The sequence below is a fragment of the Promicromonospora sp. AC04 genome (assembly GCF_003058225.1).
Taxonomy (GTDB): domain Bacteria; phylum Actinomycetota; class Actinomycetes; order Actinomycetales; family Cellulomonadaceae; genus Promicromonospora.
The window spans coordinates 57,084-113,439 of sequence record NZ_QBUG01000009.1; the positions used below are offsets into that span (position 1 = coordinate 57,084).

Here is a 56,356-nt window from a genome sequence, read left to right on the forward strand (position 1 = left end):
CGGTCCGAGCTGGGGCAGCGCCCGGACTTCTTCACCGTCGAGTCGTGGCGCACCATCGTGGAGACCGTCCCGGCGGGCGCGGCCCCGCCGTCGGTCCACGCGCCCGACGCCGCCGCCGTCGCCGAGGCGACCGTCAAGATCTGGGCCGGCGGCGAGCGGATCGTGACGACGGGGGAGGGCAACGGCCCCGTCAATGCGCTGGACCAGGCGCTGCGCACCGCGCTGTCGCGGGTCTACCCGGAGCTCAGCCGGTTCGAGCTCATCGACTTCAAGGTCCGCATCCTCGACATGGAGCTCGGCACGGGTGCGATCACGCGGGTGCTCACCGAGACCACCGACGGCGAGCACTCCTGGTCCACGGTCGGCGTGGGGCCCAACATGATCGAGGCCGCGTGGGAGGCCGTGACCGAGGCGTACGTGTACGGCCTGCTGAAGTCGGGCGTAGAGCCCCGCCCCTGAAACCGAGAGCTCTGGCGAGACCGAACCGGGGCGAGACAGAACTGCTGAGGTTCTGTCTCGCCCCGGTTCGGTCTCGCCAGAGCTCTACTTCGGCGGGGCGGGTCAGACGACCGGTGCGGCCGGGCGCTCCACCTTGTTCGGACCGTTCCCGAAGTCGAGGCGCTGGTCGCGCACGGCGTCGAACGTCGCCTTGATCGCGATCGACGAGCGCTCGAAGGTGCGCTGGGCGACGCGGACGAACAGGTAGTCCACGACCGTGAGCTGCGCGATGCGGCTGGACATCGCTCCGACCCGGAACTGGGTCTCGCGGGCGGTGGTGGCCAGGACGACGTCGGACACCAGGCCGATCGGGGCGTCCGGGAAGTTCGTGATCGCCGCCGTGAGCGCGCCACGCTTGCGCGCGATCTCGAGCGCCTGGTTGGTCTCGCGCGTCTGTCCCGAGTGCGAGACGGCGATCGCCACGTTGCCCGGCTCGAGCAGCGCCGACGAGGCGAGCTGCTGGTGCGGGTCGGGGGAGCTGAACACGAACACGCCGATGCGCTGCAGCTTCATCGCGAGGTCGGCGGCGGCGAGGTTGGACGAGCCGACGCCGTAGACGTCCACCCGCTTGGCCTCGGAGATGGCCGTGGCCACCCGCTCGATCGCATCGGTGTCGATCATGCGCGCGGTCTCTTCGATGGTGCGGGCCTCGTGGAACGCGATCTTCGAGACGACGGCCTCGATGTCGTCGGTCTGGTTGATCTCGCCCTCGGCGATGCCGGACCGCTCCATCTCGACCTCGCGCCGGCTGGTCGCCTGTGCCAGGTCGATCCGGAACTCGGGGTAACCGGCGTAGCCGACGGCACGGCAGAACCGCACCACCGTGGCCTGTGACGTGTCCGCGTGACCGGCGAGCTCGGTGATGGTCGACTGGACGACAGTGTTCGGGTCGTCGAGGACCGTCTGCGCGACTCTCGCCTCTGCTGGTCGCAGCGTCGGTAGTGCGCGCCTGAGTCGGACGAGGACGTCACCTGACATGTCGCATCTCCCGGGATGGGGTGGTGGGGCTAGGGGTCGAGAACATACACCCGTACCGGGGATTCGGGCACAACGGGGTAGTGAAGGAACGCGTCGGTGAACAGCCGTCGTTCACTGACGCTCGTCGCCGGGCAGATCGGTCGCCGACAACCCTGCGCTGAGGGTATCCGCGGCCCCCATGTCTTCGGTGGTCTCCGCACTGGTGTGGTGGCCGTCGACGCGGACGGTTAGCCAGGGCCGGAAGCCGCCCACGGCGTGCGGCGTCTCGCGCAGGCGCTGGGCCAGCTTGAGCGCTCCGTCGAGGGGCGACCCGGCGCTGGGGACGAGCGAGACCTCGGGCCGGTCCTCGGAGAGGTGCTTGGTGAGCGACACCGTGAGCGGCGACTCCTCCTGCACCAGGCGGCCGGTCGTGGAGGCGAGCGGCGGGATGCCCCGGCCGAGCGCGCTCGACAGCGTGTCGGCGAGGTGCCGGCCCGCTTCCTCGAGGATGCGGATCGACGTCGGGTCGCCCTCAGCCGCGGCGATCATGACCTCAGGGGCCATCGAGGCGAGCTGCCGGGCGCGCTCCGCGTTCTTGTAGAACTGGTTGGGCCAGCTCTCGATGAGGCCGAACTTGGCGACGGCTGCCTCGAGGAGGCGCTTCGATGCGCCACGGCTCGCGCCGTCGTGGTACCGACCGGCAGCGCGCAGCGCCTCGCCGCCGACCCAGACGCCCGCGCCCAGGTCGCCGAGCAGGTGTCCCCAGCCGTCCGCGCGACGCCAGCGGCTCACGCCGTCGAACCCGAAGGCAACGGCGCCAGTGCCTACCGACAGCACGGCTCCGGCTCGGCCGGCCAGCGCACCGAGGTGGGCGGTGAGCGCGTCACCGGCGACGGCGGTGCGGTTGGTCCGCAGCTCGCGGGCGAGGATGTCGTGCACATCGGTCGGCTTCTCGACCAGCGAGGTCAGGCCGGTGATGCCGACAGCGGCGGAGGCGACGGGCGCGGTGCTGCCGTCGCTCATCCCGTCGTGGCCCATGCGGGCGGCCCACGCGTTGAAGGACTGGCACAGGGACGCGACGACAGCCGGGGCATCGCTGCCCTGGTGGTTCACCTTGACGGCGCGGCCGCTCAGGCTGATGCGCTCGGGGTGTGTTGAGTTGCCGAATTCAGCGACAAGGCGCGAGCCACTGCCGCCTACGTCGAGAGCGACGACCCAGGCGTCGACCGCCGCTCCATCAATACCCTGTGAGAGTTCGGACACCAGGTCATTCTGACACGAAACCAGGGCAAGATTGTCTAAAGAGAGGAGGAAATTCTGGTCTGTTCTGCTGCCTCTTCTCGCCAAATATCGGACGTGCCCGACGTCGGGCCCACCTTCCGTACCCAAGGTTCACCCGACGTCGGACACCACAGGCACCGTCGCCTACTGTGAACACGTGCGAGGAGAGTTCAAGGTTCCACTCGGAAAACTGGTTCGTGTCGAGACCGAGGTGGACGACGCGGCAGGTCCGCCCGGCCGGCTGACGGGCACCAGGGTGAGCGGGGACTTCTTCCTCGAACCCGACGAGGCGCTTGAGGCGATGAGTGCGGCCCTCGACGGCATGCCCGCCGACGCCTCGAAGGCGCAGCTCGCCGAGGCGGTGCGCGGCGCCCTGGACGGCGCGACCGCCGTCGGCTTCGACGCCGACGCCGTGGCGGTCGCCGCCCGGCGCGCGCTCGGCCACGCGACGGCCTGGGAGGACCACGAGTTCCAGGTGATCCGCACGCCTGCCGTGTCGCCCCTGCTCAACGTCGCGCTCGACCAGGTGCTCACCGAGGAGCTCGGCGCCGGACGGCGCGCGCCGACCCTCCGGTTCTGGGAGTGGGACGAGTCCGCGGTGATCATCGGATCGTTCCAGTCGCTGCGCAACGAGGTCGACGCCGACGGCGCCGCACGGCACGGGGCCCGCGTGATCCGGCGGATCTCCGGGGGTGGCGCCATGTTCATGGAGCCCGGCAACACCATCTCCTACTCGCTGTACGTGCCGGGCTCGCTCGTGGACGGGCTGAGCTTCGAACGGTCCTACGCGTTCCTCGACGACTGGGTGATCGGCGCCCTGCACGGGCTCGGCATCGACGCCTCGTACGTGCCGCTCAACGACATCGCCTCGCCCGCGGGCAAGATCGCGGGGGCCGCCCAGAAGCGGCTCGCCGGGGGCGCCGTCCTGCACCACGCGACGATGGCCTACGACATGGACGCCGACAAGATGACGGACGTGCTGCGGATCGGGCGCGAGAAGCTCAGCGACAAGGGCACCCGCAGCGCCAACAAGCGCGTGGACCCGCTGCGCTCGCAGACGGGGCTCAGCCGCGCCGAGGTGATCGACGCGCTCGAGGCGTCGTTCCGCGCGCGGTACCGCACGGTGCCGGGCGAGATCACGCCCGACGAGTGGGCGCTGGCGCAGGCCCTGGTCGAGTCGAAGTTCGGCACTCCGGAATGGACCGCGCGCGTGCCTTAGGCGTGGGTGAAAAGGGGGCATGCCATGATGGCCAATCACGGTTTGGTAACACCCCTAGCATGCACTTCACCCGGTCAGTAATCTCCACGCAATGCCGCGTATTGGGAAGTTCATTTCTCAGAAATATCACCTGGCTACTCTCGCGGCACCGAGCGGAAGGAAGCCGAACGATGACTCGAGCGATGCGACGGCCCGTAGTGGCGGCCACAGGGGCCCTGCTTCTCGCGGCCACGACGGCCGCGTGCGGCAGCGGCGGTGGCGGCACCGAGAGCGAGGGTGACGGCACCCTCAGCGTCTGGATCATGCAGGGCACCAACCCCGACGCCGAAGACTTCTTCGCCGACGTCTCGACCGCGTTCGAGGAGGAGACGGGCGCGACGCTCGACGTGGAGTTCGTCGAGTGGGCCGACGCCCACGACCGGTTCGTCACCTCCATCGCCGGCGGGACCACCCCGGACGTCGCCGAGACCGGCACCACCTGGACCCCCGAGTTCGCCGACGCCGGGGCGCTCGCCCCGCTCGACGAGTACGTGGACGGCGCGGGTGTCACCGAAGACCTGGTCGAGGGCCTGGTCGAGGCAGGCACCTACGACGAGCAGCTCTACGGCATGCCCTGGTACGCCGGTGTGCGCTCGCTGGTCTACAACACGGAGATGTTCGAGAAGGCCGGCGTCGAGCCGCCCACCACCTGGGCCGAGCTCGAGGAGGCCGCAGCGGCGCTCAAGGAGGAGTACCCGGACAAGATCGCCGTCGCCGTGCCCGGCGACGCCGAGTTCACGGTCTACCCGTGGGTGTGGGGAGCGGGCGGAGATGTCGCCACGCTCGACGGCGACACCTGGACCTCGGGCCTGGACAGCCCCGAGTCGCAGGAGGGCATCGAGTTCTGGACCGGCCTGGCCACCGAGGGCGGCTACTCGTCGGAAGGCGCCACCACCTGGCGCGAGACCGACGTCCTCGACGCGTTCGCCGCCGGCGACGTCGGCATGGCGGTCATGGGCTCCTGGACGCCGGGCGCGATCGTCGACGCCAACGCGGACATGGAGGGCAAGTTCGCGGCCGTGCCGATCCCGGGCAAGGACGGCGGCATCGCCCCCTCGGTCCTGGGCGGCTCGCACCTGAGCATGTTCGAGACGGCCGAGGACAAGGACCTGGCCTTCGCGTTCATCGAGATGATGACCACCGGCGAGTTCGCGCAGCAGTGGGGCGAGCAGTCCGGGTACTTCCCCGGCCAGGTCTCCCTCCTGGACGAGACGCTCAAGAGCACCGACCCGCTCGTGGCGCCGTTCGCCGAGCAGTTCGTCGACGGCGGCGCGTCCGTGCCCGCCGCGGCCACCTACGGCGCGGTGCAGGCCAAGCTCACGACGAGCACGATGATGCAGTCGATCCTCTCCGGAGACGCAGACGTCGCAACGGCGAGCAAGGCCGCCGCCGAGGAGATGACCAGCATCCTGAACGGGTCCGAGTGACTTCGTGACGGAGACACTCCCGCGGCTCGGCCGGGCCAGGGCCGCCCTCGTGCGGCCCTGGCTCCTGCTTGCCCCCGCGCTGGCGGTCCTGGCGGTGCTGCTGCTGTGGCCGCTGGTCCGGGTGTTCCTCTTCTCCCTGCAGGACTACGGGCTGCGCGAGATCACCACCGGCGAGCCGAACTGGATCGGCACCGCGAACTACGCCGAGATCCTGGCCTCGCCGGAGCTGTGGACCGTGGTGCTGCCCAACACCGTCGGGTTCGCAGTGCTGTCGGTGGCGGGCACCGTCGCGTTCGGCACCGGCGTGGCGGTGCTGCTCGCGTCGCTCGGGACCTTCTGGCGCACCGTCACCTCCAGCGCGATCATGGCGGCCTGGGCCATGCCCGCCGTGACCGGCACCTACGTCTGGGTGTGGATCTTCGACGCCGACCGCGGCGTCTTCAACGACGTCCTGATGGGCCTCGGCCTGCTGGACGACCCGACCAACTGGTTCACAAACCGGTGGACGTTCTACGCGATAGTCCTGCTCAACGTGATCCACCACGGCTTCCCGTTCGTCGCGGTCACCGTGCTCGCGGGGCTGCTCGGCGTGCCCAAGGAGATGCTGGAGGCCGCCGAGATGGACGGCGCCGGGTCGTTCCGCCGGTTCTTCTCGATCGTCGTACCGCAGCTGCGGCAGGTGTTCGCCGTCGTGATCATCCTGTCGACCATCTGGGACTTCAAGGTGTTCGCGCAGGTGTACCTAATGCCCGGCGGCGCGGGATCGAACCGGTCGGTGCTCAACCTGGGCGTGTGGTCGTACGTGGAGTCGTTCGGGCAGAACAGGTACGGCTTCGGCTCGGCGATCGCCGTGCTGCTGACGCTGCTGCTGCTCGTGGTCACCGCCGTCTACGTCCGCACCGTGCTGGCGGAGGAGGAACGATGAGCACCACCCGCCCGCTGGTCCGTCCGGAGGTCAGCACCGGCCGGCGTCCGCTGCGCCGCTCCGGCCGGCGCTCCTCGCGGAGGTCGCCGCTGCGCCAGCTCGGCAAGGGCGTGCTCGTCGCCCTGCTGCTCGTGTTCACGCTGTTCCCCGTCTACTGGATGCTGAACAGCTCGCTCGACGCCCAGGCCGGGCACACCAGCAGCTTCTGGCCGGCCGAGCCCACCCTCGACCACTACGTGTTCGTGCTGACCGAGGGCGGGTTCGGCACGTTCCTGCGCAACTCCCTGCTCGTGGCGCTCGGCACCGTCCTGATCTCGTCGGCGCTCGCGCTGCTGGCGTCCGTCGCGGTGGCCCGCTTCCGGTTCCGGATGCGCACCCAGATCCTCATGCTGGTGCTCATCGTGCAGATGGTGCCGCTCGAGGCGCTCGTCATCCCGCTGTTCGTCCAGGTCCGCGACCTGCAGCTGCTCGAGACCCTGACGGGCCTCATCGTGGTGTACGTCGCCCTGGCCCTGCCGTTCGGGATCTGGATGCTGCGCGGGTTCGTCGCCGCGGTGCCGGTGGAGCTGGAGGAGGCCGCCTACCTCGACGGCGCCAGCTGGGGCCGCATGTTCTGGTCGGTCCTGCTGCCCCTCGTGGCGCCGGGCCTGGTCGCGACGAGCATCTTCAGCTTCATCACCGCGTGGAACGAGTTCATCTTCGCCATGACGATGCTCGGCGGCGCCACGGAGAACTACACCGTGGCGATCGGCCTCCGCTCGTTCTTCGGCGTCCACTCCAACGACTGGGGCGCCATCATGGCTGCCTCCACGATCATCACCGTGCCCGTGATGATCTTCTTCATCCTGGTCCAGCGCCGGCTCGCCTCAGGTCTCACCGCGGGGGCCGTGAAGGAATGACCGGAGCGCCCACGGCCGGGCCGTCCAGCACCGGGCCGTTCGGCACCGGGCTCTTCAGCACGGGGCCGACTCGGACGGAGCGCGCCGTCAACGGCGTGCTCCTGCCCGGCTTCGAGAGCGCTGGACCGAACGGCAGCGCTGGACAGGACGGGAGCGCTGGGCAGGTCGAGGGCATCGGGCACGACGGCGGCGGCGTGCCGGGCTGGTTGGCCGACGCCGCCCGGGCCGGCCTGGCCGGCGTCGTCTACTTCGCGCGGAACACACCCGACGTCGCCACCACCGTGGCGCTGTCCGACGCGCTGCACGCGATCTCGCCCGACCTGGTGATCGCCGTCGACGAGGAGGGCGGCGACGTGTCGCGGCTGGAGGCGACAAGCGGCTCGTCCCTGCCCGGGGCGGCGGCGCTCGGCGTCCTGCCCGGTGCCGCGATCTCCCTGGACGCGGGGCGGGCACTGGGCCGGCTGCTCGCCGCGACCGGCATCGACCTGCTCCTCGGCCCGGTGCTCGACGTCGTCTCCGAGCCCGACAACCCAGTGATCGGCGTGCGCGCCTTCGGGACCACGCCCGACGACGTCGCCCGGCACGGCATCGCGTTCGCCCGCGGCGTGCGCAGCGCCGGCGTCGGCGTGTGCGGCAAGCACTTCCCGGGGCACGGCGCCACCACCGTGGACTCCCACATCGGCCTGCCGGTCGTGGACGAGCCGCTCGACGTCGTCCGGGCGCGCGACCTCGTCCCGTTCGCGCGGGCCCTGTGCCCGGAAGGGGACGCAGGCCGGCCAGATCCTGACCGGTTCCGGCGCGACCAGTCCCGGCTCGACGCCGTCATGACCGCCCACGTGCTCTTTCCCGCCGTCGGGCCGGCACCCGCGTCCATCGAGCCGGCGGCGACACGCCTGCTGCGCGAGCTCGGCCACGACGGCCCGATCATCACCGACGCCCTCGACATGGGCGCCCTGCGCGAGCTCACCGGTTCCGTGGGGGAGGCCGCAGTTCGCGCCGTCGAGGCCGGTGCCGACCTGCTCTGCCTCGGCCTCGACCCCGCCCTGTACACGGAGTCGTACCACGCCCTGAGGCGGGCCGTGGCCTCCGGCCGGCTGACCGTCGAGCGGCTCGAGGAGTCCGGGGCCCGCACGCAGGCGCTCGTCGCCGTGCTCCGCGGACGGCGGGCAGCCGCGGGAGCCGTGACCGGCGTCGACGCCGCGAAGACGGCGCTCGCGGAGCTGACAGTCATCGGGGCGAGCATCGCGGACGCCGTCGTGCACGTGCGGGGCGCCCGGCTGGTGCCGCTCGCGCCCGACGCCGAACCCGACGTCATCGACCTGCGCACCCGGCTGGACCATGCCGCCGGCCGGAAGGCCCGGCATGTCCAGGTGGCCATCGCGGCCGCATGGCCCGGGGCGAGGCTGTTTCCCGAGGACGACGCGGGACGTTCCGGGGCTGGTCACGAGGCCGATCACCCGGCCGACCACCGCGCCGGCGACGAGGCCGGCGACGGGCTTGAGGACGGGTCCGGTTACGGAGCCGGCTCGGAATCCGTGGAACTTGGTCTGGACGATCGTGGACTTGCAGTGCTTATTGCCCGATTCACCCGGTACGGTGTACCGGCGGATCTCGACAGAGCCGACATGAAACGTGGCGCAGAATTTCCTGCACCGCTTGTCGTGATCACTCGTGAGCCCGTCCCGGGTTCGGCCGAACGCGCCCGGCTGGAGCAGCTCTGGGCCGTGCGCCCGGATCTCATGGTGGTGCACACGGGTCTTCCCGGGCCGGTCGACGACTGGTTCGGGGCGTTGAGTGGTGGAGGCCCGGCCGTCGTGGTGGCGTGCGGGACAGGACGGGCGAACGCGGCGGCCGCCGTCGAGCGCCTCCGGAGGCCTGAGGGCGACCAGCCCGATGGTGTCGGGCAGGGCGGTGCCGGGCAGGACGGCATCCGGTAGGACAGTGAAGAGCAGCACACCGATGACCCCAGCAGTGAGCAGTGATGAGCAGTCATGAGCAATGAGCAGCACAGCGTCCAAGAGCACAGAGCAAGCAGAGCGAAGGGGGCTCGCCGATGATCGCGGAGGCGGGATTTGAACGGCACGCACAGTCGGCGCCGCGCCCGGTCTCACCCACCGAGGAGCGCAACCCGCGCACACGTGACATCGACGTGGTCTCCACGGTGGACATGGTGCGCATGATCACCGACGAGGACGCCCTCGTCATCGCCGCGGTACGTGCGGCGCACCCGCGCATCGTGGAGGCGATCGACCTGGCGGTGGACGGGATCCGCGCCGGTGGACGGGTGCACTATGTGGGCTCGGGCACGTCGGGCCGCATGGGCCTGCTCGACGCCGCGGAGCTGCTGCCCACCTTCGGCGTGGGCGAGGAGATGTTCGTACCGCACCTGGCCGGCGGGCTGGGCGCCTTCAAGAAGGCGGCAGAGGGCGCGGAGGACGACGTCGCGGCGGGCGGTGCGCTCGTGTCCGACGTCGGGCCGGCCGACATCGTGTTCGGCATCGCTGCCTCCGGCGGCACCCCGTACGTCGGGGGAGCGCTCGACATGGGCCGCTCCCGCGGGGCGCGGACCGTGCTGCTCGCGTCCAACCCCTTCGCTGCGCTGGCGCCGAAGGCAGACGTCCCGATCCTGGTGAACACGGGACCCGAGGCCATCACGGGATCCACCCGCATGAAGGCGGGCACCGCCCAGAAGATGGTGCTGAACACCTTCTCGACGGCGGTCATGGTGCGGCTCGGGAAGACCTACTCCAACCTCATGGTCGAGGTGCTCGCCACCAACGAGAAGCTGCGCCTGCGCCTGGTGCGCCTGCTCACGCAGGCCACGGACCTGGAGCCGGACGTGTGCGAGAACGCGCTCGCGGCGACCGACGGCGACCTGCGGGCCGCCCTCGTGATGCTCGTGGCGGGCGTGGACCGGTCCGCGGCGCTGGCGGCGCTGGCGGTCGAGCCGGGACGGTTCAGCGGCCCGTCGGTCCGCGAGGCCCTGGCGACGCTGGGCATCGACCCGTCCTGAGGCCCGACATTGGTTGTGGGCGTGACCGTTGCGACCGTGTGTCCGACTTGGGCGCAACGATCACGCCCACAACCGAGGGGTCAGGACCGGACCGGGGTGACGTCGGCTGTGAGCTTCGCGACCAGGACGTCGCCGCCCTTGGTGAGCTGCTGACCGCGCTCCTCGAACCCGAGGCGGCCGTGGAAGCGCATCGAGCCGGGGTTCGGCGGGTTCAGGTTGACCTCGCAGGTGACGACGTCGTGGCCGGCGGTGCGGGCGGCGTCGAACACGGCGTCGTAGAAGAGCTTGCCGATGCCGCGGCCGCGGGCGCCCTCGCCCACCACTATGCGGTCCACGTACAGGTGGTCCAGACCGCGCTCCTCGAACCAGGCGTAGTTCTCGCCGGACCAGTCCTCGCCGCCCTCGAGCGCGACGACGAAGCCGAGGGGATCCGCGGGCGTCTCCGGGTCGACGGCGACCAGGGCGAGCGTCGAGGCGTCGAGGAGCTCGGACATGTCGTCGGCGGGAGTGTCCGGGACGGCGGGGATCGCGGCGTTGTTCAGGCTGACGAGGCGAGAGATGTCGGCGTCAGTGGCGGGGCGCAGCAGGGTGGCCGTGGGCATGGCGCGATCACTCCAGGAAGTTGGTAGGGGAACCCGAAGACGGTAGTCCTCCGGCCGCCCGTACGTCTGTGACCTGGCTCAAAGAGTGGTGGCGGTCACCTCGCGGCGCGGCGCTCGACGCGCGCGATCAGGGCACGGGCCGGGGGCCGAAGACCGCCGTGCCCACCCGCACGATCGTCGCGCCCTCGGCGATCGCGAGCTCCAGGTCGCCGGTCATGCCCATCGAGAGCTCGGTCGCGGAGCCGGTCCCGGGTGCGCCCGACGCCAGGACCTCGTCCCGGATCGCGCGCAGCCGGGCGAACCCGGCGCGGACGGTCTGCTCGGTCGCGGGCTCGGCCGGCCCCAGGTGCGCTCCGATGGTCATGAACCCGGTCAGGCGGAGGCCGGGGAGGGCGGCGACGGCGGTGGCGAGCGCGACGGCGTCGTCGGGCCCGACGCCGGACTTGCTCGCCTCACCCGTCACGTTGACCTGCACCATCACCTCCAGGGCGCGGGTGCCGGTGCGGCCGTCGCGCACGCAACGGCCCGAGATCGCCTGGGCGAGGTCCAGCGAGTCGAGCGTCTCCAGACCCGTGGCAGTGCCCAGCACCTGGTTGATCTTGTTGCGCTGCAGGTGACCGATCATGTGGACCTGCAGCGCGCCGGCCGCGACCCGGCCTGCCACCGTGGGCGCCTTCGCGACGAGCTCCTGCACGCGGTTCTCGCCGATCAGGTCGACGCCCGCGGCCAGCGCCTCGAGCACGGCGTCCGGCGTCTGCGTCTTCGTCGCGACGAGGAGCCGCACGTCGCCCGGGTCACGCCCGGCGGAGTCGGCGGCCGCGGCGATGCGGTGGCGGACGACCGCGAGCCGTTCCGCGACCGAGCCGGGTGCCGGCGCGGCCGCTGCTGGATCGGCGGCCGGGGGCTGGGATGCGGAGGGCTGGGACTGGTCGGGCACGGGGCGAGTCTATTTCCGCATGGCGATGCGGTTGCGCGTTCGCCCGCGGAGTCTCAGGGTCGGATCAGGGAGGTTCCGGGTACCGCGGGCCCGCCGCACTACGGAAGGATGGACCCATGAAGACGCTGCTGAACATCATCTGGGTCATCTTCGCGGGTTTCGGGCTGTGGCTCGGATACGTGCTCGCGGGGATCATCTGCTGCCTGCTCATCGTCACCATCCCGTTCGGCATCGCCTCCTTCCGCATCGCGGGATACGCCCTGTGGCCGTTCGGGCGCGAGGTCGTCGAGAGCCCGCGTTCCGGGGTGTTCGCCCTGATCGGCAACGTGATCTGGGTGATCGTCGCCGGCTGGTGGCTCGCCCTGGGGCACATCATCACCGCGATCCCGCTGGTGATCTCGATCATCGGTATCCCGATGGCCTGGGCGAACCTCAAGCTCATCCCGGTCTCACTCATGCCGCTCGGCAAGCAGATCGTCCCCAGCGACGCCCTGCTGCCGACCTACCGCAAGCAGGTCGCCGCGGCCTGATCCAGGCGGCGAGCCCGAGCCCTGAGTCGAGGGCTCGGGCCGTTGCCGCGGCCGTCGACGGTCGGGCCGGCGTTCAGTCCCGCGCGATCGGCGCCGTCGTCCCGCCCGTCAGGGTCAGCAGGTCGGCCGGCGCGAGGCCGACGTCGAGCCCGCGCCGGCCCCCGGACACGTAGACGACGTCGTACGCCTCAGCGGACTCGTCCACCACTGTCGTGTGCCGCGTCTTCTGCCCCAGCGGCGAGATGCCGCCCACCACGTAACCGGTGGCGCGCTCGGCCGCCGCGGGCTCGGCCATCGCCGCCTTCTTGCCGCCCGCGGCCCGGGCCAGGGCCTTGAGGTCCAGCTTGCGGTCGACGGGGACGATGCCGACCACGAGCTTCCCGTCGACGTCGGCCAGCAGCGTCTTGAAGACCTGCGGCGCGTCGACGCCGATCGCCTCCGCCGCCTTCATGCCGTAGCCGATGCCGCTCGACGGGTCGTGCTCGTACGGGTGCAGCGTGTGCGGCACGCCCGCCCGCTCCAGGGCCACGACTGCCTGGGTGCCGCCGTGCGCGGACTTGCTCTTCTTGGTCACCGCTTCATTCTGGCGGGTCCGCGGCCGCGCGCCGCCTGATTTTCCGCGCTCCTTCCCGGCTTGTCCTCGCCCGGCGTCCTGTCCGGCACTTCCGCCCCGTACTCCCGGCCCGTATTCCCGGCCCGAACGGTCGGGTTCGGTTCACGTACCGTGAGGGCGTGCTCGCGCTCCTCGTCCTCGCAATCCTGGTCGGCGGCGTTCTCCAGCGGGTGGCGGGGATGGGGTTCGGCCTCGTGGCGGGCCCGTTCATCGTGCTGCTGCTCGGGGCGCGAGAGGGCGTGCTGTTCGTCAACGCCGTCGGTGCCGTGATGGCGCTGGTCGTGCTGTGGCGGATGCTGCGCGGCGTGGACTGGCGGCGCTACGCGTGGCTCGCCGCTGCGTCGGTCACGACGAGCGTGCCCGCGGCGCTCCTGATGCGGGACGCGAGCTCGGCCGCGCTGGAGGTCACCGTCGGGCTGGTCGTCGTGCTCGCGATGACGCTCGCCCTGGTCACCAGCCGGCTGCGGGGCGCGCGCAGGCCGTTCTCGGAGAACGCCAGGTGGCCCCTGCTGGTGACCGGCGTCGCGAGCGGGTTCGGCAGCGTGGCCGCTGGCATCGGCGGACCGCCGCTGGCCGTCTACTCGGTGCTGGACCGCTGGGACCCCAGGCGGTTCGCCGCCACCGCGCAACCCTTCTTCATGACCAACGCCCTCGCCGCGATCGCGGCAAAGGTGACCGTGGGCGACGTCGTGCTGCCGGCCTTTCCCTGGTGGGCGTGGCTGATCGTGGCCGCGGCCCTGTTCGGCGGGGTCTGGCTGGGCGAGCTGCTGGCCGGGCGCGTCTCGGCGAGCGCGACGCGCAAGGTGCTAGTGGCGCTCGCCTATATCGGTGGCCTCGCGACCCTGGCCCGCGGTCTGGCCGGCCTGGCCGCCTGACCCCCAACCCGGCTGCCGAGTGCAGACTTCACAGCGCCCGATTCGGCGACTGCAGACCTGGTTGCGGTTACAGGGTGTTTATCCGCATCAAGGTCTGCAGTCGCCGAACCGGGGTGTGGCGAAGTCTGCGGTCAGCCCTTGTCTAGGGGGCTCAGGAGCATGGACGGCTCGCCCGTCGGGGTGAGCTTGGCCGCTCCGAGGTTGCCGACGGTGCAGCTCCCGCTGCGCGGGGTCCCGCCGTTCCAGACCTGGCGCAGGCAGTTGCGCATCGCGAGCTGCCCCCAGTAGCTGGGGTGCAGCGACTCCTGGACGTAGTACGGCGAGTCGCCGATCGTGGTGACCGTCCGGATCTGGTTGACCCACTCGGTCCGGTCGACGGCGCCCGCTGACTGCCAGCTCGCGAGCCCCACCTCCTCGTACAGCCCGACGCCGCTCTCGCAGAGCCGCTTGCCGTCGAACGCGTGCGTCATGTCGAGGGTGCGGACGTTCGGCAGCCCGACGTCGGACGCGGCGCCCAGCAGCGCGCCGTTGATGGTGGGCAGCGCGGTCGAGTTGGCCCAGTCGGCGTCCTGGTTCCACAGGCCGCACCCGCCCGTGGACTGGCGGGTGTACCCGGACTCGGAGTACCGGATCCCGGAGCCGTTCGGCACGGGTGACGGGTAGGTCTGGACCACGAGCGTCCACTGGGAGGTGCTGTACCCGGCGTTGCTCATGGCGGTGGCGACGTTGCGGAGCGCGCCGACCACCCGGGACCGGACGGCGGCGACGTTGGCGGCGGTGAAGTTGTCCTCGACCGAGTCGTCGTCGTGGCAGTAGTTCTTCCACCAGGACGGCGAGGTGAGGAAGTTGACCACGCAGGACTGGACGACGCTCGCGAACTCGAAGTCGTTCCCGCCGATCGAGACCACGACCATGCGGACGTTCCTGGTGGTGGCGGCCTCCTGGAGCATGAGTGCCTGGCCCTTGTTCCCGCCGCTGGCGTAGAAGTCGATCCCGGGCTTGAAGCTCGAGCCGGCCGAGGTGGCGGTCGTTGCCCCGCTGCAGGCAAGGTTGAGGCCGTTCACGCCGCCGCCGATGTGGGCCTCGGCCGACGACGCGCGGTGACAGCCGGCGATCGTCTCGCCCGTACCTGCGGGGTTGTCGTGATAGGCGTGCGAGCCGAGCGCGTCGGCACGGCGGTAGTCGGCGTTCGAGCTGCCGGCCCAGCGGCCGGCCTCCCCGGAGATGTACGAGTCGCCGAGGGTGACAACCCACGGCGTCCCGACGCCGGGGCCGTCGGCGGCCGTTGGTGCGCTGGTCGATGGTGCGTTGACTGCCGGCGCGTCGGCCGACGGCGCCGCGGACGCCGGGGCCGCGGTCGCAGGGGCCGCGGTGATCAGGACGCCGGCGAGCAGGCTGAACGCGCTGAGGCCGGCGGCGATGAGGGGGTTGAGGCGGTGGTCGGGATAGCGCAGGTGCGTCGTCATTGGCACTCCTGTGTCCAGGCAGCGCCCATGCGGGCGCTGCTGACCGGAACTCTAATAACCGGAGTTTATGCCAAAGCCGCAATAAGGTAAATAGACGGTAAATCGGAGGTGTGGATCCAGGACCTGACGGGATTGACCGGCGAGGCCCGACGAACGACCCCAACACAGTGCACGCTGTCGTCGGCGTGTCGCGTGCACTGTGTTGGGGTCGTTCGTCGGGCCTGGCCGTCGGGCCTGGCCGTCGGGCCTGGCCGTCGGGCCTTGTCGGTGGGCCTTGTCGGTGGGCCTTGTCGGTGGGCCTTGTCGGTGGGCCTTGTCGGCGGGCCTCGTCGGCGGGCCTCGTCGGCGGGCCTAGATCTGACCGACGTCGACCACCGTCAGCACGACCTCCCCGGCCTCGTCGCTCGCCGGCAGGTCGATGCGCGCGGTGATGGCCCAGTCGTGGTTGCGGTCGGCGTCGTCTAGGACCTGACGCACCCACCAGGTGCCGGGCTCGACGCGGCCGGTCTCGCCGTCGCCCGTCTCGCCGTCGTTCGCGCGACCCGGCAGCTCCGCACCCGGTTCGAGGATCGTCAGCAGCCCTGCGGACCGTGCCTCCGGGCCGAAGCCGACGGCGTCGTCGCCCTGCTCGTCGAACAGCGGGTCCAGGGCATCGGCCCAGGTGTCGGCGTCCCAGCCGCCGCCCAGCGAGGCCAGGCCGCCGTAGGCCTCTCGGGCGACCAGCTCGACGCGGCGGAACATCGCGTTGCGGACCAGGCGCCGGAACGCGCGCGGGTTGCCGGTGACGGGCCGGGCGGGCGCCTCGGCACCGGCGTCGGCCAGCTCGCCGTCCGTCACGAGGTCGGCGTCGTCGTCCACGGGGTTGGCCAAGCGCTCCCACTCGTCGAGCAAGGAGGAGTCCACGCCGCGCACGAGCTCGCCGAGCCACTCGATGATCTCCTGCACCTCCTCGGTGCGGTGTTCGTCGGGGACCACCTGGCGCACGGCCCGGAACGCGTCGGCGAGGTAGCGCAGCACCACGCCCTCGGTGCGCTCCAGCCCGTACACGCTGACGATCTCGGCGAACGTCATGGCCTTCTCGACCATGTCGCGCACCACGGACTTGGGCGACAGCTCGGCGTCCGCGACCCACGGGTTGGTGCGGCGGTAGGTCTGGAACGCCGGCTCCAGGAGGTCGGCCAGCGGCTTGGGCCACGTGACCTCCTCCAGCAGCTCCATGCGCTCCTCGTACTCGAGCCCCTCGGCCTTCATGGCGGCGACCGCCTCGCCGCGTGCCCGGTTCTGCTGGCCCATGAGCACCTGGCGGGGGTCGTCGAGGGTCGCCTCGATGACGGAGACGACGTCGAGGGCGTGCGTCGGGCTCTCGACGTCGAGCAGGTCCATGGCCGCCAGGGCGAACGGGGACAGCGGCTGGTTCAGCGCGAAGTCGCGGGGGAGGTCCACCATGAGGCGGGCCGACGGGCGGAGCCGGCCGTCGCCGTCGGGCACCCGGACCTTCTCCACGACGCCCGCGAGCCGCAGCGAGCGGTAGATGCGGAACGCCTGCCGCACGTGCTCGGCCTGCTGCGTCTCCGAGTCGTGGTTGGCGGTCAGGAGGTGGCGCATGGCGTCCACGGGGTCACCCGCGTCGCCGCCCGAGCGCGCCGAGGCGCGGGCCAGCACGTTGAGCACCATCGCGTGGTTCACGCGGAACTGGGAGACCAGGGGCTCGGGATCGGCGTCGCGCAGGCGCTCGAACGTGGCGTCGGTCCAGTTCACGGAGCCCGACGGCGCCTTCTTGCGCACGATCTTCTTGAGCTTCTTCGGGTCGTCGCCGGCCTTGGCCAGGATCTTCCGGTTCTCGATGACGTGCTCGGGCGCCATGACGAGCACCTCGCCCACGGTGTCGTACCCGGCGCGGCCCGCACGGCCCGCGATCTGGTGGAACTCGCGCGCGCTGAGGTGGCGCATGCGCTCGCCGTCGAACTTGACGAGGCTGGTCAGGAGCACGGTGCGGATCGGCACGTTGATGCCGACGCCGAGCGTGTCGGTGCCGCACACGACCTTGAGCAGGCCCTTCTGCGTGAGGCGCTCCACGAGGCGGCGGTACTTGGGCAGCATGCCCGCGTGGTGCACGCCCACGCCGTGCCGCAGGAACTTGCTCAGGATCTTGCCGAACCCGGTGCCGAACCGGAAGGCGCCCATCTCCGCGATGATCGCCTCCTTCTCGGACTTGCTGGAGACGTTCATCGACAGCAGCGACTGCGCCCGGTCGACGGCGTCCTTCTGCGTGAAGTGCACGACGTACACCGGGGCGCGGTGCGTGGTCACCAGCTCCTGGATCACCTCGGTGAGCGGCTCCACCACGTAGGAGAAGGTGAGCGGCACGGGGCGCTCGGCGCCCGCGACCTCCGCGACGGGCCGTCCGGTGCGCTCCTCGAGGTCCTCGCGCAGGCGGGTGGTGTCACCGAGGGTGGCGCTCATCAGGATGAACTGCGTGTTCGTGAGCTCCAGCAGCGGCACCTGCCAGGCCCAGCCGCGCTGCGGGTCGCCGTAGTAGTGGAACTCGTCCATGACGACCTGCGCGATGGCGTCGTCGTCCGCGGCGGTGTCGGTCTCGTCCGCGGCGTCGCCGCGGCGCAGCGCGAGGTTCGCGAGGATCTCCGCGGTGCAGCAGATGATCGGGGCGTCCGGGTTGACGGCGGAGTCACCCGTCATCATGCCGACGTTCTTCGAGCCGAAGGCGGCGACCAGGTCGAAGAACTTCTCGCTGACCAGGGCCTTGAGCGGGGCCGTGTAGTAGGTGCGACCGCCGCGCCCGGACCGGTGGGCGGCCAGAGCGGCGAACTGCGCCCCCATCGCGACCATCGACTTGCCGGAACCCGTGGGGGTCGCGAGCACCACGTGGGAGCCCGTCATGACCTCCAGGAGGGCCTCCTCCTGGTGCGGGTAGAGCGCGCGCCCGCCCGCCGCGGCCCACTCGCCGAACTTCTCGAACAGGACGTCCGGGTCGGGGTCCTTGCCCGTGGGCGCGGGTAGGTACGGGATCAGGGTCCCGGCGGGCTTCGGGGCGCCCGACGACGAGGCGGGCCGGTCGGTGGCGGAGGGGGCGGTCGAGGTTGTCGACGTTGTCGAGGAGGGCGCGGTCATGGTGCTGCCCATTCTTGCAGGCGGGTGAAGCGGGGCGGCGATGTCCGCCGGTCGTCCGGCTACGCGCGGGTCGTCCGGGCGACGGCGTCCGGCTCGTCGTCCGCGGGGGCGGCGTCGACCCGCTTCTCGCCGGCCTGGACCGCGATCACGCCGGCGAGGATCAGCACGCCGCCCACGAGCTGGACCGGCTGCGGCAGCTCGCCGAGCAGCAGCCAGGCGAAGCCGATGGCGGAGACGACCTCGAAGAGCCCGACGAAGGAGGACAGCCGCGGGCCGAGGAGCCGTCCCGCCGCGATGCCGGCGACGTAGGCGAACGCGGCGGTGACGACGCCGAGGCCGACCAGCGGCAGCCACCACGGCACCGCCGTGCCCGCGTAGACCGGGGAGGCCGTGCTGTACTCCAGCGGCATGAGCCCGGTCATGCCGAGCAGGCCCAGGGCCACGGTCGCGGTCGTCAGGCCGCCGGCCGCCAGGGCGAGCGGCGGCAGGCCGGTGTCGACGTTCGCGTTGATGACGAAGTACGTCGAGACGCCGAGCATCGCGACCAGGGCCCAGGCGATGCCGACCGGGTCGACGGCCGTGGCGCCCGGGGCGCCCGAGACCAGGTTCAGCACGAGCACGAGGCCGACGGCGGCGAGCAGCGTGCCGCCGATCGTCGCCCTCGTCGGGCGCTGACCGTGCCGGAGCCAGAACCAGAGCACCACGGCGGCCGGCGCCGTGTACTCGATGAGCAGGGCCGGCCCGACGGGCATGTGCTGCACCGCCGAGAAGTAGGCGAACTGGCAGCCCGCGACGGACACCGCGCCGTAGACCGCGATGAGCCCGAGGTTGCGGCGGACCGGCCGCCAGTCGCCGCGCAGCGACACGATGCCGAGCGGCAGCACCACCAGCGTGGCGATCGCCACGCGGACCAGCACCATCGCGCCGGGGCTCCAGCCCGTGTCCAGGAGTCCGCTGGCGAACACCCCGGACAGGCTGAACGCCACGGCCGAGGCGCCGGCGAACACCAGGCCCAGGGCGAGGTGGCGCGACGGTCCGGACCGGACGGCACGGAACCCGCGGAACCCGCGCGGCGCCGGCCCGCCGAGGCTCGGCCCGCCGGGGACCGGCCCGTTGATGTCAGGTGTCACAGCGCCCATGGGTCCTGACGCTACGGGTGGAGCGAGTAATGTGTCAACGTGGTTTTCACTCATGACACCGAGGAGTCGCTCCAGGCCGCCGTCGTGCTCGTGAACGCGGGCGAGCCGCCGGTCACGATCGAGACGGTGGCGGACCTCGACGCGTTCTTCGTCGGGCAGGGCTACACGGGGCGGCACGACCGCACCGAGGCCGAGCTCGACGAGGTGCTGGGGCTGCAGCCGCGGCTGCGTGAGCTGCTCACCGCCGACCGGGACTCGGCCGTCGGCCTCGTCAACGAGATGCTGGCCGCTGCCGGGGCGGTACCGCAGCTCGTGCGGCACCCGCCGGCCGACTGGCACATCCACGCCGTGCCCGCCGACGCGCCGCTCGCCACCCGCATCCTGGTCGAGACGGCGATGGCGATGGTCGACGTGATCCGGGACGACGAGCTCTCCCGCCTCGCGGTGTGCGCCGACAGCGACTGCCAGGGGATCGTCCTGGACCTGTCCCGCAACAGGTCGCGCCGCTACTGCTCCACGACCTGCAGCAACCGCAACGCCCAGGCCGCCCACCGAGCCCGTCGCGCGGATCAGGCGGCGACGGTGTAGCGGGTCCGACCCGAGGCCATGGCCGCGATGATCGCGTCGGCCACCCCGGCGACGTCGTCCGGCAGGTCGGTCAGCACGGCGCCGGGCGGGTCGGACGCCGTCTCCCGGACGAAGTCGTCGTGCATGTGCCGGGCGGCGTCGAGGTCCGTGAACCCGTGGCCCGTGCGCGTCTCGACGCGCTTGAGACAGGTCTCCACGGGCGGCAGCAGCACCACGTAGTCGATCACGTCGACGCCGGTCAGCCGCGCGAAAGCCGGCAGGAACCACGGGCCGATCACGCCGTCGTACACGACGGCCATGCCGCCGGCGGCGAAACCGCCCGCCGCGGCCGCGGCCGCGCGGACCGTCGTGTCGTTCTGGGCGTGCGACTCCGGGAGCCAGGGCTGGATCATCCCGCGCCGCAGGAACCGGAAGAAGGCGTCGCCTTCGACGAGGACGCTCGGCTCCCAGCGGTCGGCCAGGGCCTCGGACACCGTGGACTTGCCCGAGCCGGGCGGCCCGGTCACGACCAGCAGTCTCGGGGTCCTGGGCATCTCAGCTGCGTGCATATCAGCGCCGTTCGTCTCAGGCATCCCGGTCGTGCTCACCCCAGGTCCCACAGGAGGCGGTAGTAGGCGACCCGGTCCGGGTCCTCGTCGATCCCGTACCCCTCGTAGACCAGGTGGTCGTACCCGGGGCCGTAGTTCCACCCGAGGCTGTAGGTCGCGACGGCGAGGTCGGCCCAGCGGTCGGCGACGCCGAGCCCGCCGAGGTCCACGTGCCCCGCCCACGCGCCGTCGTCGTCCAGCAGCGTGTTGGGCGCGCAGGCGTCGCCGTGGCAGACGACGAGCCGGTCGTGCTCCGGTGCGTCCGCGAGACGCGCCCGCGCCTCGGGTGACCACCCGTCGGCGGCGTGGCCCCGGGCCGCGCGGTCGTCGGCGACGGCGATCCGGTCCTCGATGCTCCAGGTCCACGGGCACTCGTCGACCGGCAGCACGTCGTGCAGCGCTCGGAGCCCGGCCCCGATGGCCCGGGCCGCGGTCTCGGGTTCGGCCAGCCATCGAGGGTCGACGGCGGAGCGCGCGGGCATCGCGGTCGTGACCAGCCACTTCGCCGTCTCGTCGGAGCCGACGTCGAGGACGTGCGGCACCGGCGTCCAGGTCTCGGCCCAGCGCATCCGCGCGGCCTCGTTCGCCAGGTCGACCCGCTCCGTCGTGGCCCGGTCCGAGAAGGGCATCCACTTCACGAAGTACGCGCTCTCCTGCGCCGCCGCGGGGCCGGTGCTCGGTTCGACTCGGAACGTGAGGCCGCCCAGCTCGTTGCGCCAGGCCGGCGTGATGAGCCCGTCGCCGGCCAGCTCGCGTACGACGTCGGGCACCGTGACCGCTTCGGTGGGGATCGTCATGGGGCCAGGGTGTCAGAACGAGCTGCGCAACCACGAGGTGAATTCCGTGTTCGTGAGGCAGGCGTGCTCGGCTGGACCTCCTCCGAACGATGTACGTGACTCGCAGGAGATCGCCCATATGGCCGACGACGCCGTGGGTCTGCCACGGCAGGGTCGGAACATGCCCGCCAACACGCCAGCGAGTACGTCCCTACCTGCGAAGACGCCGGAGTCCTCGACCGCGGACCCGACCGAGCTCCTAGGGGTACGTCGTCGCGGCCAGGACAACCATGGTCAGCTCGATGCTCCGCGTCGTGCGCGGACTGCTTCCTCGGCATCCCAGAGGGCTCGGTAGTAGGTGGTGCGCTCGGGGTCCGGCGCGACGCCGTACGCGGCAAGCACCAGCGGCTCCAGGCCGGGGCCGTAGCGGCGGGTGACGCTGCGCGTGGTGACCGCGATGTCGGACCAGCGGTCCGCCACGCCCAGGTCGCCGACGTCGACGTGGGCCGCGAACCGGCCGACATGGTCGAGGAGCGTGTTCGGCACCGTGGCGTCGCCGTGACACACGACGAACCGGTCGACCGGCGGCGGGCTCCCGAGGGCCGTGCGGATCGCGGCGCGCTCCGTCGCGGCCAGCGGAGCCGTCGGGTCGGTCGCGAGCGCGGTGACGCGCATCTGCGCCGTGCGGACGAACGGGCAGGTGTCCGTGGGAAGCGCATCGTGGAAGCGGCGCAGCCCCACGCCGACGGCGATCGCCGAGCGTTTCGCCAGGGCGCGCCACCGGGGCTCGATGGCCGACGTCGCCACCGCACCGTCGACCTCCACGGCCTCGGTGAGCAGCCAGGAGCCGCGCGCGTCGCGTCCGACGTCGAGCACACGCGGGACGTCGGTGAACGAGCCGGCCCAGATCAGACGGTCGGCCTCGGCGACCGGATCCGGGCAGGCCGCGGCGTGGGGGACCCACTTGAGGTACGAGCTCGGGCCGTTCGGCTTTGCCGGGTTCCGACTCACGGGGCTGGGCCCCGCTGTGCTGGGTCTAGCGGTGCTCGTCCCCGCCGTGCCGGGTCTTGTGGTGCTGGGCCTTGCGGTGTTCGGTTCGGCCGAGCTGCGCTGCGCCGCGTTCAGCTGGGACAGGCGTCGAGCATGCGCGGGATCGGACCAGCGCGCGGACCTGCCCACCGGATCGGGGCCTGGAACTCGTCCTCGACCCTCGAGCCGGACCGTGAGACCGCCGTACTCGTTGCGCCACACGGGAACCACCGTCGCCCCGGACCGTAGCCTTCCGGCCAGGGTATGCACGACGGGCGGTACTTCGACGGGCGTCGGACCGATGCCGACGAGCGCGCTCGACACAGGAATATCCTCCCATAGAGCGGGTGAAAAAGTGCTCCTGATTCGAGGCGCTCGCGGGCACTGGGCAACACGGCGAGGCCGGGCACCCGGCGCGCGGATCGGCGTCGGGCACCCGGCCTCGGCCAGAGCTGGTCGGCCTGAGCTGGGTCAGACGGCGCTGAAGGTGCCCCGCGCGCCCAGGACGGTCGGAAGCTGCTCTGCGTCCGCGTCCGCCGCGGCGGCGCCGGTCACGGTGACGTCGACGCACTGGTAGAAGGCGTTGACGGTGTTGGCAATGTTCCAGCGGGCGAAGATCGTGTGGTCACCGGCGGGCAGGCCGGTCAGGGTGTGCTCGACGGTCGCGCCGGGCTGGGCGCCGCCGTCGTCCACGGTCTTGAAGAGCTGGCCGTCCACGAAGTACTCCCACGTCGATGTGGCGTGCTGTGCCGTGAGCTGCCAGCGGAAAGTGGTGTCGCCGCTGATGGTGGTGCGCGGCCACGGGAGCGAGTCGTTGTCGACCACGGTGAAGGAGCTGCCACCGGAACACTCCATCGAGCCCTTCGGGGCTTCGACGCTCTGTGGCTCGTACTGGAGGCCGCCGCAGTCGAAGCTGACGGTGCCCTTGGCGCAGTGGTCCGCGCGGCTCGGCGGGCTGGTGATCCAGCCGTGGGCCTGTGCCTGCGGGAGCAGCGCGCTCGGGGTGGCGACGAGGAACGCCGCCACAAGTGCCATGGTCGCGAGGGCGGAGAGCAGGAGTCGGGTCTGCGGGCTGGCTGAGCGTGCACGATTCACGGTTGTTGCCTTCCGTCTTGCGGGCGTGGGCTCGCGGTGCGGGTTCGGCCCGAAGGTGTGGGCCGGCCGCGCCGGGTGAAATTTGCTGTGGTCATCGAACCTAGGAAATGTTCGCTTTGCTGACAATGAGGGTGAATTCGTACGCGGTTCCCCGTATTTCTCGGCTGGACGCTCCGCTCAGCCTTCGAGTCGGCCCCCGAGTCGGCCCCCGAGTCGGCCCCCGATTCGGCGTCGCAGTCGGCTCAGACGGCCTCGGAGCCAGCCTCGGAGTCGGACTCCAGGTCGGCTTCGAAGCCGGCCTCGGAGAACGCACGAACGGCTGGTGTCCGACGTCGGACACCAGCCGTTCGTGTTGCCTGCGTGTTGCTCACGGGCTGCCGAGGCAGCCCCTCACAGGTGTGCGCCAGCCCTCACAGGTGCGCCGCCAGCAGGCGTCCTCCTGCGTTCGATTGCCGCTCGGCGTCGACCGCGGTCGTGCCCGCGCTCGCGCTGCTGCCGCCGCCGACGTTCACGTCCATGCAGGCGTAGAACGCCATGGCGGTGTCGTACACGTTCCACCGGGCGAGGATCGTGTGATTGCCGCTCGGCAGGCCCGACAGCGTGTGGGTGACGGTCGCGGGCGGCGTGGCGCCGTTGTCGTTCACCGTCTTGAAGAGCTGCCCGTCCACGAAGTACTCCCAGCTGAGAGTGCGGTGGAAGGCCGTGAGGGTCCACTGGAAGGTGTGGGTGCTGCTGATGCTCGTGCGCGGCCAGGCGAGCGAGCCGTTGTCGAGCGTGGTGAAGCGGCTGCCTCCTGAGCAGAGCATGGACCCCTTCGGAGCCTCGACGCTCTGCGGCTCCCATTCGACGCCGTTGCAGGTCCAGCTCACAGTCCGCTTGGCGCAATGGTCCTGCCGGCTCGGGGGAGAGACGACCCAGCCGTGGGCCTCGGCCGTGGGCGTCAGGGCGCTCGGTGCGGCGACCAGCGCCGCCAGGGTCAGGGCCAGGACGGCGAAGACGCCGAGTACGACTCTGGCGGCGGGCGTACGCAGTGCGGTGACTCTCATGGGGCTCACCTCGTGATGTGAAGTTGGAAATTTCCTGGAGTACTCCTGTGTGCTGGGTGTGGCCGTGCTGAAGTGCTGTCTCGACGCTAGAAAGCGGAGGTCCTGGCGACAAGTAGGGCAACTACGTACGCGCAGGGTCCCTAACGGGCGGTGGTGAGCGCCGTGTCGCAGACCTCGACGAGCCGATGACGGAGACCGTCGGACCGCCTCGCGTAGTCGCGCTGCCGCCGCACGTACTCCGCCTTGCCCCGCGGCGTCTCGATCTCGATGGCCGCGACGCCGTACCCGGACACGTCGTACGGGGAGGCGGCCATATCGGTCCACCGGATGTCGCGAGCCAGCTCGAACGCGTCGAGCAGCAGATCCCCGGGCACGGCGGGGCCGAGCTTGAGGCACCACTTGTAGAGATCCATGTTGGCGTGCAGGCAGCCGGGCTGCTCCATGCCGACCTGCGCGGCGCGCGTGGGCTGGAGCTCGTTGCGCGACGTCGCCTCCGGCGTGAAGAACCGGAACGCGTCGAAGTGCGAGCAGCGGACGGGGTTCGCCTCGACGACGGCGTCGGTGCCGGCGTGCCCGAGCCGTAGCGGCAGCGGGTGCCGCTGGTCGCGGCCCGCCTCCCGGTCTCGGTAGACCATTGCCCACTCGTGCAGCCCGAAGCAGCCGAACGTTCCCGGGCGCGACACCGTCGCCGACAGCAGGTCGCGCACGTACCGCACGGCGTCGCCGCGGTCGACGAGGAACGCCTCGGTGTCGAGCGTGACGGTTTCGAGCGCGCCGGCGTCCGGCCTGACCGTGTCCAGCGGCCCGGTGTCGAGCGCGCCGGTGTCGAGCGCGCCGGTGGTGGGCGCGACGGCGTCATGCGCCGTGCCGCCGGACCGGGTGGTCCTGTGCCACCGCCACGAGGTGCGGTCGTCCGGATCGGGTCCGTCGGCGGCAGCTCCGGCGTCGGACGCTCCCGCGCCGGGCACGTCCCCGCCGTCGGGCAGCGCGAGGGCGACGCCCACGCCCGGGTGCCAGCGGCGCAGGTGGGCGATCCGCGTGGGGTAGTAGGTGAAGAGGAAGTCCTCGATCGCGTGCTTGCGGCCGGCCGCGCGGGCCGCGCGCCAGACCGCGGTGAGCGCATCCGCACGCTCGGCGTGCGCCGCCGCGAGGGGCAGCCACTCCTCGGGGAGCAGCGCGTCACCGGTTCGGCGCAGGACGGCGCCGCGCGCACCGGGCGCGGTCGGCCCACCGAGGACTGTGCTCACCGGTCCAGGGTACGGCGGGCGCGGCCCGCTCCCCGGTGAGCGACCGGGTGGCGGAAGCCCTCCGGGAGCCGTCGTAAGGTGCGGGCATGTCCGACCTTCCTCTGCGCCGCCTCGGGCGCTCCGGCCTGTCCGTTCCCGTCGTCGGCCTGGGGTGCAACAACCTCGGCCGCACCGGCACCGCCACCGAGACCGGGGAGGGTGCGACGGCCCTGGTCGACGCCGCGATCGACGCCGGCGTGACCTTCTTCGACACCGCCGACCGGTACGGCGTCCGTCCCGGCCTGTCCGAGGAGCTGCTCGGCGCCGCGCTCAAGGGCCGGCGGGACGACGTGCTGGTCGCCACGAAGTTCGGGCTCGACATGCGCGGCGTGAACGGGGCGGACTTCGGGGCCCGCGGCTCGCGCCGGTACATCGTGCGGGCCGCGGAGGAGTCGCTGCGCCGGCTCGGCACGGACTGGATCGATCTGTACCAGCTGCACACGCCCGACCCGGCGACCCCGATCGACGAGACGCTCGCCGCGCTCGACGACCTGGTCCGTTCCGGCAAGGTCCGCTACGTGGGCCACTCGAACTTCAAGGGCTGGCAGGTGGCGGACGCCGAGCACGTGGCCCGGTCGATGGGTTCCGGCACCCGGTTCGTCTCCGCGCAGAACCACTACTCGCTGCTGGCCCGCGGCGTGGAGCATGAGGTGCTGCCCGCGGCGAAGGCGTACGGGATCGGCGTCCTGCCGTACTTTCCCCTGGCGAACGGCCTGCTCACCGGCAAGTACTCGGGCGGCGCCCGGCCCGACGGTTCCCGCCTGGTGACCTCGAAGCGCGACCTGCTGGAGACCGCGCCGTGGGCGGCGCTGGACCGGTTCGGCGAGTTCTGCCGGGAGCGCGGCGTGACCGAGACGACCGTCGCGTTCTCGTGGCTGCTGTCCCGGCCCGAGGTGACGTCGGTGATCGCGGGGGCCACCCGGCCCGAGCAGGTGCGGGCCAACGCCAGCGCCTGGTCGTGGACGCCGACGGCGGAGGACCTCGCGGAGCTGGACGAGATCTTCCCGGCCTGAAGCCCGGCGGAGGTTCGGCTCGCTCGGCTCGGGCTCGGGATCGGCCGAAGCCCGGGCGGAGCCACCCGCTCCGCGTAGGTAGCGTTGGTCGGTATGAGCCTCCCGTTCCGCCAGGTCAACGTCTTCTCACCGCTTCCGACGGGCGGCAACCCCGTCGCCGTCGTGCACGATGCGGAGGGTCTCACCGACGACCAGATGGCCGCGTTCGCCCGGTGGACCAATCTCTCGGAGACCACGTTCCTGCTCGACCCGACGGACGCCGGGCGGGCCGCCGGCGCCGACTACCGCGTGCGGATCTGGACGCCTGGCGGCGAGCTGCCGTTCGCCGGGCACCCGACGCTCGGCACCGCGCACGTCTGGCTGGAGGCCGGGGGCGAACCCGGCGGGCAGGACGTGGTCCAGGAGTGCGGGGTGGGCCTCGTGCGGCTGCGGCGCGACGCCGTCGGCGACGGGCACCGGCTGGCCTTCGCGGGCCCGCCCCTGATCCGGTCGGGTGCGGTCGCCGACACCGACGTCGCGCAGATCGCGCGGTCGCTGCGCATCGAGGTGTCCGACGTCGTCCGCTCGGCCTGGGTCGACAACGGCCCCGGCTGGGTGGCGGTCCAGCTGCGCGACGCCGAGACCGTGCTCGCGCTGGAGCCCGACCTCGTCGCGATGGGGGACCTGAAGCTCGGCGTGGTCGGCGAGTACGGCGTCGGTGTCGTGGGCGAGTACTCGGCTTTCGACGCCGGGGTCGAGCCCGCCGTTGAGGTGCGCGCGTTCGTGCCGTCGATCGGCGTGGGGGAGGACCCGGTGACGGGCAGCCTCAACGCAGGCCTCGGGCAGTGGCTCGCCGGGGACGTGCTGCCGTCGTCGTACATCGCGTCGCAGGGGACGGCGCTGGGCCGCCGCGGCCGTGTGCACGTCGAGAAGCGGCCCGACGGCCAGGTGTGGGTCGGCGGCGACACCGTCACGACGATCGTCGGTCGGGTGGAGTTCTGAGCGGGTGGTCTGACGTCGGTTCCGGCGCGGTGTCCGGCGTGGTGTCCGGCGCACGTTCCGGTGTCGGGAACGCCGTCCGCGTGATCCGCGCGAACACACGCTCCAGCGGGCCACGCCCGAACAGCGCCCGCCACAGCGTGGCCGCGGCCAGGGCGCTGAGCACCATCACGCCGAGCGGTTCGTTGCTCGGGTAGGTGAGCAGGTCCACGCCGGTGCGGGCCCACCACCAGATGACGACGAGCTGCGCGGAGTAGACCGTCAGCGCCATGGCGCCCACGGCGGCCAGCGGGGCGGTCACCGCGAGCACCACCCGCCGCGCGACCTGCCGGGTGCCACGACCGTCGCCCCAGGCACCAGCCGTGCCGCGGCCCCCGACGAGGAGGCACAGCCCGAGCACGCCGAGGGCGAACCCGCCGGACCCCAGTGCCTCGAACATCGTGTCGTCGTGCGGCCCTTCCAGGTACAGGCCCGCCAGCGGTGGCCAGGGGTCGGACCACGCGGGGGGCTCCGCGAGGTTCTGGGACAACGTCATGCCGAGCAGCCTGTCGATGGCCTCGAGGCCTCCGGCGTCGGCGACCAGGGCTGCCGAGGCGACCGAGCTGACGGCGGCGAGCCCGAACCCGCCGGCGACCAGGCCCAGGCGCAGCGTCGGCGACCGCAGGTCGCAGCGCCCCACCGCCAGCCCGGCGAGCACGTACGCCATCCAGACCAGGGCCGGGTAGTGGCCGGTGAGGAGAAAGTCGGTGGCCGCGCCCGAACCGTCGCGCGGCGCCTGCAGGCCCGCCCGCGCCAGCGCCTCCGGCCCGTAGTACACGAGGAACGGGCCGATCACCGCGACGATCACCGCGGCGGCAGCGAGCCGCATGGGCGGCAGGCGCAGGAACGGCAGCGCCAGCACGAAGTACGCGGCGTAGAACCCGAGGATGAGCAGCACGCGCCCCCCGAGCAGGTCGAGCACCGCGACCAGCGCCAGCAGCAGGACGGCGCGGACGAGGATCCGGGCGCGCGCGGTGCGCATCGCGTCGCCCGTCAGCGGGTTGGCTCCGCCGGTGAACAGCGCCAGGGACAGCCCGGCCACGGTGGCGAACAGGATCGACGAGCGGCCGTGCGCCAGGCTCAGCCAGCCCTCCAGCGTGCCGATGTCGTCGGAGGTGACGCCCACGTGCGCCGTGAACATCCCGAGCACGGCGATCCCCCGGGCGATATCCGCCCCGGGCACCCGACCGGGACCACCGAGCAGGTTGCGGCCCATCCGGTCGAGGGCTCCCCGGACGGCGCTGCGGGAGGCCGTGGACGACCTTGCTGAGGGCTGGTCAGACGTGGGCATGCGCGAATCATTCCGTGTCGCCGACGCCGATGCGCGCGGGCCACGCCGTCGGGCCGATCGCCGTCGATATGCCAGGCTACCGCCGGACTGACCGTCCCGAGGGATGAGAACGCAGATGTGCGGCGCCGTGCGGCCCACATACAGTGCGGCCATGACCGGCAGCGCCAACGAGCACGACATGGCCCGCAGTGACACGCCCAGCCACAAGCTCGGCGACAGGTTCACCGACGCGCCCAGCGACAGGCTCAACGACACCGCGAGCGTGGGGACCAGCGGCACGGCCCGCGACCGGGCCAAGCCCGCGGGGACCGACCCGATCGACGCGGTCGACGCGCCGAGCAGCCGGTCGAGCCTGAACAGCCACGACCAGAACAACCCGGGTGCGGTGAAGGACCTGACCAAGGAGTCCGAGTCGTACACGCACGGGCACCACGAGTCCGTGCTGCGCTCGCACCGGCGCCGGACGGCGGCCAACTCCGCCGCGTTCCTGCTGCCCCACCTGCTCTCCGACATGACGCTGCTCGACGTCGGCTGCGGGCCCGGCACCGTCACCGTCGACCTCGCCGAGCGGCTGACGCAGGGCAGCGTCGTCGGCGTGGACGCGTCCGACGACGTGCTGGAGTCCGCCCGCGGCCTGGCCGACGCGCACGGCACCAAGAACATCAGCTTCGAGCACGCCAACGCGTACGAGCTGCCGTTCGAGGACAACTCGTTCGACGTCGTCTTCGCCCACCAGCTCCTGCAGCACCTGTCCGACCCGGTCGCCGCCCTGCGCGAGATGAAGCGCGTCGCCAAGCCGGGCGGGTTCGTCGCGGTGCGCGACGCCGACTACGAGGCCATGGCCTGGTACCCGGAGTCCGCGGAGCTCACCGAGTGGAACATGCTGTACCACGAGGTCACGCACACCTACGGCTTCGAGCCCGACGCCGGCCGCCGCCTCGCCTCCTGGGTGCGGGACGCCGGGTTCGACCCCGCCGCCATCGAGCCCGGCGCGAGCGTCTGGTGCTACGCCACCCCCGACGACCGCACCTGGTGGGGCGGCCTGTGGGCCGAGCGCTGCACCCAGTCCAACTTCGCGGTGCAGGCCAAGGACTCGGCGCTCGCGGACGACGTCGCCCTCGAACAGCTCGCCCAGGGCTGGCGCGAGTGGGCGGCCGCCCCGGACGGCTGGTTCGCGGTCCTCAACGGCGAGGTCCTGGCCCGCGCGTAACCCGCTCTTGGTTGTGGGTGCGATCGTTGCGCCTAAAACGGACGGGCAGTCGCAACGATCGCGCCCACAACCAAGCGGTTATGTTGAGCACGTGCGCATCGCGAGATTTACCACCGGAGACGACCCCCGCTTCGCCCTCGTCCAGCAGGAGGGCGACAAGACCTTCCTCGCCGTCCTGGGCGGCGACCCCATGTACATGCCGGCCATGCCGACCGGCGAGCGCATCGAGCTGGGCGACGGCGTCCGGCTGCTCGCCCCGGTGATCCCCCGCTCCAAGATCGTGTGCGTGGGCAAGAACTACGCCGACCACGCCAAGGAGATGGGCGGCGACGTCCCGACCAGCCCGCTGCTGTTCTTCAAGCCGAACACCGCGGTGGTCGGCCCGGACGACCCGATCGTGCTGCCGGACTTCACGCAGGAGGTCTCGTACGAGGCCGAGCTGGCCGTCGTCATCTCGAAGGTCTGCAAGGACGTCACGCCGCAGAACGTGGGCTCGTACATCCTCGGGTACACGGTCGCGAACGACGTCACCGCGCGCGACGCCCAGCGGACCGACGGGCAGTGGGCCCGCGCCAAGGGCTTCGACACCTCGTGCCCGCTGGGCCCCTGGATCGACACGGACATCGACCCGGAGGACGTCGGCGTGCGCTCGCGCGTCAACGGCGAGCCGCGCCAGGACGGCCGGACCAGGGACATGGTGTTCGACGTGCCGTTCCTCGTGTCGTACATCTCCGAGGCCATGACGCTCCTGCCCGGCGACATCATCCTCACGGGAACGCCGGCGGGCGTCGGCAAGATCGACCACGGCGACCGGGTCGAGTGCGAGGTCGAGGGCCTCGGCGTCCTGTCCAACCCGGTGGTGCGGCGTAACTGAGGTGGCGTCCGAGACGCTGACCGGGGTGTTGGCGGACGCCGGTGCCGCGCTGCACGGCGACGCTCTGGCGACGCTGCGCTCCTGGACCGGGCCGACGCCGGACCAGGAGCGCCTCCGGGCGCGGTACGTGACGCACCTCGAGGCGCACGATCCTTCTGCGGGCGCGGGCGCGGGCGCGGGCGCGGGCGCGGGCGCGGGTGCGGGTGCTGGCAGCGGAGTGTTCCGCGACTGCGTCCCCGACCACCTGACGGCGTCGACCCTCGTGCTGTCGCACGACGGCGCCCGAGTGCTGCTCACCCTGCACGCCAAGGCGCGGCGATGGTTCCAGCTCGGCGGGCACCTGGAGGCCGGGGACCGCACGCTGGCCGACGCCGCCGAGCGGGAGGCGCGCGAGGAGTCGGGGCTGGAGCTGTCGTTCGACCCCGTGCCGGTGCACCTCGACGAGCACGAAGTGCCGTTCTGCCGGCCGGGCACGGGGGACGCCGCACGCCCGGTACACCACCTGGACGTGCGGTTCGTCGCGGTGGCGGGGCCGGGCGCCGAACCCGCCGTCTCGGACGAGTCGCTGGAGGTGCGCTGGTGGGACGTCGACGCACTGCCAAACCCCGACCTGACCGAGCTTGTGGTCCTGTCCCGGGTGCGGTTCGGTGGAGCATGATCGTCGCATGATCATTCGATCCTCCACCGCGTTGGTACGGCCAGGAATGCTCGATGAGTTCCGTGCCTTCATCGAGAGCGGGACCAAGGAGTTCGCGACGCTCGACGGTTTCCTGGGCGACGAGATCGTCGTCGGGCCGGACACCCTGACGTACGTGAGCCGATGGCGGGACGAGGCGGCGGTCGCTGCCTTCGCCGGGCCGGGCTGGCGCACCGAACCCGTGACGTTCGAGGACGAGGACCGCTTCCTCGTCGAGCCCCTCCGTGTGCGGCACGACGAGCTTCCGGGGAGCTGACCTGCGGAGATACGTGGGCGCCCCGGCCGCGGCTGGCCCGCGCCGCGGTATTCGTGGCCGTTCCGGCGTGTACCGGTCACCATGAGTCATGGAGACCATGCGGCGGTTCCGCGTTCTGACGCCGATGGCGGTCGGCGTCAGCGCCGTGGTGTACCTGATCCTGTACCTGGTGTTCGCCACCGGTAGCGGCGTCGGGGTGATCGAGGTCGGCGTCGCCCTGCTGGTGGTCCTCCTGGCGGCACTCGTGGCGACGGCCGTCGTGCTCGCGGTGCTTCTCATCGCCGTCGGCCTGCTCCGTCTGCTGGGCGTCAACAGTGCCTGGGCCGCGCTGGGCCTGGCCTTCGGCCTGACCGTCGTCGTCCTGGGGATCATCTACGCCGGCATCGCCGCGTCCATGCAGCCGGGCGACCCGGGGTTCAACATGCTCATCCTCCTGGAGGCCGCCGGCGTGCAGATCCCCGTCTGGCTGACCTTCGCCGTCGGGCTCCTGGTCGGTGATCGGCGGGAACAGGCTGCGCGGAGCCGTGTCAGTCCCACGCCGTAGGCTTGGTCCCGTGACCTTCCCCGCTCTTGGCAGCTCTCCCGTCCGTGTCCGCTTCGCGCCGTCCCCGACCGGCATGTTCCACGTGGGTGGCGCCCGCTCCGCGCTGTTCAACTGGGCAGTGGCGAAGCAGCAGGGTGGCACGTTCGTGCTGCGCATCGAGGACACGGACGCCTCGCGGAACCAGCCCGAGTGGGTGGACGGGATCCTGTCGGCCATGGAGGCCCTGGGGATCAGCAAGGACGACCCGGCGTTCGAAGGGCCGCACTTCCAGTCCGAGAACGCGGGCATCCAGCAGGAGGCCGCCCAGCGGCTCTTCGCCGAGGGCAAGGCGTACTACTGCGACTGCACCCGTGAGGACCTGACGGCGCGGATCGGCACCAAGCAGACCGGCTACGACGGCTTCTGCCGCGACCGCGGCCTGGAGTACGCCGAGGGCCGGGCGCTGCGGTTCCGCACGCCCGACGAGGGCGAGACCCAGGTCGTGGACCTGATCCGCGGCAACCCCACGTTCCCGAACAGCACCCTCGAGGACTTCGTCATCGCGCGCGGCAACGGCTCGCCGGTCTTCCTCCTGGCCAACGTCGTGGACGACATCGACGAGAACATCACCCTCGTCATGCGTGCCGAGGAGCACCTGCCCAACACACCGAAGCAGCAGCTGCTGTGGGAGGCCCTGGGCCAGACCCCGCCGCAGTGGGCGCACATGCCGGTGATCGTCAACGAGAAGCGCCAGAAGCTCTCCAAGCGCCGTGACAAGGTGGCGCTGGAGGACTACCTCGCCGAGGGCATCCTGCCCGACGCCATGGTCAACTACCTGATGCTGCTCGGCTGGGCACCCGGCAACGACGAGGAGATCCTCCCGTTCGAGGAGCTGGTGCGCCGGTTCCGCGTCGAGGACATCAACTCGTCGTCGGCCTTCTTCGACATCAAGAAGCTCACGGCCTTCAACGGCGAGTACATCCGCGCCCTGAGCGTGCCCGAGTTCACCGAGGCGTGCGGCCCCTGGCTGCACGCACCGCGCGCCCCGTGGACCGAGGAGCAGTTCGACCAGAAGGTCTTCGACGCCGTCGCGCCGCTGGCCCACTCCAGGGTGGCCCTGCTGTCCGAGATCACGGACAACGTCGACTTCCTGTTCCTCGACGAGCCCTTGATCGACGAGGACTCCTGGAACAAGGCCTTCAAGGCGGGCGCCGGCGAGCTCCTGGCCGACGTGCGCACCGCGTTCGCCGACGCCGCCTGGGACGCCGAGTCCCTCAAGGACACCGTCCTGGCGGTCGGTGAGAAGCACGGCATGAAGCTGGGCAAGGCGCAGGCTCCCGTGCGCGTAGCGGTGACGGGCCGTCGGATCGGCCTGCCGCTTTTCGAGTCGCTCGAGGTGCTCGGCCGGGAGCGTACGCTCGCCCGTGTCGACGCGGCGCTGGCGCGCCTCGCCGAGACCGCCACCGAGGTGGCCGCCGGGGCGGAGTGAGTCCTGGCGTGAGCCGGAGCGCCGCCGACCGGCTGGTCGGCGGCGCTCCGTTCGTGCGGGACGCTCGCCGCACCCGTCCGGGGTCTGGACTAGCGTGTCGGGCGTGACCGACGCCATGACGCCTGACGCCGCGCCGCCCTCCATGAGGACAACCCACGCCCCGCGCGAGTACCCACAGGCCCTGCGTGGGCCGTGGCACCGGTGGTGGCGGCCGCTGCTTGGGGTGGGCGTGATCGCGGCCGGCACGGTCCTGCTGTTCGGGGCGATGCTGGTGTACGCGCTCGTCGTTGTCGTGGCGCAGTCGCTGGGCGTGCAGCTGCCGGACCCGTCGTCGGTCACCGACGCCTGGTTCGCCTCGCCGGCCGGGCTCCTCGTGACCAATCTCGGGCTCGCGCTGGGGATCCCGCTCGCCCTGGTCGCGACCTGGGCGCAGGCCAAGCGGGCGGGGCTGGTGTCGTCGGTGGCCGGGCGCGTGCGCTGGCGCCTGCTGCTCGGTGGGCTCGGCGTCGCGCTGCTGCTCCTGGTGCCGCTCACCCTGGGCAGCGACCTCCTCCTCACGCAGCTGGGGCTACCGGCCGACGACGGCTCCGGCGCGGGCTCGGGCGCCGACGAGTCCGGCTGGTGGCCGCTCACCCCGGCGTCCGACTGGCTCGCGCTCGCTGTCGTGATCCTGCTGACCACGCCGCTGCAGGCGGCCGGTGAGGAGTACTTCTTCCGGGGCTGGCTGTCGCAGTGGATAGGGAGCTGGCTGCGGTGGCGGTGGCTCGCCGTCGTCGTCCCCGCCGTCGTGACGGGGCTCCTGTTCGCGCTGGCGCACGGCACGCAGAACCCCTGGCTGTTCGCTGACCGGCTCGTGTTCGGCCTGATCGCGAGCCTGCTCGCGTGGCGGACGGGCGGGCTGGAGTGCGCCGTCGCGCTGCACGTGGCGAACAACCTGCTGGCGTTCGGCCTCGCGATCGCCTACGACACGCTCGAGGACTCGCTCCTGATCACCGAGGTGGCGCCCGTCGACGGTGCGGTCAGCATCGGCGTCACCGTCGTCACCGCAGCCGCGCTCCTGTGGTGGGCACGACGGCGCAGGCCCGCCCTGGTGGTGACGGACCCAGTGGTGACAGATTCAGTGGTGATGGACCCGGCGGGAATGGGTCCGGCGGCGATGAACCCGGCGGTGATGGACCCGGCGGTGACGGACTCACCGGTGATGAACCCGGCGGCCGCCGGCCCGGCAGAGGGAGAGACGGCATGACGATGGACGGCATCCTGTTCGACGTCGACGACACCCTCGTCGACACCAAAGGGGCCTTTGCGCGGGCGCTCGCGGCCGTGCGGGCGGAGCACCTGCCGCACATCTCGCCCGAGCGCGATCCGGAGATCCTGTCGCACTGGCGCACCGACCCGGGCGGCTACTACAGCCGCTACACGCGAGGCGAGATGGACCTTCTGACGCAGCGCCGGCACCGGGCGGCGCTGCTGCACGAGACGTTCGGCGCCGCGCCCGTCACGGAGTCGTCCTTCGAGGCGTGGGACGCGCTGTTCTGGGGCACGTTCGAGCAGTCCTGGACCGCGCACGACGACGCCCGGGCCGCCATCGACGCCGTCGTCGCCGCGGGTATCCGCGTCGGTGTGGTGACGAACGCCGCCGTGGAGCTGCAGGAGCGCAAGCTCAAGGTGGCCGGGCTGGCCGACCTGCCCGTGCTGGTCGGGGTCGACACGCTCGGGTTCGGCAAGCCGGATCCCCGCGTGTTCCTCGAGGGGGCGCGGAGGTTGGGCACGGAGCCGTCCCGGACCGCATACGTCGGCGACGAGCCGACGGTGGACGCGCTGGCGGCCCACGACGCGGGCCTGACGGGCGTCTGGCTGGACCGGGCGGGTCACCGGAGGGGTCCGGGCTACGGCGGCCCTGCGCAGTCCGGCTCTGCGTCGTCCGGCTCTGCGCAGTCCGGCCTTGCACCGTCGAGCCTTGCGCCGTCGGGCCCTGCCCGGTCGGGCTCTGCGTCCTCGGGCTCCGCGCTGCCCGACGACGCGCTGCGTGCTGCCCTGCAGCGTGACCCGCAGGACCCGAACGCCTTGCGGGCGGCGGGCGTCGTGGTGATCGAGACGCTGGCGGACCTCCCGGCTGCCCTGGGCTACGGCGCGATCACCGACCAGTTCGGAAGCGCGTGACGGACAGCACCCCCATTCCGTTTTGCCCACCGTCCGAGGTCAGGTAGTGTTCTCCAGCGGTAAGGCCTCCACGGAAAGCCTGTCGGAGACAGGTGTATTCCGGGCGGTCATACCCCCTTGGGGTATGGTGTAATTGGCAGCACGAGTGATTCTGGTTCACTTAGTCTAGGTTCGAGTCCTGGTACCCCAGCGCAGAACGCAGCGCACCCAAAGTCGACGCGAGTCGGCCGCCTGGTGCGCTACGGTTTTCACCGGCAACCGGTCCGTAACCGGTAGTTCAGGCCCCCATCGTCTAGCGGCCTAGGACGCCGCCCTCTCACGGCGGTAACGCGGGTTCAAATCCCGCTGGGGGTACGCAGTCCACCGGCTCCGGCCGGAGGATTCGTTCAGGCCCCCATCGTCTAGCGGCCTAGGACGCCGCCCTCTCACGGCGGTAACGCGGGTTCAAATCCCGCTGGGGGTACAGCAGAAAGGCCCGGTCCACGTGGACCGGGCCTTCGCCGTTCCTGCCCTCGGCCTCGGGTCAGCGGATCTTCGGGTCCTTGCCGCCCTCGATGAACGGACTCGGCCGAACCTCGGCGGCGTCCAGGTCGGCGGTCGGCCCGCCGGGCACGTGCTCGCTGCCTGCGCCGTCCTTGGTCCGGCCGGCCAGAATGCCGCTGGTGCCCGACGCCGCGGCCGTCGCCCCGGCCCCTGTCCTCGACCAGGTGACACGAGCGGCGTCCTCGCTGTCCGGGACCTTGCTTTCCGGGGCGATACTGCCTAGGGCTGCGCTGCCTGGGGCTGCACTGCCCTGGCCGGCACTCCCCGGGCCAGTGCCGCCCGGAACTGCGCCGTCCCGCACCATCGGAATCGCGATGCGCTGCGTCGGGGGGTTGCTGCGCCGCCCGATCCTTGGCATGAGGGCGGGCGGCGGGGCGGAAGCCGGCGACTCGGCCGACGGCGCGGCCTGCGGCCGGATGTCGGGATTGGACTGGGCGGCAGCCTCGGCGTCGGCGGCGTCCGGGTGGAAGAGCGTCGCAATGATGAGGCGGTACCGGGCGTCGGGCCGGGGGATCCAGGTGACCCGGTCGAGTGCCTGGTCCTGCCCGGCGGTCTCGAAGATGAAGGTGCCGTAGCCGAACAGCTGGCCCATCGGGGTGCGCTCGTAACCGAGGTCGGTCACCTTCTCGGACGGCATCATCGCCACCCGGTGGACCACGAAACCGGTGAGCAGCATCAGCCGGCGATCGGTCATGACGAACCACTCGGCTCGCCAGTTCAGCCACTTGACCAGCAGCCGTCCGCCCAGGACGAGGAACGGGAGCCACAGCCACGCCAGCCCGTCGCGGACGCCGGGGTCCACCGTCACCAGGATGGAGATGGCCAGCACGAACGCACCCGCGGTCGTGAGGATCGGCTCCCACAACATGGCCCAGTGCCGGTGCGTGGCGATGACGATCTTCTCGTTCGCGAGGATGTACCGCTGCAGGGCGCGGTTGCGGATCATGAAGTCCGCGGTGGCGCTCATGCGGGTCTCCCCGGGGTGCGGTCGGATGGGTGCGGTCGTCCTCGCCGCCGACCCTACGTGGTCAGCGGCCGAAGGTCCCGGTGAAGAGCTCCTCGAAGAACCGGCCGATGTTCGCGATGGCTCCCCAGATAACGTCCCAGAGGGCAAGCACGACGTCAGCGGAGCGTTCGGGGTCGTTGATGATCGAGTACAGCAGGAAGATCACCACGAGCCAGATGATGATGAGCCTTACCCTAGGCGGCATCGGATTCCTCACGGCATGGGCGCGTGCGCCCCTGGTGTGCACACGTCTCGCAAAAGAGTACTTTCAGGACCGGGAGCAGGGGAATCACCTGGCCCGGCGTGGCGACGCAACGCTCACGGACCGCTCACCGGCCGCACACGCCGCGCGCACCGCTCCGACGTTTCCGGGTGGCGGACGAAGGCTACTCACCCGAACGATGCAGCACCTCGGTGAGCTTGTTCGCAGCGGCGACGACGGCGGCCGAGTGCAGCCGGCCGGGCTGCCGGGAGAGGCGCTCCACGGGCCCGGACACGCTGACGGCGGCCACCACACGGCCCGACGGGCCACGCACCGGCGCGGAGACCGACGCCACACCGAGCTCACGTTCCGAGACCGACTGGGCCCAGCCCCGGCGTCGGACGCCGGAGAGGATCGTGGCCGTGAAGGTCGCGTCGCGCAGACCGCGGTGCAGGCGGTCCGGCTCCTCCCAGGCGAGGAGCACGTGGGCCGCGGAGCCGGCGCTCATGCTGAGCGTCGCGCCGACGGGGATCGAGTCGCGCAGGCCTACCGGACGCTCGGCGGCGGCGACGCACACGCGGTGGTCGCCCTGCCGGCGGTAGAGCTGGGCGCTCTCGCCCGTGTGGTCGCGCAGCGCGATGAGCACGGGGTTCGCAGCCGCCAGCAGGCGGTCCTCACCGGCGGCCGTGGCCAGCTCGTTGAGGCGCGGACCCAGCACAAAACGGCCCTGCATGTCCCTTGCCACGAGGCGGTGGTGCTCGAGTGCCACGGCCAGGCGGTGCGCCGTCGGGCGAGCCAGGCCGGTGGAGGAGACGAGCTGCGCCAGGGTGGCCGGGCCGGCCTCGAGTGCCCCGAGGACGGACGCCGCCTTGTCCAAGACGCCGACTCCGCTAGTATCGTCCATACCGCGATATTGCCGTCTCGGAACGTGAGATTGCAAGTCGAGGCCCAAAGTTGTTTCTGACAGAGGTAGTTACAGGGAGGCGAACCGCAATGGCCGGCACGCTGGCGGAGAAGGTCTGGGAAGCGCACCTGGTGCGTCGAGGCGAGGGTGGCTCGCCTGATCTTCTCTACATCGACCTGCACCTTGTGCACGAGGTCACGAGCCCCCAGGCGTTCGAAGGACTACGCCTCGCCGGACGGCAGGTGCGGCGACCCGACCTCACGATCGCGACCGAGGACCACAACACGCCCACGCTCGACATCGATCGGCCGATCGCCGACGCGACGAGCCGCACGCAGATCGAGACGCTGCGCGCCAACGCCAAGGAGTTCGGCGTCCGGCTGCACAGCCTCGGTGACGCGGACCAGGGCATCGTCCACCAGGTGGGACCGCAGCTGGGGCTGACCATGCCCGGCCTCACCGTCGTGTGCGGCGACTCGCACACCTCCACGCACGGCGCGTTCGGCGCGCTCGCGTTCGGCATCGGCACGTCCGAGGTGGAGCACGTGCTCGCCACGCAGACGCTGCCGCTGGCGCCGTTCAAAACCATGGCGATCACGGTGAACGGGACGCTGCCCGCGGGCGCGACCTCCAAGGACATCATCCTGGCGATCATCGCCAAGATCGGCACCGGCGGCGGGCAGGGCTACGTGCTCGAGTACCGCGGCGAGGCCATCCGGGCGCTGTCCATGGAAGCCCGCATGACCATCTGCAACATGTCGATCGAGGCCGGCGCGCGCGCCGGCATGATCGCGCCGGACCAGACCACGTTCGACTACCTCAAGGGCCGCCCGCACGCGCCCGAGGGCGAGGACTGGGACGCCGCCGTCGAGTACTGGAAGACCCTGCGGTCCGACGACGACGCGCAGTTCGACGCCGAGGTGGTGCTCGAGGCGGCCGACCTGGAGCCGTTCGTCACCTGGGGCACCAACCCGGGCCAGGGCCTGCCGCTGTCGGCGTCCGTGCCCGTCCCGGCGGACATCGCCGACGAGGGCGAGCGCGAGACCGCCGCCAAGGCCCTGGAGTACATGGGCCTGACCGCCGGCACGCCGCTGCGCGACATCCACGTCGACACGGTGTTCATCGGCTCCTGCACCAACGGGCGCATCGAGGACCTGCGCTCGGTCGCGAAGGTGGTCAAGGGCCGGCACAAGGCCGAGTCCCTGCGGGTCCTGGTGGTCCCGTCCTCGGCGCGCGTGCGGCTGCAGGCCGAGGCCGAGGGCCTCGACGTGATCTTCAAGGAGTTCGGCGCCGAGTGGCGCAACGCCGGTTGTTCGATGTGCCTGGGCATGAACCCGGACCAGCTCGCACCGGGGGAGCGTTCGGCGTCGACGTCGAACCGCAACTTCGAGGGGCGGCAGGGCAAGGGCGGGCGCACCCACCTGGTCTCGCCGCTGGTCGCCGCGGCGACGGCGATCCGGGGCACGCTCTCCAGCGTCAGCGACCTGGACCTGCCCGAGGCCATCGACATCACCACGTTCGACGGCTCGCCGCTCGACGGCGTGGGCGCGTCCCCGCTGGGCGAGTCCGTCGTCGACCTGCCGATGCCCGTTGCGATCGGGTCCGGCGCGAGCCGGCCCGCGCTGGGCTGAGAGGAGCACTGATCATGGAGAAGATCACCACCCACACCGGCGTCGGCGTTCCGCTGCGGCGCAGCAACGTGGACACCGACCAGATCATCCCCGCCGTGTACCTCAAGCGGGTCACGCGCACCGGGTTCGAGGACGCGCTGTTCGCGGCGTGGCGGGGCGACCCGTCGTTCGTGCTGAACCAGGAGGCGTACTCCGCGGGGTCCGTGCTCGTGGCCGGGCCGGACTTCGGTACGGGCTCCTCGCGCGAGCACGCCGTCTGGGCGCTCAAGGACTACGGCTTCCGGGTAGTGCTGTCCTCCCGGTTCGCCGACATCTTCCGCGGGAACTCGGGCAAGCAGGGCCTCGTGGCGGGCGTCGTCTCGCCCGAGGACATCGAGATCCTGTGGAAGATCCTGGAGACCAAGCCGGGTACGGAGGTGACCGTCGACCTGGAGGCGAAGACCGCCACGGCCGACGACGTCACGGTGCCGTTCCAGATCGACGACTACACGCGGTGGCGGCTCATGGAGGGGCTCGACGACATCGGGCTCACCCTGCAGCAGGCCGACAAGATCGCCGCGTTCGAGGAGACCCGGGAGTCGTGGCGCCCGAAGACCCTGCCGGCCAGGCACCTGCCGGCCGTCGAGATCGAGGCTGCGCGCCCGGTCTGATCGTCGCGGTCTGATCTTTGGTGGTCGAGCCTGTCGGGACCTGGTCCCGGCGGGCTCGACTCTTGTGCGGGCGCAGGTTGGGTGTGCTCAGGACCGCTTGCCTATGTTGGGTGCGCTCAGGTCTGGTGTGGTCGGACCCGGTGTGCTCAGTTGTGTGCGTTCAGGTCTGGTGTGGCCGGACCCGTTGTGCTCAGGTCCAGGCGTGTTCAGGCTCCGGCCTGCCGCAGGAGCGGCGTGATCGCGTCCGCCACGTACGGGGCCAGGGTGCCGGCGAAGGTGTCGGTCAGGTGGTTGTCGTCGCGGTAGACCGTGACGCCGCCGATCACCGGAAGGCACTCGCGGGCCTCGCAGTAGACGTCCGTGAAGTCGATGAGGGTGACGTCCGGCCGGCTCAGCCGCTCGACGGCGCCCGGCTGCGGGTCGAACGGCCGCGTCGCCCCGGCACGCGGCGCGCGGCAGTCCGCGGCGAGGTCGACGTCCGGGGCGGTCAGGCAGTCGATCACCGTCGGGTCCGGCTTGGGTACGTCGGCGATCGCCGCGACGGGCAGGCCCTGGTCGGCAAGTCGCGCCCAGAGCGATGCGAGGCCGTCCTCGGCGTACGCCTCGGGTGTGGCGCCTGGGTTGGTGCCCGGCGTCGTGCCGGCGGGCGCCTGGTCGGCGGGCGGCACCCAGTCGACGCCGCTCAGCTGCGAGGTCACCACGAGGTCGTAGCCGGCGTCGGCGAGCACCTGCTGGGCCCGGTCGACCCACCCGATGCACGCGGTGGTCAGGACCTCGTCCTGGACCCGCATGACGTCGGAGAACGGGCAACCGGCCTTGATGTAGATGTCCAGGGCCCAGCCGTTGGCCTCCGCGGCCTCGACGAATGCGGTCGAGTAGTGCGCGGCGTGCGAGTCGCCGACGAGCGCGATCCGGACGTCGCTGCCCCGGTCGCCGCGTTCGCACGCCACCGGGTCCACGCCCTCGCGCCTCGTTCCCGGGCACTTGTCCGTGCCCTCCGAGAACGGTGCGGGCATGTCGTCGCCGGCCACCTCGGGGGCGGGGACAGCTGTGCCCACCAGGTCGGGGTTGGTGCACGGTTCGCCGTGCGGTGGGCGGGCGGCGGCGCCGAAGCACTCGGCGGCAGTCGCCTCGGCGGCGGCCGCGAGCTCGGTCTGTACGTGCTCCCGGGCGGTGTGCACCCCGAACAGCGCCGCGCCGACGACGAGGGAACCGACCACCGCGGCGCTGGTGAACGTAGCCCAGGGCTTGAATCGGTGCCGGTGTCGGAGCACGGGCTTCTCGATCCAGCGGCGGGTGGCCCACGCGAGCAGGATCGTGACCGCCAGGATCGCCAGCTTGTCGAGGGTGCGCAGGTCGTGCCCGGTGGCGTGCGGGACCAGCACGACCAGCGGCCAGTGCCAGAGGTACACGGCGTAGGACACGTCGCCCAGGAACTGCACCGGCGCCAGGCCGGCGAGCTGGGTGGTGAGCCGGTCGGTGGCCTGCGCCCAGATGACCAGGACGGTGCCCAGCACAGGTACGGCCGCCCAGGCCCCGGGGAACGGGGTGGCCCCGGTGAAGACGACGGCGGAGACGACGATGAGGGCCAGCCCTGCCCACGCTGTGACAGCAGCCTTGTGGCCGGGAACAGCGGCGCCCGAAGCCTTGGTCGTGCCTGAAGTCTTGGCTGTGCCTGAAGTTTTTGCTGCGCGGGACGTCGCGGTGCGGCCCCGGCCCAGAGCGGGCACGAAGGCCAGCAGCGCTCCCACGCCGAACTCCCAGGCCCTGGTCGGGGTGATGAAGTAGGCGTAGGCCTGGTCAGTGCTGGTCCAAACCACCGACGTGACCAGCGAGGCAACCACGACCAGGGCGAGCACGCCGGCCGCCGCGGGCCGCCACGACGCCCGTCGTCCCGCCCGGCTCCAGCTACGAGGCACGCGCTCGGTCCTGGAGCTGGTCCCGGAGCCGGTCCTGGACGCGGACCACGGGGCGGGACTGAGCCGTCGTCCGACCAGCAGGGACAGGCCGATGAGCAGCGGCCAGACGAGATAGAACTGCTCCTCGACCGACAGCGACCAGTAGTGCTGCACCGGCGAGGCCACGTTCTCGGCAGCCATGTAGTCCACGGCGTCACCGGCCAGCACCCAGTTCTGCGCGTACAGCCCGGCGGCCGCGATCTCGCGGAACCACTGCTCCCAGTGTTGCAGCGGGGCCAGCGCCCAGACGCCGATGGCGGTCACCGCGAGCACCAGCAGCGAGGCGGGCAGCAGCCGCAGCATTCGGCGGGACCAGAACTCGGTCACCGAGAACCGGCCGGCCTCGACGTCCCGCACGATGTGCGAGGTGATCAGGAAGCCCGAGATCACGAAGAACACGTCGACGCCCACATATCCGCCCGCGAGCCGGTTGGGCCACAGGTGGAACAGCACGACGGCCAGCACGGCCACCGCCCGCAGGGCCTGGATGTCGGCCCGCTGGGCGGTTCGCCGGTCGTTCGTCACGTCGTCTCTCCGTCTTCGCCAGGTGCCTCACCTGCACGACAGGGTGAACTATCGGGTGAAGCGAGGGTGAAAAGCGATGCGGACGGAGATGCTACCTGCTAAAAGGACGGCGGCCCGGGGGTGCTCTTCGAGTGGGTCGCCGAGCTCGCCGAGCTCGCCGTGACGCACGAACGCCCGGACACCCTCATGGGTGGTCCGGGCGCTCGCGGGTTCCTTGCGTGTCGCTAGGTCGCGTCGACCAGCAGGGGGCCAAGGACAGCCTCGAAGTATGGCGAGAGGGTGCCCGCGAAGGTGTTGGTGAGATGGTTCGAGTCGCGATAGACCGGCACCCCACCGATCACGGGCAGGCACTCGCGTTCGTCGCAGTAGATGTCCGTCATATCGATCAGTGTCACGTCCGGTCGGGCGAGCTGAGCGACGGCTCCCGGCTGCGGATCGAACAGCATCGCGTCGGTACGCGGGGCACGGCACGCGGTGGACACGTCTCCGGAAGCCTTGAGCAGGCAGTCCAGCACACCCTTCTGGGGTCGCGGGACGTCGGCGATCGCCGCCACTCGGATGCCGACGTCGGCGAGGCTGGTCCACAGCGAGACGAGGCCGCCCTCGGCGTAGTCGTCCGGGGACTGTCCGGACGGAGGCGACCAGGCGACGCCACTGACCTGGGACGTCAGGACGAGGTCGTAGTCGCCCTCGATCAGCATCTTCGTGGCCCGCTCGACCCATTCGGTGCATGCTGCGTGCAGAACGGCGTCCTGCTCGCGCCGCACGTCCGAGAAGGGGCATGCGCCCTTCGAGTAGCCGTCGAGCGCCCAGCCGTTCCGGCTCGCGATCTCGTCGAGCATCGCCGAGTACTGGACGGCGTGCGAGTCACCGATGAGCGCGATCCGGACCGGGCTGTCCTGGTCACCCACCTGACAGGGCTTGGGAATCGCATCGGTCTTGCTGGTCCCGTCACACCGGTCGTGGAAGAGCGCGGGAGTGTCCGCTGGGGCGACGTCGAGCGGCGGGGTCAGACCGGACGGTAGATCCTCGGCGGCGCAAGCTTGCCCGTCCAGGGGGCGGGCAGCGGCGCCGAAACAAGCCTGCGGATCGGCAACCAGCCCGGCGGCGGCGCGCAGCTCGTTCTCGTTGCGGTGCGTGGCGGTATACGTACCCGCAAGCGTGAGTGCCAGGACGAGAGCACCCGCGACCGCGGCTGCCGTGAACGTGACCCAGGTGCGGATCTTGCGGCGACGCGTCAGGATCGGTTGCTCGACCCACCGGCGCGTTGCCCACGCCAGGAGAATCGTGGCGCCGAGGATCGTCACCTTGTCGAAGGTGCGCAGGCTGTGGCCGGTCCAGAAGGGGACGAGAACGATCAGGGGCCAGTGCCAGAGGTAGATCGCATAGGAGACGTCGCCGAGGAACTGCACCGGGCGAACGCTCATAAGTCCGAGCGTTGCCCGGTTCTGAGTTCGTCCGGCGATCACCAGCGCGGTGCCGATCACCGGAACCGCTGCCCACATCCCGGGGAAGGGTGTGCCCGGCGTGAAAGCCACTGCCGATACCGCGATCAGCACCAGACCGACCCACACCGCTGCCGTGCGCCAGACGCGCAGCGCCGGGGAGAACGCGAGAAGGGCCCCGGCCCCGAACTCCCAGGCGCGCGTGGGTGTGACCAGGTATGCCGTGGGCTGGTCGATCGAGGTCCAGACCATGCTCGTGACTGCGGAGAGGACTGTGACCAGCGCGAGCGTCGTGACCGCAGTGGGGCGCCAGCCTGATCGGCGATAGCGGCCCACCCCGAGAGCAAGGGCCAGCAGGAGAGGCCAGACCAGGTAGAACTGTTCCTCGGTGGACAGCGACCAGTAGTGCTGGACGGGAGAGGCGACGTTCTCGGCCGCCATGTAGTCGACGGTGTCCGCGGCGAGTATCCAGTTCTGGGCGTACAGCGTCGATGCGGCGATCTCGCGGAACCATTGGGTCCACAACGGCATCGGGGCCAGCGCCCATACGCCGACGGCGGTTACTGCCAGCACCAGCAGCGAGGCCGGCAGCAGTCGGAGCAATCGCCGTGCCCAGAACGCCGTGACGGAGAACGACCTCATTTCGGCGTCCCGCACGATGTGCGAGGTGATCAGGAAGCCTGAGATGACGAAGAAGACGTCGACGCCCGTGTACCCACCGGTGAGCCGGTTCGGCCAGAGGTGGTAGAGCACCACAGCCAGGACGGCAACCGTTCGCAGCGCTTGGATATCTACGCGCACGCGCTGGCTGGTGAATTGGTTGGTCAAGAAGGAGTTCTCCGTTCGCGCCGACACGGCGTCGCAATCGGATGCTAGGTCGGGAAAGAACTCCGGGCGCGTTGAAATCTTGGGCCTCCGCGGGCGATCCGCGGAAAATCTCCCGTGCGTCGGCTGCGCGCTACAAGGTCGGCGGCCCCTGGCGGACCTTCTTGAGGAGCTCCTCCGGGGTATTGGTCTTGGGGTCCCACCAGGAGTCGATCCACCAGGTGGCCCCGGCGTCGGCCATGGCGCGGGCCTGCTCGGCGGCCTCGGCGGGGTCGGGGGAGAGCTTGCCCTGCGCGACGACGTCGAACGGCTTGTCGCCGTCCCGGTTGGTGTTCAGCCAGTCGACCAGCGCGGCGACCTTGTCCGCCGTCGGCTCGTCCGCGGTGCCGCGTAGCTGCGGGACGATCCCGTCCCAGCGCAGGGCGCGTTGCAGGTTCTTGACGGGCGGACGCTCGGCGTCCCAGACGCCGACCGGCCACACCGGGATCCTGCCGTTGACCGGCCGCTCGGGATAGCGGAACGGGCCCGTGCTGATCTGCTCGCCCCGGAACTCGAATTCTTCGCCCGACCAGGACCGTTCGAGCCAGGCGAGGGTCTCGTCCAGCAGTCCCGCCCGGTCCTTGAGGCCCGTGGCCTGGCCCGGGACAGAGGTGAAGCCGCGGTCGTCGGTCACGCCGACGCCGACGGGCAGCACGAGGCGTCCGCCCGAGAGCCGGTCCACGGTGAGCGCCCGCTGCGCGAGCTCCCACGGCCGGTGCCGGGGCACGGCGAACACCATCGCGCCGAGCGTGATGCGCTCCGTCACGGCCGCGGCGGCCGCCAGGACGCCGAACGGGTCGTAGACCGGCATCGCCCATTCACCGCTCATGCTGATGGCGTCCCAGGTGAAGAAGCCGTCCCAGCCGTGTGCCTCGCACTCCCGCGCGAGCGCAACGTGCTGCTCTATCGAACCGAAGCTGCTGATGAACCCGAACTTCATCGTTCCTCCTTGAGCGTGGCAGTCGAGCATGGCCGTCCCGGGCCGTCTCACACGCTATGTCGGACCACTGACACTCGGCCCGGCCTACGGCGCGCGCGGCCTGGAGCGCCGGTTAGGGTGAGGCCCGTGACCAGCGCAACCGCAACGAATCCAACCGTCGAGATGTGGACAGACGGCGCCTGCAAGGGCAACCCGGGTCTGGGTGGGTGGGGTGCCCTGCTGCGCTCCGGCGAGCACGAGAAGGAGCTGTTCGGCGGCGACAAGGCCACGACGAACAACCGCATGGAGCTGACCGCCGTCGTCGAGGGCCTGCGTGCGCTCAAGACGTCCACGAAGGTCACCATCCACGTCGACTCCTCGTACGTGATGAACGGGATGAAGACCTGGATCGTCGGCTGGAAGCGGAACGGCTGGAAGACGGCGAGCAAGCAGCCCGTCAAGAACGTCGACCTCTGGCAGGCGCTCGACGCTGAGGTCGCCAAGCACGAGGTCAGCTGGGTCTGGGTGAAGGGCCACGCGGGCGACCCGGGCAACGAGCGTGCGGACGCGCTGGCGAACAAGGGCGTCGACAGCGTGCGCTGACACGGGGCCGGGCACGTCGCAACCAACGAGACCGAACTCACGTCACCGCGATTCGCGCGCACTAATACCCTTGACCCATGGCTTCCCACTACGACGTCGTACTCCTCGGCGCGGGCCCCGGCGGCTACGTCGCCGCCATCCGCGCTGCCCAGCTCGGTAAGTCCGTTGCGATCATCGAGGAGAAGTATTGGGGTGGTGTCTGCCTCAACGTGGGCTGCATCCCCTCGAAGGCCTTGCTCCGCAACGCTGAGCTGGCGCACATCTTCACTCACCAGAAGGACTTCTTCGGCATGTCCGGAGACGTCACGTTCGACTTCGGGAAGGCCTGGGACCGTTCGCGCACGGTCGCGGACGGCCGGGTCAAGGGCGTGCACTTCCTCATGAAGAAGAACAAGATCACGGAGCTCGACGGCCGCGGCACCTTCCGCGACGCGAACACCATCGACGTGGCCCTCAACAAGGGCGGCACCGAGACCGTGACCTTCGACAACGCGATCATCGCGACCGGCTCCGAGGTGCGCCTGCTGCCCGGCGTCGAGCTGTCCGAGAACGTGGTCACCTACGAGAAGCAGATCCTCACGCGCGACCTGCCCAAGTCGATCGCCATCGTCGGCGCCGGCGCGATCGGCATGGAGTTCGGCTACTTCCTGAAGAACTACGGCGTGGACGTCACTATCGTCGAGTTCCTCGACCGTGCGCTGCCGAACGAGGACGCGGACGTGTCCAAGGAGATCGCCAAGCAGTACAAGAAGCTCGGCATCAACGTGCTGACCTCGACGGCCGTCCAGACGGTCAAGGACAACGGCTCGTCCGTCACGGTCTCCTACAAGGGCGTCAAGGACGACAAGCCGGGCGAGCTCGTGGTCGACAAGGTGCTCATGGCCGTCGGCTTCGCGCCGAACGTCAGCGGGTTCGGGCTCGAGAGCACGGGCGTGCAGCTCACCGACCGCGGCGCCATCGCCATCGACGACTACATGCGGACCAACGTGCCGCACATCTACGCCATCGGCGACGTCACCGCCAAGCTCATGCTGGCGCACGTCGCGGAGGCGCAGGGCGTCGTCGCCGCGGAGACCATCGGCGGGGCCGAGACCCAGACCCTCGGCGACTACCGCATGATGCCGCGTGCGACGTTCTGCTCCCCGCAGATCGCGTCGTTCGGCCTCACCGAGCAGCAGGCCAAGGACGAGGGCTACGACGTGAAGGTCGCCTCCTTCCCGTTCATGGCCAACGGCAAGGCGCACGGTCTGGGCGACCCGACCGGCTTCGTCAAGCTGGTCGCCGACGCCAAGTACAACGAGATCCTCGGCGCGCACATGATCGGCCCGGACGTCTCGGAGCTCCTGCCCGAGCTGACGCTGGCGCAGAAGTGGGACCTCACGGCCGACGAGATGGCGCGCAACGTGCACACGCACCCGACGCTGTCGGAGGCTCTCCAGGAGTCGATCCACGGCATTGCTGGGCACATGATCAACTTCTAGTTGGTCGCTCGGCCGCCCTTGGGCGGTCGGCCTGGTCAGAGGCCCGGATCCGTGGAATTTCGCGGGTTCGGGCCTCTTTGCGTCCTGGGGTGTCGTGGACACCTATGGACGTGAACGGTCCGAAATTGCCGCCACTTATGGCACGGGGGTGGCACGACGACGGACACGAACCAGGAGGTTGACCGATGGGAATGACCAGGAGCGATACGACGACCAGGCAGCGTCGCGAGGCGTGGGGGAGCCTGCGGAAGCTGCCCTCGAAGCGCTGGCAGGCTCGCTACACGGGACCGGACGACAAGACCTACTCGGCGCGGACCGAGGACGACAAGCCGCTGACGTTCCTCACCAAGGGCGACGCTCGCGAGTGGCTCAACGGGGTGCACGCGGCCATCAGCCGAGGGGAGTGGCTCCCGCCCGACGAGGCTGTCCGACGGCGTCGGGCAGCCGCTGAGGCCGCAGCCGCGCGGGACGTGACCTTCCGTGAGTACGCCGAGCGGTGGCTGGAGCGCATCGCGACCGAGCCCGGCAAGGGCGGCAAGCTCCGCCGGCCGGGGACCGTGATCGCGTACCGAGGGCGGGTGCGCAACTACCTCATGGCGCCGCTCGGGGACGTGAAGGTCCGGGAGATCGACACCGAGCGGGTGCGTGCGCTCGTGATCAAGCTCGTCGCCATGCCTTCGGTACTCAAAGAGGACGCCAAGCACAACGGGATCGCGGGCGACGCCGTCGACGTGCTGAAGATGATCCTCCGGGCGGCGGTGCGTGACGGGCTGCTCGCGAAGATGCCGGACGTGCCGACGCCGACCCGCAAGTCGGTGCGGCACGACGACGCCCACACCCCCGAGGACGACGTCGCTACGCCGACTCAGGTCGACGCGCTCTACGAGGCCGTGCCGCAGCCCTGGCGGATCGCCGTGCTGTTCGCGGCGTGGTGCCAGCTCCGGCGCGGGGAGGTGCTCGGTCTGCAGCGGCACGACATCGTCTGGAACGGCGACCGGACCGCGGCGACGCTGTATGTGCGGCGGCAGAAGAACGGGAGCACGGGCAAGCTCACGGATCCGAAGTCGGACAGCGGCCTCCGGTCGATGTCTGTCCCGCCGCTCATGATCGAGCGACTGCGCGAGCACCTCGACCAGCACGTGGGGCGAGCACGGACGGCGCCGGTGGTGCCGGGTGAAGCGCGGGGTAACCAGTACCTGTCGGCGTCGCGGTGGAACGGCATCTGGGCGGCCGCTCGGGGCACGGTCGCGAGACTTCCGAACGGCTACCGGTTCCACGACCTGAGGCACACGGGGCTGACCCGGATTGCGCAGGAGGGAGCGACCCTGGCCGAGCTCATGCGTCGTGGCGGGCATGCCGACGTGAGTGTGGTGCTGCGGTACCAGAAGGCGACGATGGCACGGGACATCGAGCTCGCCGCGCGGATGAGTGTGACTGCGGGGGAGGAGATCCGGCTGGAGAAGGAACGCATGAACACACCGGAGGGCGACGCTGCCTGACGCATGAACAGCTGGGCCCGCGCCGGTGCGGGCCCAGCGGTTTCCGCAGTCGTTGGCCAGCGGGTGTTTCACGCGGAGTGTGCTGAGGGGATCGTGACCACCAGGCGTTGGGTCAGCTCGTTGAGATCTACCCGGATGAGACGGCCGACACGGTATCCAGTGATAGTGCCGTCTGCGATGCGGCGGCGCAGCGTCTTGGTGGACACGTGGAAGTGCGCAGCGGCCTCGGCGAGCGGGACTAGCTGGGCATGATGCGCTGAATCCAGGTTTGTGGGCTGCATGATCGCTCCTCTGGTCGTTCCGGCTTCACGCCATAGGTGAGAAGCGGCCCCCGGAACTCAGCGGACCGATGGTTCGCGGGTAGTCAGCCCTCAAGCACCGGGATCGTCACAATGTCGCGCTGGGCGCACTCGCTACCCATCAACTCGGCGAGCCATCCGAGTCGGCGCAGTTCGCGTTCCGTTGTCGCTACCTCGTGCTCACCGAGGGCCGAGGTGACGTGTTCGAGTGCGAGTCCAAACTCGGCGACTGCGAGGTACTCCCTGATCGCGTCGCGGTCGGGCGCCGGGATGTGTTCGCCTTGCACGCGCAGGATGCGTTGGATCTCGCGCTCCAGATAGGCGTAGTACTCGGGGCGCCACTCGTTGTCGCCGTCGCTCTCTTCGAAGAGCTCACGGGTCAACAGCATCGGGCTGGCCCAGCGAAGGAAGTAGGCGGTGACCGCGTTCGGGTCCGAGACGTCGGTCGCTAACCACTCACGGGCAACCAGCTTGGTCAGTGCGGCCGCCAGTTTCGGCGCGCTCAGTCGTGGGGCGTCATCGATGTCGGTGAGTTCTGCCCAGAGGATGTAAGCCGCATCCGCGTGTGTCGCGGTGGCGGGGACGCGGCGATACACGTCACCCAACGTATCCATCCCGATGTCATAGGTATCGCACCCTGGCGCCAAGACTCGTACCGCCACGTCTGTCATGAGGGTGTTGAGCACGCTGTCCGGATCGAGTGAAGCCACGTCCCAACGCTATCCGCGATGTTGATGGTCCCTGACCTCAGTGCGGACGGGACGTCGTCGGCCTTGTGTTCGGCGATCGTCGGCAGCGCCGAGCCGCAGCGAGGAGCGTTTGTGATGCCAAGGACCGGGCGCGTCTTCTCTCCAAGCGGTCGTGGGCCGCAATTCGCTCGGTCCTATACGGTGAGCTCGATGAGCGCGCATCGAGCTGCGCGTTTCCTGCCGGCTTAGGTCCGAACGGTATCGGTCACCCTCGACACGACGGCCGAGGTGAGCCCTAGACTCCCGGCACATGGCTGACGTCGTTGAACTCGGGAAGACCACCTGCCCCTCGGGCCAACTCGTGCTGACCGACGGCGGCTACCTCAGCCAGTGGTCGGGTGACCGGCGTCCCGAGGACGTCCCGGCGCGGCCGGGTCCCGCCGTGGACATGGAGATCGGCGGACCCGATGCCAATGCCGCGGCACGGTCGTTCGATCGGCAGCCCGGGACCAGGCTCTATGACATCCCGACCCACGGCGTCGAGGAGATCACTGATGCATTCGCCAAGCATTGCAAGAAGGCGGGGCTCGATGCCGACCTCCAGGTCTTGCCGCACCAGGTCCCGCATCGCGAGCGGGTTCGGCACGCGATCGCCAGCGGTGATCCCACCTTCCTGAACTTCGGAGTGCCGGTGATCTCCGTCGGCGGAATCTCCACCAGCAGCGCGCTTCACGTGACCGCGACCGCCGGCGACTGGGGCTGGGCACAGACCCGCATCGTGCTCAGCGACGCACCGACCGCCCAGACCCGGGAGCTCGGCCAACTGCGCGTCGATCATGCCCGCCTCGTGATCGGCGACGCGGACGCCCTCAGCTCGTGGGTGCACGAGGACCCGATCGATGGCCTGGCCGACGTCGTGTTCTGGGGTCGGGACGAGGCGCAGCTCGCGGTCGAGCTCGACGCCCTGCGCCTGACCGGCCCGGGCGACGTCGGCTACGGCTGGGTGGACCTGCCGTTCCAGGACGCGCTGAACCGGGCGCTCGACCTGGAGTCGCGACGGCGATCGAGCGGGCAGCCGAGGTTCAATTTCGACTTCCGGCCGCATTCGCACCACTGGCAGGTTATGGCCAAGGTCCGCGCGGACGAGCACGAGGTAGGCACGATCTCGGTCGGCGGCGCCGACATCATGATGGCGATGACATCGGTGGGCGACGGTGAGTTTCCCGTGCGCCTGGAACTCGACGCCGCCGGGACGCCCACAGCGATCGTGGTCGTGATCGACACTGAGTCGTAGCACCCGACGCATCACTTAGCTCGAGCGAGTGCTGCCGCTGCTGGCTCCGAACAGGCGCTACGGCATCCAGACCCGGACTGACGTCACCCCCCGCTGTTACGCTCGGCGCCGTGCGGAGCGGAGAATGGTGGCGAGTGCACGGCCTGTATGTCGGAGGCCGCACGCGAGAAAACAGTCATCCGACGTTCGTTGCGGTCGCGCCTGAGTCGTTCTACGACGGGACCGATGAGTTTGCGCCGTTCGGCAACGACCACGGCAGCGACATCCTGGGCGCGCTCGAGGACTGGTACACAACGGGTGGCCAGGATGATGGCGTGCCGCAGTTCCTGATCGACACGCTTGCTGGATACGGGTATTCGCCGTCGGCCCACCTCTGGTCTGCAGACTCCGACGCGGCTCGTGCTTGGGCCCGTGCCGCCGGTGACGATGACCATTTCGTTCAGTCGACGGCGCAGACGGCGGTCGGTGTCGCCGTCGGGCAGTTCAAGATCCGAGGGCATGTCACGTCCGCGGTGCGTCGTATCGGATGGCAGGCAGTCACGTTGCAGCGGACACTCCTCGAAGACGCGTCGACGCGTTATCCCCACTGGGCGCACGCCGACGCGGCGGCGGAGGGAATCGGCGACGTCGTGCGAGTGCTTTCTGTGGCGCCGTCAGCACCTGCACGGGCCTGACACGCGAGGCTCGCTGGCGGGATCCAGCAGCCCAACAGTCCGAGGCGGCCCGACTTTTTGCACGCCTCGGGCCGAAAGGTCGGGCGCCCAGACCTCGCTATATGGCACCCTCGGCGGGTGCCCCGGACGATGCTGTTTCCTTCTCGCATGACGGCATCGGCGGACGCCGTCCGCACGGCCGCCGACGCGCGTGGCCTGACGACGGTGCAGCCCGCGGCGGTCCAACTCCCCGAAGACCTGGCGGCCGACCACCTCCATGCCGGCCCGACGTTTGCCGACACGGTCGCGCCGGCCTCAGGCATAGCGTGCCTCGAAGCACCGCCGACCTGGCTCGCGGACCTGCCGTACGACGTCGTCGGGCGAACTATCACCGCGATGCCCATCCGAGACGCCTGGGCCCTGCGTTACCCGGCGTTCGTCAAAGCCCCCAACGACAAGTCCTTGCGGGCCATGGTCTACACCGACGGCACCCGCCTGCCGGGCGCCGACGCCGTCGACCCGGACACGCTCATCCTGGTGGCCGAGATCGTCTCCTTCACCGCGGAGTTCCGTCTCCACGTCTTGGACGGGGTGATGCACGCCTCGAGCCAGTACGCCGCCCACGGCCGCTTGCATCTCGGGCCCTTGCCCGCCGAGGTCGTCCCCGCTGCCGCCGCGCTGATAGGCGAGGTGGTTGAGACGTTGCCGTCGGCGATCGTCGTGGATGTCGGGCTGCTCGACGACCGGCTCGTGGTGATCGAGGCCAACGCTGCATGGGCGTCAGGCATCTACGTGTCCGACGTCGACGCTGCGCTTGACGTCATCCTGCGCGCAGCCGCCCCCGCCGGTGACCTGTCGTCTCACGACAGGGCATTTGTCCGGCCGGTTCCCACGCGGACCACCTCGATCGAAGAAGGGTTGCAGTGACGCCGGGATCGGCGGCGCTGTCCGTCGAAGTGGTCCTCGAGATCCACACCTCGGTCGATTTCAACCTGTGGCCGACGCAGGCATCCGGATGCGGTCCGTACCTCCGTGCGTCCGGAGAGATGCTTGAGGCCGAGGTTGGGGCGTCCTGCGGCTGCATGTCGACGACGAACGTCCCGAGGCCGGGCAGATCGTCACGTCTGAAGCAGAGATGCGCGAACGTATGGTCGATGTCGAGGGCGATCTGCGAGGCTTCCTCGACCGGCTAGCTGGCTGGGCCGACGAGTACGTCCCGGGACACCGCGCCGTGTTGGTCGCCCTGTTCAGGGCCGCGCTGTGGAGCCGCCCGTTTGGCGACGACGGTCGCTGCGCCTCGACGGCCTTTCTCAATGCGTGCAGCAGACGGCAGTGACCGAGCACACCCAGGACGGGCCGCGGCGTGCATGGCCCCTGGTCAGCGAGGCAGTCGGCGGCGTAGCCGCGCCAACCCCGCCGACACGACGCCGCGGTTTTCGGCCGACTTGATCCAGCGGGGGAGCCGTGACGCGAGCGATCCGTTACCGCGTCCCTGCTCACGAAGGGTCGCGGAGACGTAGCGCTCCAGGAAATCGAGGTGCACTTCGTCCAGCGCCCACAGCACGTTACCCGCGCACACGGTCTGAAGCCACAGGTCCAGGCCGTGGAAGCGAGGGGCGCCAGACTCGTGGTTTGACGTCTCATACCAGACCCTGTGCCGCGCAACCTTGCCGCATCCCAAGCACCGCACTGCGAGAGACCCAGTGCCCGCCGCCGCTGGTCGCGTCACCTTGATCCGGTGTCCGCACGCAGGACAGCGGCTCTGGACGACCACGTCGACGACGGCGCCGGGCACAAAGTTGGGTCCCTCACGTGCAAACCCGCAACCCGTGCAGGTCACCCGGTCCCGGGTCGCGACGGCCATCGCGGCGCAGCGCGGGCAGGACACCAGGGCCCGGTGGGCACGCAGCCAGCGAAGAGGCTCCCCACGGTCGCTGAATCGGTATCCGTCTCTGGTCATGGTCTCAGGAGTGTTGGCCAAGGTCCAGACTCCGATCGGAGTGGTTCGCCGAACCTTCGTGAGACGGTTGGTCGGCTGTACCGGACGTGGTCGGCGGCACCGGGTGTTGTGGACGCGTCATGAGCGTGAGCGGTCTGAATCTGCCCAACGCACATCACCTTCCACGGCCGGAGGGGACTGCCCCAGGCCGTCCACAATGGATTCATCGGTGGGTCTCGCAGTAGGTGATGTGAAGCCTGGTAGGCGGATTGCGGCGGTCGTTCTCCCAAGTCCGTCCGATGTTGATCTCAGCGCAGCAGTGGGCGTCGGGCGTTCGGGCAATGTGAGCCGGGCAGTCCTCGGCAAGTTCCCGCACCTGGTTGGAAGCCAGCTCGAACGCGGGGCGACTCCCGATCACGAACAGCGTGTCCGCAGCCGTCTCCCACAACAGGTGGTTGCGGAACCCGTGGTGCCATCGGCGTTCATGATCTGACCGGGTGATCTCCGGGAATGGCTGCGCAGGCAGCCGCACCGTGTGCGGAGTCCATGAGGTGGCGCGGCCGCGAAGTTCTTTCCACTGCTTCACCGGGAACTGCATGCTGTGGTGCATCAGCACGAGGTCGGAGGGCTGCCCTTCGATCCAGGACCCGCACTCGCCTGTGGCTTGGCGCAGTGGGAGGTGGATCAGACTGCTCGGGGAGCGAGCGGCGAGCCACCAGGCGCATGCGATCTCGAACGCGGAAGCTTTGTCTACGACGAGCTG

At 70.7% G+C, this 56,356-nt stretch carries 53 protein-coding genes and 3 tRNA genes (2 of these 56 only partly in view); 32 read left to right on the plus strand and 24 right to left on the minus strand.

Annotated elements, in window-relative coordinates; translation table 11 throughout:
* Positions 1-459: the end of a citramalate synthase gene (gene cimA, locus C8K30_RS21795; RefSeq protein WP_108495010.1), read on the plus strand. Its footprint begins 1,173 nt before the window's first position; 459 of the gene's 1,632 nt are visible here — the last part of the coding sequence; its start codon lies off the left edge, out of view; it ends in the stop codon at positions 457-459.
* Positions 460-561: 102 nt separating this feature from the next.
* Here the strand turns inward: cimA and C8K30_RS21800 are convergent, their stop codons facing one another.
* A complete protein-coding gene (locus C8K30_RS21800) occupies positions 562-1,476 on the minus strand; it encodes a MurR/RpiR family transcriptional regulator (protein ID WP_108495011.1) in 915 nt (304 codons plus the stop codon).
* A 111-nt stretch (positions 1,477-1,587) separates the two neighbouring features.
* Positions 1,588-2,718, minus strand: a complete 1,131-nt coding sequence (locus C8K30_RS21805) for an N-acetylglucosamine kinase (protein WP_158281091.1) — start codon at positions 2,716-2,718, stop codon at positions 1,588-1,590.
* A 175-nt stretch (positions 2,719-2,893) separates the two neighbouring features.
* Between C8K30_RS21805 and C8K30_RS21810 the strand changes: the two genes are divergently transcribed.
* The 6 genes from C8K30_RS21810 (at position 2,894) to murQ (ending at position 10,258) form a co-directional block, all read left to right on the plus strand.
* Positions 2,894-3,955 carry a biotin/lipoate A/B protein ligase family protein gene (locus tag C8K30_RS21810; RefSeq protein WP_108495013.1) on the plus strand — a complete coding sequence of 354 codons (1,062 nt, stop codon included), beginning with the start codon at positions 2,894-2,896 and terminating at the stop codon, positions 3,953-3,955.
* Between the two features lie 170 nt (positions 3,956-4,125).
* Positions 4,126-5,421 carry a sugar ABC transporter substrate-binding protein gene (locus tag C8K30_RS21815; RefSeq protein WP_369940788.1) on the plus strand — a complete coding sequence of 432 codons (1,296 nt, stop codon included), beginning with the start codon at positions 4,126-4,128 and terminating at the stop codon, positions 5,419-5,421.
* Positions 5,422-5,425: 4 nt separating this feature from the next.
* On the plus strand, positions 5,426-6,346 hold the full coding sequence (locus C8K30_RS21820) for a carbohydrate ABC transporter permease (protein ID WP_108495015.1): 921 nt from the start codon (positions 5,426-5,428) through the stop codon (positions 6,344-6,346).
* Positions 6,343-7,245, plus strand: a complete 903-nt coding sequence (locus C8K30_RS21825) for a carbohydrate ABC transporter permease (RefSeq protein WP_233257359.1) — start codon at positions 6,343-6,345, stop codon at positions 7,243-7,245. Before C8K30_RS21820 ends, C8K30_RS21825 begins: the two co-directional genes overlap by 4 nt.
* The gene (locus C8K30_RS21830) at positions 7,242-9,182 is read left to right on the plus strand and encodes a glycoside hydrolase family 3 N-terminal domain-containing protein (RefSeq protein ID WP_108495016.1); all 1,941 of its coding nucleotides are present in this window, start codon (positions 7,242-7,244) and stop codon (positions 9,180-9,182) included. The genes C8K30_RS21825 and C8K30_RS21830 overlap by 4 nt, the downstream gene beginning before the upstream one ends.
* Positions 9,183-9,298: 116 nt before the next feature.
* Positions 9,299-10,258 carry an N-acetylmuramic acid 6-phosphate etherase gene (murQ, locus tag C8K30_RS21835; RefSeq protein ID WP_108495017.1) on the plus strand — a complete coding sequence of 320 codons (960 nt, stop codon included), beginning with the start codon at positions 9,299-9,301 and terminating at the stop codon, positions 10,256-10,258.
* A gap of 80 nt (positions 10,259-10,338) precedes the next feature.
* On the opposite strand, the gene C8K30_RS21840 is transcribed toward murQ, so the two are convergent.
* The gene (locus C8K30_RS21840; RefSeq protein WP_108495018.1) at positions 10,339-10,860 is read right to left on the minus strand and encodes a GNAT family N-acetyltransferase; all 522 of its coding nucleotides are present in this window, start codon (positions 10,858-10,860) and stop codon (positions 10,339-10,341) included.
* A 127-nt stretch (positions 10,861-10,987) separates the two neighbouring features.
* Positions 10,988-11,797 carry a YggS family pyridoxal phosphate-dependent enzyme gene (locus C8K30_RS21845; RefSeq protein WP_108495019.1) on the minus strand — a complete coding sequence of 270 codons (810 nt, stop codon included), beginning with the start codon at positions 11,795-11,797 and terminating at the stop codon, positions 10,988-10,990.
* 116 nt (positions 11,798-11,913) lie between these two features.
* On the opposite strand from C8K30_RS21845, the gene C8K30_RS21850 reads away from it, so the two are divergent.
* Positions 11,914-12,327 (plus strand): YccF domain-containing protein, encoded by a 414-nt coding sequence (locus tag C8K30_RS21850; protein ID WP_108495020.1) that lies wholly within the window; start codon positions 11,914-11,916, stop codon positions 12,325-12,327.
* A gap of 73 nt (positions 12,328-12,400) precedes the next feature.
* On the opposite strand, the gene ybaK is transcribed toward C8K30_RS21850, so the two are convergent.
* A complete protein-coding gene (gene ybaK / locus C8K30_RS21855) occupies positions 12,401-12,901 on the minus strand; it encodes a Cys-tRNA(Pro) deacylase (RefSeq protein ID WP_108495021.1) in 501 nt (166 codons plus the stop codon).
* Positions 12,902-13,059: 158 nt separating this feature from the next.
* Here ybaK and C8K30_RS21860 point away from each other — a divergent pair, with 158 nt between their 5' ends.
* Positions 13,060-13,815, plus strand: coding sequence for a sulfite exporter TauE/SafE family protein (locus C8K30_RS21860; RefSeq protein WP_108495022.1), 756 nt, complete (start codon positions 13,060-13,062; stop codon positions 13,813-13,815).
* 131 nt (positions 13,816-13,946) lie between these two features.
* Here the strand turns inward: C8K30_RS21860 and C8K30_RS21865 are convergent, their stop codons facing one another.
* The 3 genes from C8K30_RS21865 to C8K30_RS21875 all read right to left on the minus strand — a co-directional run bounded on the left by C8K30_RS21865 (position 13,947) and on the right by C8K30_RS21875 (position 19,549).
* Positions 13,947-15,281 (minus strand): hypothetical protein, encoded by a 1,335-nt coding sequence (locus C8K30_RS21865; RefSeq protein ID WP_233257360.1) that lies wholly within the window; start codon positions 15,279-15,281, stop codon positions 13,947-13,949.
* 351 nt (positions 15,282-15,632) lie between these two features.
* A complete protein-coding gene (locus C8K30_RS21870; protein ID WP_233257361.1) occupies positions 15,633-18,410 on the minus strand; it encodes an RNA helicase in 2,778 nt (925 codons plus the stop codon).
* A gap of 59 nt (positions 18,411-18,469) precedes the next feature.
* Positions 18,470-19,549: a DMT family transporter gene (locus tag C8K30_RS21875; protein ID WP_233257362.1), complete on the minus strand. Its 1,080-nt coding sequence runs from the start codon at positions 19,547-19,549 to the stop codon at positions 18,470-18,472.
* Positions 19,550-19,588: 39 nt separating this feature from the next.
* Here C8K30_RS21875 and C8K30_RS21880 point away from each other — a divergent pair, with 39 nt between their 5' ends.
* Positions 19,589-20,137, plus strand: coding sequence for a CGNR zinc finger domain-containing protein (locus C8K30_RS21880; protein WP_108495024.1), 549 nt, complete (start codon positions 19,589-19,591; stop codon positions 20,135-20,137).
* On the opposite strand, the gene C8K30_RS21885 is transcribed toward C8K30_RS21880, so the two are convergent.
* From C8K30_RS21885 to C8K30_RS21910, 6 genes are all read right to left on the minus strand, one after another.
* On the minus strand, positions 20,119-20,643 hold the full coding sequence (locus C8K30_RS21885; RefSeq protein WP_158281092.1) for an AAA family ATPase: 525 nt from the start codon (positions 20,641-20,643) through the stop codon (positions 20,119-20,121). The two genes, C8K30_RS21880 and C8K30_RS21885, sit on opposite strands and share 19 nt — an antisense overlap.
* A gap of 77 nt (positions 20,644-20,720) precedes the next feature.
* Complete coding sequence (locus C8K30_RS21890) at positions 20,721-21,521, minus strand: aminoglycoside 3'-phosphotransferase (protein WP_108495026.1); 801 nt, start codon at positions 21,519-21,521, stop codon at positions 20,721-20,723.
* Positions 21,522-21,794: 273 nt separating this feature from the next.
* Positions 21,795-22,511: a phosphotransferase gene (locus C8K30_RS21895; protein WP_158281093.1), complete on the minus strand. Its 717-nt coding sequence runs from the start codon at positions 22,509-22,511 to the stop codon at positions 21,795-21,797.
* A 489-nt stretch (positions 22,512-23,000) separates the two neighbouring features.
* The gene (locus C8K30_RS21900; protein ID WP_199230629.1) at positions 23,001-23,624 is read right to left on the minus strand and encodes a lytic polysaccharide monooxygenase auxiliary activity family 9 protein; all 624 of its coding nucleotides are present in this window, start codon (positions 23,622-23,624) and stop codon (positions 23,001-23,003) included.
* A gap of 410 nt (positions 23,625-24,034) precedes the next feature.
* Positions 24,035-24,670, minus strand: coding sequence for a lytic polysaccharide monooxygenase auxiliary activity family 9 protein (locus C8K30_RS21905; protein ID WP_108495029.1), 636 nt, complete (start codon positions 24,668-24,670; stop codon positions 24,035-24,037).
* A gap of 140 nt (positions 24,671-24,810) precedes the next feature.
* Complete coding sequence (locus C8K30_RS21910) at positions 24,811-25,917, minus strand: 3-methyladenine DNA glycosylase (RefSeq protein WP_369940801.1); 1,107 nt, start codon at positions 25,915-25,917, stop codon at positions 24,811-24,813.
* Between the two features lie 86 nt (positions 25,918-26,003).
* Here C8K30_RS21910 and C8K30_RS21915 point away from each other — a divergent pair, with 86 nt between their 5' ends.
* Together C8K30_RS21915 and C8K30_RS21920 are read left to right on the plus strand one after the other, a co-directional pair.
* Positions 26,004-26,969, plus strand: coding sequence for an aldo/keto reductase (locus C8K30_RS21915; RefSeq protein WP_108495030.1), 966 nt, complete (start codon positions 26,004-26,006; stop codon positions 26,967-26,969).
* 93 nt (positions 26,970-27,062) lie between these two features.
* Positions 27,063-27,950, plus strand: coding sequence for a PhzF family phenazine biosynthesis protein (locus C8K30_RS21920; protein WP_108495031.1), 888 nt, complete (start codon positions 27,063-27,065; stop codon positions 27,948-27,950).
* Here C8K30_RS21920 and C8K30_RS21925 read toward each other — a convergent pair.
* Positions 27,919-29,277 (minus strand): heparan-alpha-glucosaminide N-acetyltransferase domain-containing protein, encoded by a 1,359-nt coding sequence (locus C8K30_RS21925; protein WP_108495032.1) that lies wholly within the window; start codon positions 29,275-29,277, stop codon positions 27,919-27,921. The genes C8K30_RS21920 and C8K30_RS21925 overlap by 32 nt on opposite strands.
* Before the next feature lie 394 nt (positions 29,278-29,671).
* Here C8K30_RS21925 and C8K30_RS21930 point away from each other — a divergent pair, with 394 nt between their 5' ends.
* The 11 genes from C8K30_RS21930 (at position 29,672) to C8K30_RS21980 (ending at position 36,952) form a co-directional block, all read left to right on the plus strand.
* The gene (locus C8K30_RS21930) at positions 29,672-30,487 is read left to right on the plus strand and encodes a class I SAM-dependent methyltransferase (protein ID WP_165919512.1); all 816 of its coding nucleotides are present in this window, start codon (positions 29,672-29,674) and stop codon (positions 30,485-30,487) included.
* 91 nt (positions 30,488-30,578) lie between these two features.
* The gene (locus C8K30_RS21935) at positions 30,579-31,361 is read left to right on the plus strand and encodes a fumarylacetoacetate hydrolase family protein (RefSeq protein ID WP_108495033.1); all 783 of its coding nucleotides are present in this window, start codon (positions 30,579-30,581) and stop codon (positions 31,359-31,361) included.
* Position 31,362: 1 nt separating this feature from the next.
* Positions 31,363-32,019 carry an NUDIX hydrolase gene (locus C8K30_RS21940; protein WP_233257363.1) on the plus strand — a complete coding sequence of 219 codons (657 nt, stop codon included), beginning with the start codon at positions 31,363-31,365 and terminating at the stop codon, positions 32,017-32,019.
* 7 nt (positions 32,020-32,026) lie between these two features.
* Positions 32,027-32,314, plus strand: coding sequence for an antibiotic biosynthesis monooxygenase (locus C8K30_RS21945; RefSeq protein WP_146197556.1), 288 nt, complete (start codon positions 32,027-32,029; stop codon positions 32,312-32,314).
* An 88-nt stretch (positions 32,315-32,402) separates the two neighbouring features.
* Positions 32,403-32,858, plus strand: a complete 456-nt coding sequence (locus tag C8K30_RS21950; RefSeq protein ID WP_108495035.1) for a hypothetical protein — start codon at positions 32,403-32,405, stop codon at positions 32,856-32,858.
* A gap of 10 nt (positions 32,859-32,868) precedes the next feature.
* Positions 32,869-34,326, plus strand: a complete 1,458-nt coding sequence (gene gltX / locus C8K30_RS21955) for a glutamate--tRNA ligase (protein WP_108495036.1) — start codon at positions 32,869-32,871, stop codon at positions 34,324-34,326.
* Between the two features lie 103 nt (positions 34,327-34,429).
* Positions 34,430-35,572, plus strand: coding sequence for a CPBP family intramembrane glutamic endopeptidase (locus C8K30_RS21960; RefSeq protein ID WP_146197557.1), 1,143 nt, complete (start codon positions 34,430-34,432; stop codon positions 35,570-35,572).
* A complete protein-coding gene (locus C8K30_RS21965) occupies positions 35,569-36,489 on the plus strand; it encodes an HAD family hydrolase (protein WP_199230630.1) in 921 nt (306 codons plus the stop codon). Before C8K30_RS21960 ends, C8K30_RS21965 begins: the two co-directional genes overlap by 4 nt.
* A gap of 118 nt (positions 36,490-36,607) precedes the next feature.
* Positions 36,608-36,679: transfer RNA gene (locus C8K30_RS21970), tRNA-Gln, on the plus strand.
* 91 nt (positions 36,680-36,770) lie between these two features.
* A tRNA-Glu gene (locus tag C8K30_RS21975) sits at positions 36,771-36,843 on the plus strand.
* A gap of 36 nt (positions 36,844-36,879) precedes the next feature.
* Positions 36,880-36,952: transfer RNA gene (locus C8K30_RS21980), tRNA-Glu, on the plus strand.
* A gap of 60 nt (positions 36,953-37,012) precedes the next feature.
* On the opposite strand, the gene C8K30_RS21985 is transcribed toward C8K30_RS21980, so the two are convergent.
* From C8K30_RS21985 to C8K30_RS21995, 3 genes are all read right to left on the minus strand, one after another.
* Entirely contained in the window at positions 37,013-37,999 is a 987-nt protein-coding gene (locus C8K30_RS21985; RefSeq protein ID WP_108495038.1) for a PH domain-containing protein, read from the minus strand.
* 61 nt (positions 38,000-38,060) lie between these two features.
* On the minus strand, positions 38,061-38,243 hold the full coding sequence (locus C8K30_RS21990) for a hypothetical protein (RefSeq protein WP_108495039.1): 183 nt from the start codon (positions 38,241-38,243) through the stop codon (positions 38,061-38,063).
* 181 nt (positions 38,244-38,424) lie between these two features.
* A complete protein-coding gene (locus tag C8K30_RS21995) occupies positions 38,425-39,144 on the minus strand; it encodes an IclR family transcriptional regulator (protein ID WP_026365378.1) in 720 nt (239 codons plus the stop codon).
* Positions 39,145-39,233: 89 nt separating this feature from the next.
* Between C8K30_RS21995 and leuC the strand changes: the two genes are divergently transcribed.
* On the plus strand, positions 39,234-40,775 hold the full coding sequence (gene leuC / locus C8K30_RS22000; protein ID WP_108495040.1) for a 3-isopropylmalate dehydratase large subunit: 1,542 nt from the start codon (positions 39,234-39,236) through the stop codon (positions 40,773-40,775).
* Positions 40,776-40,789: 14 nt separating this feature from the next.
* A complete protein-coding gene (gene leuD, locus C8K30_RS22005) occupies positions 40,790-41,425 on the plus strand; it encodes a 3-isopropylmalate dehydratase small subunit (RefSeq protein ID WP_108495041.1) in 636 nt (211 codons plus the stop codon).
* A gap of 206 nt (positions 41,426-41,631) precedes the next feature.
* Here leuD and C8K30_RS31375 read toward each other — a convergent pair whose 3' ends face one another.
* The 3 genes from C8K30_RS31375 to C8K30_RS22020 form a co-directional block, all read right to left on the minus strand.
* Positions 41,632-43,908 (minus strand): acyltransferase family protein, encoded by a 2,277-nt coding sequence (locus C8K30_RS31375; RefSeq protein WP_108495042.1) that lies wholly within the window; start codon positions 43,906-43,908, stop codon positions 41,632-41,634.
* A 224-nt stretch (positions 43,909-44,132) separates the two neighbouring features.
* Entirely contained in the window at positions 44,133-46,181 is a 2,049-nt protein-coding gene (locus tag C8K30_RS22015; protein ID WP_158281094.1) for an acyltransferase family protein, read from the minus strand.
* A gap of 130 nt (positions 46,182-46,311) precedes the next feature.
* Positions 46,312-47,157: an LLM class flavin-dependent oxidoreductase gene (locus C8K30_RS22020; protein WP_108495044.1), complete on the minus strand. Its 846-nt coding sequence runs from the start codon at positions 47,155-47,157 to the stop codon at positions 46,312-46,314.
* Between the two features lie 162 nt (positions 47,158-47,319).
* Between C8K30_RS22020 and rnhA the strand changes: the two genes are divergently transcribed.
* The 3 genes from rnhA to C8K30_RS22035 all read left to right on the plus strand — a co-directional run bounded on the left by rnhA (position 47,320) and on the right by C8K30_RS22035 (position 50,719).
* On the plus strand, positions 47,320-47,739 hold the full coding sequence (gene rnhA / locus C8K30_RS22025) for a ribonuclease HI (RefSeq protein WP_108495045.1): 420 nt from the start codon (positions 47,320-47,322) through the stop codon (positions 47,737-47,739).
* Between the two features lie 77 nt (positions 47,740-47,816).
* Complete coding sequence (gene lpdA / locus C8K30_RS22030) at positions 47,817-49,220, plus strand: dihydrolipoyl dehydrogenase (RefSeq protein ID WP_108495046.1); 1,404 nt, start codon at positions 47,817-47,819, stop codon at positions 49,218-49,220.
* Positions 49,221-49,405: 185 nt separating this feature from the next.
* On the plus strand, positions 49,406-50,719 hold the full coding sequence (locus C8K30_RS22035) for a site-specific integrase (protein ID WP_233257364.1): 1,314 nt from the start codon (positions 49,406-49,408) through the stop codon (positions 50,717-50,719).
* A gap of 68 nt (positions 50,720-50,787) precedes the next feature.
* Here the strand turns inward: C8K30_RS22035 and C8K30_RS22040 are convergent, their stop codons facing one another.
* Together C8K30_RS22040 and C8K30_RS22045 are read right to left on the minus strand one after the other, a co-directional pair.
* On the minus strand, positions 50,788-51,000 hold the full coding sequence (locus C8K30_RS22040) for a helix-turn-helix domain-containing protein (RefSeq protein ID WP_108495048.1): 213 nt from the start codon (positions 50,998-51,000) through the stop codon (positions 50,788-50,790).
* Between the two features lie 83 nt (positions 51,001-51,083).
* Complete coding sequence (locus C8K30_RS22045) at positions 51,084-51,728, minus strand: hypothetical protein (protein WP_146197558.1); 645 nt, start codon at positions 51,726-51,728, stop codon at positions 51,084-51,086.
* Positions 51,729-52,149: 421 nt separating this feature from the next.
* Between C8K30_RS22045 and C8K30_RS22050 the strand changes: the two genes are divergently transcribed.
* From C8K30_RS22050 to C8K30_RS22065, 4 genes are all read left to right on the plus strand, one after another.
* Positions 52,150-53,001 (plus strand): hypothetical protein, encoded by an 852-nt coding sequence (locus C8K30_RS22050; RefSeq protein WP_199230631.1) that lies wholly within the window; start codon positions 52,150-52,152, stop codon positions 52,999-53,001.
* A gap of 110 nt (positions 53,002-53,111) precedes the next feature.
* On the plus strand, positions 53,112-53,675 hold the full coding sequence (locus C8K30_RS22055) for a hypothetical protein (protein WP_146197559.1): 564 nt from the start codon (positions 53,112-53,114) through the stop codon (positions 53,673-53,675).
* Positions 53,676-53,822: 147 nt separating this feature from the next.
* A complete protein-coding gene (locus C8K30_RS22060) occupies positions 53,823-54,581 on the plus strand; it encodes an ATP-grasp domain-containing protein (protein WP_233257365.1) in 759 nt (252 codons plus the stop codon).
* A gap of 208 nt (positions 54,582-54,789) precedes the next feature.
* Positions 54,790-54,990, plus strand: coding sequence for a hypothetical protein (locus C8K30_RS22065; RefSeq protein ID WP_108495053.1), 201 nt, complete (start codon positions 54,790-54,792; stop codon positions 54,988-54,990).
* 826 nt (positions 54,991-55,816) lie between these two features.
* Here C8K30_RS22065 and C8K30_RS22070 read toward each other — a convergent pair.
* Positions 55,817-56,356 carry the 3' portion of a hypothetical protein gene (locus C8K30_RS22070; protein ID WP_108495234.1) on the minus strand. It continues 135 nt past the right edge of the window, so only the last 540 of its 675 coding nucleotides appear in the window; its start codon lies beyond the right edge, outside the window; its stop codon occupies positions 55,817-55,819.

Excerpts from the sequence above, each read along its gene's own strand:
- C8K30_RS21800 (WP_108495011.1), bottom strand. The coding sequence starts at position 1,476 with ATGTCAGGTGACGTCCTCGTCCGACTCAGGCGCGCACTACCGACGCTG.
- C8K30_RS21815 (WP_369940788.1), top strand. The coding sequence starts at position 4,126 with ATGACTCGAGCGATGCGACGGCCCGTAGTGGCGGCCACAGGGGCCCTG.
- C8K30_RS21825 (WP_233257359.1), top strand. The coding sequence starts at position 6,343 with ATGAGCACCACCCGCCCGCTGGTCCGTCCGGAGGTCAGCACCGGCCGG.
- C8K30_RS21830 (WP_108495016.1), top strand. The coding sequence starts at position 7,242 with ATGACCGGAGCGCCCACGGCCGGGCCGTCCAGCACCGGGCCGTTCGGC.
- murQ (WP_108495017.1), top strand. The coding sequence starts at position 9,299 with ATGATCGCGGAGGCGGGATTTGAACGGCACGCACAGTCGGCGCCGCGC.
- C8K30_RS21840 (WP_108495018.1), bottom strand. The coding sequence starts at position 10,860 with ATGCCCACGGCCACCCTGCTGCGCCCCGCCACTGACGCCGACATCTCT.
- C8K30_RS21850 (WP_108495020.1), top strand. The coding sequence starts at position 11,914 with ATGAAGACGCTGCTGAACATCATCTGGGTCATCTTCGCGGGTTTCGGG.
- C8K30_RS21865 (WP_233257360.1), bottom strand. The coding sequence starts at position 15,281 with ATGACGACGCACCTGCGCTATCCCGACCACCGCCTCAACCCCCTCATC.
- C8K30_RS21870 (WP_233257361.1), bottom strand. The coding sequence starts at position 18,410 with ATGACCGCGCCCTCCTCGACAACGTCGACAACCTCGACCGCCCCCTCC.
- C8K30_RS21875 (WP_233257362.1), bottom strand. The coding sequence starts at position 19,549 with ATGGGCGCTGTGACACCTGACATCAACGGGCCGGTCCCCGGCGGGCCG.
- C8K30_RS21890 (WP_108495026.1), bottom strand. The coding sequence starts at position 21,521 with ATGACGATCCCCACCGAAGCGGTCACGGTGCCCGACGTCGTACGCGAG.
- C8K30_RS21905 (WP_108495029.1), bottom strand. The coding sequence starts at position 24,670 with ATGAGAGTCACCGCACTGCGTACGCCCGCCGCCAGAGTCGTACTCGGC.
- C8K30_RS21915 (WP_108495030.1), top strand. The coding sequence starts at position 26,004 with ATGTCCGACCTTCCTCTGCGCCGCCTCGGGCGCTCCGGCCTGTCCGTT.
- C8K30_RS21920 (WP_108495031.1), top strand. The coding sequence starts at position 27,063 with ATGAGCCTCCCGTTCCGCCAGGTCAACGTCTTCTCACCGCTTCCGACG.
- C8K30_RS21925 (WP_108495032.1), bottom strand. The coding sequence starts at position 29,277 with ATGCCCACGTCTGACCAGCCCTCAGCAAGGTCGTCCACGGCCTCCCGC.
- C8K30_RS21945 (WP_146197556.1), top strand. The coding sequence starts at position 32,027 with ATGATCATTCGATCCTCCACCGCGTTGGTACGGCCAGGAATGCTCGAT.
- C8K30_RS21950 (WP_108495035.1), top strand. The coding sequence starts at position 32,403 with ATGGAGACCATGCGGCGGTTCCGCGTTCTGACGCCGATGGCGGTCGGC.
- C8K30_RS21965 (WP_199230630.1), top strand. The coding sequence starts at position 35,569 with ATGACGATGGACGGCATCCTGTTCGACGTCGACGACACCCTCGTCGAC.
- C8K30_RS21985 (WP_108495038.1), bottom strand. The coding sequence starts at position 37,999 with ATGAGCGCCACCGCGGACTTCATGATCCGCAACCGCGCCCTGCAGCGG.
- C8K30_RS21990 (WP_108495039.1), bottom strand. The coding sequence starts at position 38,243 with ATGCCGCCTAGGGTAAGGCTCATCATCATCTGGCTCGTGGTGATCTTC.
- C8K30_RS21995 (WP_026365378.1), bottom strand. The coding sequence starts at position 39,144 with ATGGACGATACTAGCGGAGTCGGCGTCTTGGACAAGGCGGCGTCCGTC.
- leuC (WP_108495040.1), top strand. The coding sequence starts at position 39,234 with ATGGCCGGCACGCTGGCGGAGAAGGTCTGGGAAGCGCACCTGGTGCGT.
- leuD (WP_108495041.1), top strand. The coding sequence starts at position 40,790 with ATGGAGAAGATCACCACCCACACCGGCGTCGGCGTTCCGCTGCGGCGC.
- C8K30_RS22020 (WP_108495044.1), bottom strand. The coding sequence starts at position 47,157 with ATGAAGTTCGGGTTCATCAGCAGCTTCGGTTCGATAGAGCAGCACGTT.
- rnhA (WP_108495045.1), top strand. The coding sequence starts at position 47,320 with ATGTGGACAGACGGCGCCTGCAAGGGCAACCCGGGTCTGGGTGGGTGG.
- lpdA (WP_108495046.1), top strand. The coding sequence starts at position 47,817 with ATGGCTTCCCACTACGACGTCGTACTCCTCGGCGCGGGCCCCGGCGGC.
- C8K30_RS22035 (WP_233257364.1), top strand. The coding sequence starts at position 49,406 with ATGGGAATGACCAGGAGCGATACGACGACCAGGCAGCGTCGCGAGGCG.
- C8K30_RS22040 (WP_108495048.1), bottom strand. The coding sequence starts at position 51,000 with ATGCAGCCCACAAACCTGGATTCAGCGCATCATGCCCAGCTAGTCCCG.
- C8K30_RS22060 (WP_233257365.1), top strand. The coding sequence starts at position 53,823 with ATGACGGCATCGGCGGACGCCGTCCGCACGGCCGCCGACGCGCGTGGC.
- C8K30_RS22065 (WP_108495053.1), top strand. The coding sequence starts at position 54,790 with ATGCGCGAACGTATGGTCGATGTCGAGGGCGATCTGCGAGGCTTCCTC.